This window comes from Micromonospora sp. NPDC049049, from assembly GCF_040649115.1.
GTDB lineage: Bacteria > Actinomycetota > Actinomycetes > Mycobacteriales > Micromonosporaceae > Micromonospora.
The window spans coordinates 56317-109023 of sequence record NZ_JBEZEX010000026.1 but is presented as its reverse complement, the minus strand read 5'-3'; the positions used below and the strand labels follow the sequence as shown (position 1 = coordinate 109023).

General features: G+C 70.5%; 40 protein-coding genes, 1 tRNA gene, 1 pseudogene and 1 riboswitch (1 of these 43 only partly in view). Of the genes and pseudogenes, 31 read left to right on the top strand and 11 right to left on the bottom strand.

Going from position 1 to position 52707, the window contains the following annotated elements; translation table 11 throughout:
- Positions 1–136: 136 nt before the first annotated feature.
- Positions 137–2065, bottom strand: a complete 1929-nt coding sequence (locus tag AB0B68_RS24320; RefSeq protein ID WP_357262901.1) for a hypothetical protein — start codon at positions 2063–2065, stop codon at positions 137–139.
- Between AB0B68_RS24320 and AB0B68_RS24315 the strand changes: the two genes are divergently transcribed.
- Positions 2054–3076, top strand: coding sequence for a hypothetical protein (locus tag AB0B68_RS24315; protein ID WP_357262898.1), 1023 nt, complete (start codon positions 2054–2056; stop codon positions 3074–3076). The genes AB0B68_RS24320 and AB0B68_RS24315 overlap by 12 nt on opposite strands.
- Positions 3073–4104, top strand: coding sequence for an HAD-IIA family hydrolase (locus AB0B68_RS24310; RefSeq protein WP_357206856.1), 1032 nt, complete (start codon positions 3073–3075; stop codon positions 4102–4104). The genes AB0B68_RS24315 and AB0B68_RS24310 overlap by 4 nt, the downstream gene beginning before the upstream one ends.
- 12 nt (positions 4105–4116) lie before the next feature.
- On the opposite strand, the gene AB0B68_RS24305 is transcribed toward AB0B68_RS24310, so the two are convergent.
- On the bottom strand, positions 4117–4455 hold the full coding sequence (locus AB0B68_RS24305; protein WP_355008437.1) for an SCP2 sterol-binding domain-containing protein: 339 nt from the start codon (positions 4453–4455) through the stop codon (positions 4117–4119).
- A 111-nt stretch (positions 4456–4566) separates the two neighbouring features.
- Here AB0B68_RS24305 and AB0B68_RS24300 point away from each other — a divergent pair, with 111 nt between their 5' ends.
- The 5 genes from AB0B68_RS24300 to AB0B68_RS24280 all read left to right on the top strand — a co-directional run bounded on the left by AB0B68_RS24300 (position 4567) and on the right by AB0B68_RS24280 (position 11197).
- Positions 4567–5157: a hypothetical protein gene (locus tag AB0B68_RS24300; RefSeq protein ID WP_357262895.1), complete on the top strand. Its 591-nt coding sequence runs from the start codon at positions 4567–4569 to the stop codon at positions 5155–5157.
- Positions 5154–5426: a hypothetical protein gene (locus tag AB0B68_RS24295; protein ID WP_357262892.1), complete on the top strand. Its 273-nt coding sequence runs from the start codon at positions 5154–5156 to the stop codon at positions 5424–5426. Before AB0B68_RS24300 ends, AB0B68_RS24295 begins: the two co-directional genes overlap by 4 nt.
- A gap of 38 nt (positions 5427–5464) precedes the next feature.
- On the top strand, positions 5465–6325 hold the full coding sequence (locus tag AB0B68_RS24290) for a TlyA family RNA methyltransferase (RefSeq protein WP_357206863.1): 861 nt from the start codon (positions 5465–5467) through the stop codon (positions 6323–6325).
- 109 nt (positions 6326–6434) lie between these two features.
- Positions 6435–7319, top strand: coding sequence for an NAD kinase (locus AB0B68_RS24285; RefSeq protein ID WP_357206865.1), 885 nt, complete (start codon positions 6435–6437; stop codon positions 7317–7319).
- 158 nt (positions 7320–7477) lie between these two features.
- A complete protein-coding gene (locus tag AB0B68_RS24280; RefSeq protein ID WP_357262889.1) occupies positions 7478–11197 on the top strand; it encodes a S8 family serine peptidase in 3720 nt (1239 codons plus the stop codon).
- 79 nt (positions 11198–11276) lie between these two features.
- Here the strand turns inward: AB0B68_RS24280 and AB0B68_RS24275 are convergent, their stop codons facing one another.
- Complete coding sequence (locus tag AB0B68_RS24275) at positions 11277–12296, bottom strand: helix-turn-helix domain-containing protein (RefSeq protein ID WP_357208205.1); 1020 nt, start codon at positions 12294–12296, stop codon at positions 11277–11279.
- A gap of 89 nt (positions 12297–12385) precedes the next feature.
- Between AB0B68_RS24275 and recN the strand changes: the two genes are divergently transcribed.
- The 9 genes from recN (at position 12386) to AB0B68_RS24230 (ending at position 25131) form a co-directional block, all read left to right on the top strand.
- A complete protein-coding gene (recN, locus tag AB0B68_RS24270) occupies positions 12386–14143 on the top strand; it encodes a DNA repair protein RecN (protein WP_357262904.1) in 1758 nt (585 codons plus the stop codon).
- A gap of 119 nt (positions 14144–14262) precedes the next feature.
- A complete protein-coding gene (steA, locus tag AB0B68_RS24265; RefSeq protein ID WP_357262886.1) occupies positions 14263–15441 on the top strand; it encodes a putative cytokinetic ring protein SteA in 1179 nt (392 codons plus the stop codon).
- A gap of 27 nt (positions 15442–15468) precedes the next feature.
- The gene (locus tag AB0B68_RS24260; RefSeq protein WP_357208588.1) at positions 15469–16410 is read left to right on the top strand and encodes a copper transporter; all 942 of its coding nucleotides are present in this window, start codon (positions 15469–15471) and stop codon (positions 16408–16410) included.
- Positions 16411–16477: 67 nt separating this feature from the next.
- Entirely contained in the window at positions 16478–17344 is an 867-nt protein-coding gene (locus tag AB0B68_RS24255) for a hypothetical protein (RefSeq protein ID WP_357262883.1), read from the top strand.
- Between the two features lies 1 nt (position 17345).
- Complete coding sequence (locus tag AB0B68_RS24250) at positions 17346–19034, top strand: lipid II flippase MurJ (protein WP_357208366.1); 1689 nt, start codon at positions 17346–17348, stop codon at positions 19032–19034.
- On the top strand, positions 19031–20200 hold the full coding sequence (locus tag AB0B68_RS24245) for a glycosyltransferase family 4 protein (RefSeq protein WP_357262880.1): 1170 nt from the start codon (positions 19031–19033) through the stop codon (positions 20198–20200). Before AB0B68_RS24250 ends, AB0B68_RS24245 begins: the two co-directional genes overlap by 4 nt.
- Complete coding sequence (locus tag AB0B68_RS24240; protein WP_357208022.1) at positions 20200–22614, top strand: hypothetical protein; 2415 nt, start codon at positions 20200–20202, stop codon at positions 22612–22614. Before AB0B68_RS24245 ends, AB0B68_RS24240 begins: the two co-directional genes overlap by 1 nt.
- Before the next feature lie 163 nt (positions 22615–22777).
- On the top strand, positions 22778–24529 hold the full coding sequence (locus tag AB0B68_RS24235) for a CTP synthase (protein WP_357208020.1): 1752 nt from the start codon (positions 22778–22780) through the stop codon (positions 24527–24529).
- Complete coding sequence (locus tag AB0B68_RS24230) at positions 24526–25131, top strand: NUDIX hydrolase (RefSeq protein WP_357208018.1); 606 nt, start codon at positions 24526–24528, stop codon at positions 25129–25131. The genes AB0B68_RS24235 and AB0B68_RS24230 overlap by 4 nt, the downstream gene beginning before the upstream one ends.
- Positions 25132–25215: 84 nt before the next feature.
- On the opposite strand, the gene AB0B68_RS24225 is transcribed toward AB0B68_RS24230, so the two are convergent.
- Positions 25216–25554: a TM2 domain-containing protein gene (locus tag AB0B68_RS24225; protein ID WP_357208534.1), complete on the bottom strand. Its 339-nt coding sequence runs from the start codon at positions 25552–25554 to the stop codon at positions 25216–25218.
- Positions 25555–25783: 229 nt separating this feature from the next.
- On the opposite strand from AB0B68_RS24225, the gene ald reads away from it, so the two are divergent.
- The 9 genes from ald to AB0B68_RS24180 all read left to right on the top strand — a co-directional run bounded on the left by ald (position 25784) and on the right by AB0B68_RS24180 (position 34362).
- The gene (gene ald, locus AB0B68_RS24220) at positions 25784–26899 is read left to right on the top strand and encodes an alanine dehydrogenase (RefSeq protein ID WP_279519840.1); all 1116 of its coding nucleotides are present in this window, start codon (positions 25784–25786) and stop codon (positions 26897–26899) included.
- A 67-nt stretch (positions 26900–26966) separates the two neighbouring features.
- Complete coding sequence (locus tag AB0B68_RS24215) at positions 26967–27932, top strand: site-specific tyrosine recombinase XerD (RefSeq protein WP_357262877.1); 966 nt, start codon at positions 26967–26969, stop codon at positions 27930–27932.
- Positions 27933–28111: 179 nt separating this feature from the next.
- Positions 28112–29035 carry an AAA family ATPase gene (locus AB0B68_RS24210; protein WP_030487987.1) on the top strand — a complete coding sequence of 308 codons (924 nt, stop codon included), beginning with the start codon at positions 28112–28114 and terminating at the stop codon, positions 29033–29035.
- Positions 29036–29076: 41 nt separating this feature from the next.
- Positions 29077–30066 carry a segregation/condensation protein A gene (locus AB0B68_RS24205; RefSeq protein WP_357206013.1) on the top strand — a complete coding sequence of 330 codons (990 nt, stop codon included), beginning with the start codon at positions 29077–29079 and terminating at the stop codon, positions 30064–30066.
- On the top strand, positions 30059–31027 hold the full coding sequence (gene scpB / locus AB0B68_RS24200; RefSeq protein WP_357262874.1) for an SMC-Scp complex subunit ScpB: 969 nt from the start codon (positions 30059–30061) through the stop codon (positions 31025–31027). The genes AB0B68_RS24205 and scpB overlap by 8 nt, the downstream gene beginning before the upstream one ends.
- Entirely contained in the window at positions 31014–31784 is a 771-nt protein-coding gene (locus tag AB0B68_RS24195; protein WP_238659881.1) for a pseudouridine synthase, read from the top strand. Before scpB ends, AB0B68_RS24195 begins: the two co-directional genes overlap by 14 nt.
- A gap of 195 nt (positions 31785–31979) precedes the next feature.
- Positions 31980–32660: a (d)CMP kinase gene (gene cmk, locus AB0B68_RS24190; RefSeq protein ID WP_357206006.1), complete on the top strand. Its 681-nt coding sequence runs from the start codon at positions 31980–31982 to the stop codon at positions 32658–32660.
- The gene (der, locus tag AB0B68_RS24185; RefSeq protein ID WP_347664889.1) at positions 32657–34063 is read left to right on the top strand and encodes a ribosome biogenesis GTPase Der; all 1407 of its coding nucleotides are present in this window, start codon (positions 32657–32659) and stop codon (positions 34061–34063) included. Before cmk ends, der begins: the two co-directional genes overlap by 4 nt.
- A gap of 225 nt (positions 34064–34288) precedes the next feature.
- Positions 34289–34362 (top strand) — tRNA-Pro (locus AB0B68_RS24180).
- A gap of 415 nt (positions 34363–34777) precedes the next feature.
- On the opposite strand, the gene AB0B68_RS24175 is transcribed toward AB0B68_RS24180, so the two are convergent.
- Positions 34778–37291: a S8 family serine peptidase gene (locus AB0B68_RS24175; RefSeq protein WP_357262871.1), complete on the bottom strand. Its 2514-nt coding sequence runs from the start codon at positions 37289–37291 to the stop codon at positions 34778–34780.
- Positions 37292–38205: 914 nt separating this feature from the next.
- On the opposite strand from AB0B68_RS24175, the gene AB0B68_RS24170 reads away from it, so the two are divergent.
- Positions 38206–39390 (top strand): low temperature requirement protein A, encoded by a 1185-nt coding sequence (locus AB0B68_RS24170; protein ID WP_357198829.1) that lies wholly within the window; start codon positions 38206–38208, stop codon positions 39388–39390.
- 341 nt (positions 39391–39731) lie between these two features.
- On the opposite strand, the gene AB0B68_RS24165 is transcribed toward AB0B68_RS24170, so the two are convergent.
- Together AB0B68_RS24165 and AB0B68_RS24160 are read right to left on the bottom strand one after the other, a co-directional pair.
- Positions 39732–40487: an SUMF1/EgtB/PvdO family nonheme iron enzyme gene (locus AB0B68_RS24165; RefSeq protein ID WP_357262868.1), complete on the bottom strand. Its 756-nt coding sequence runs from the start codon at positions 40485–40487 to the stop codon at positions 39732–39734.
- A gap of 424 nt (positions 40488–40911) precedes the next feature.
- Positions 40912–41201 (bottom strand): annotated as a pseudogene (locus AB0B68_RS24160) (tyrosine-type recombinase/integrase); the annotation flags it as partial.
- 269 nt (positions 41202–41470) lie between these two features.
- Here AB0B68_RS24160 and AB0B68_RS24155 point away from each other — a divergent pair.
- A complete protein-coding gene (locus tag AB0B68_RS24155) occupies positions 41471–42403 on the top strand; it encodes a GNAT family N-acetyltransferase (protein ID WP_357262865.1) in 933 nt (310 codons plus the stop codon).
- A 203-nt stretch (positions 42404–42606) separates the two neighbouring features.
- Here the strand turns inward: AB0B68_RS24155 and AB0B68_RS24150 are convergent, their stop codons facing one another.
- From AB0B68_RS24150 to AB0B68_RS24140, 3 genes are all read right to left on the bottom strand, one after another.
- On the bottom strand, positions 42607–43152 hold the full coding sequence (locus tag AB0B68_RS24150; RefSeq protein ID WP_357262862.1) for a hypothetical protein: 546 nt from the start codon (positions 43150–43152) through the stop codon (positions 42607–42609).
- Positions 43153–43479: 327 nt separating this feature from the next.
- On the bottom strand, positions 43480–43734 hold the full coding sequence (locus AB0B68_RS24145) for a GyrI-like domain-containing protein (RefSeq protein ID WP_357262860.1): 255 nt from the start codon (positions 43732–43734) through the stop codon (positions 43480–43482).
- Between the two features lie 133 nt (positions 43735–43867).
- Positions 43868–44380: a hypothetical protein gene (locus tag AB0B68_RS24140; protein WP_357262857.1), complete on the bottom strand. Its 513-nt coding sequence runs from the start codon at positions 44378–44380 to the stop codon at positions 43868–43870.
- A 28-nt stretch (positions 44381–44408) separates the two neighbouring features.
- A riboswitch (SAM riboswitch) is annotated at positions 44409–44529 on the bottom strand.
- A gap of 74 nt (positions 44530–44603) precedes the next feature.
- Here AB0B68_RS24140 and AB0B68_RS24135 point away from each other — a divergent pair.
- From AB0B68_RS24135 to AB0B68_RS24120, 4 genes are all read left to right on the top strand, one after another.
- Positions 44604–44786, top strand: coding sequence for a hypothetical protein (locus tag AB0B68_RS24135; protein ID WP_357262854.1), 183 nt, complete (start codon positions 44604–44606; stop codon positions 44784–44786).
- 928 nt (positions 44787–45714) lie between these two features.
- The gene (locus AB0B68_RS24130) at positions 45715–49098 is read left to right on the top strand and encodes a helicase-related protein (RefSeq protein WP_357262851.1); all 3384 of its coding nucleotides are present in this window, start codon (positions 45715–45717) and stop codon (positions 49096–49098) included.
- Positions 49095–51125: an AAA family ATPase gene (locus AB0B68_RS24125; protein WP_357262847.1), complete on the top strand. Its 2031-nt coding sequence runs from the start codon at positions 49095–49097 to the stop codon at positions 51123–51125. The genes AB0B68_RS24130 and AB0B68_RS24125 overlap by 4 nt, the downstream gene beginning before the upstream one ends.
- An 837-nt stretch (positions 51126–51962) precedes the next feature.
- Positions 51963–52442: a hypothetical protein gene (locus tag AB0B68_RS24120; RefSeq protein WP_357262844.1), complete on the top strand. Its 480-nt coding sequence runs from the start codon at positions 51963–51965 to the stop codon at positions 52440–52442.
- Between the two features lie 13 nt (positions 52443–52455).
- On the opposite strand, the gene AB0B68_RS24115 is transcribed toward AB0B68_RS24120, so the two are convergent.
- Positions 52456–52707 carry the 3' end of a TIR domain-containing protein gene (locus AB0B68_RS24115; protein ID WP_357262841.1) on the bottom strand. 2607 nt of this gene lie beyond the right edge of the window, so the window shows 252 of its 2859 coding nt (coding positions 2608–2859); its start codon lies off the right edge, out of view; the stop codon is at positions 52456–52458.

Here is a 52707-nt window from a genome sequence, read left to right as displayed (position 1 = left end):
TGGTACTGCACTCGTGAGGGTGTGGGAGAGTAGGACGCCGCCGGACAATCTTCCAGTCGAGGGCCGCCCCATCAGGGTCGGCCCTCGACTGCGTAGCGCCATTGGTGGCGCAATCAGGAAGGATGTACCTGTGAGTTCAGGACCGCAGGGCGGAGACCGTCCCCGTCGTTACGAAGACCGTACTGACGGTGCGGGCGGACGCGACCGCGGCCCACGCCGCGACGACCAAGGCCGGCCCCCGTACCGGGGAGACCGCGACAGCGGCGGCGCACGAGGCGGATACGCCGGCGGCCGCGACTCCGGCTCCCGTGGTGGTGACCGGGACAGCTCGCGCTCCAGCGCCCCCCGTGAGGGCGGCTACCGAGGCGGTGACCGCCGCGAGGGTGGTTTCCGCGGCGGCGACCGCGACGGCTCGCGCTCCAGCGCTCCGCGCGAAGGTGGCTACCGTGGCGGCGACCGTGATGGCTCGCGCTCGGGTGCTCCGCGTGAGGGCGGCTTCCGGTCCGGCGCTCCCCGCGAGGGTGGCTTCCGTGGCGGCGACCGCGACGGCTCGCGTTCGGGCGCTCCGCGCGAAGGCGGCTACCGAGGCGGCGACCGCGACGGTGGTTTCCGGGGCGGCGACCGCCGTGAGGGTGGTTTCCGTGGTGGCGACCGTGATGGTTCGCGCTCGGGTGCTCCGCGTGAGGGTGGCTTCCGTGGCGGCGACCGTGATGGTTCGCGCTCGGGTGCTCCGCGTGAGGGTGGCTTCCGTGGTGGCGACCGCGACGGCTCGCGGTCCAGCGCTCCGCGTGAGGGTGGTTTCCGTGGTGGTGACCGTCGTGAGGGCGGTTACCAGGGCGGCGACCGCACTCGCTCCGGCCCGCCGCGTGAGGGTGGCTTCCGTGGCGGTGACCGCGAGGGTGGCTTCCGTGGCGGTGACCGTCGCGAAGGTGGCTTCCGTGGTGGCGACCGTGACGGTTCGCGCTCGGGCCCGCCGCGTGAGGGTGGTTTCCGTGGTGGTGACCGCGAGGGTGGCTTCCGTGGCGGTGACCGTCGCGAAGGTGGCTTCCGCGGTGGTGACCGCGAAGGCGGTTTCCGTGGCGGTGACCGGGACAGTTCGCGTTCCAGTGCCCCCCGTGAGGGTGGTTTCCGGGGCGGTGACCGTGACGGTGGTTTCCGTGGTGGTGACCGCCGTGAGGGCGGTTTCCGTGGCGGTGACCGTGATGGTTCGCGCTCGGGCCCGCCGCGTGAGGGTGGTTTCCGCGGTGGTGACCGCGACGGTGGTTTCCGTGGTGGTGACCGTCGCGAGGGCGGTTTCCGGGGCGGCGACCGTGACAGTTCGCGTTCCAGTGCCCCCCGTGAGGGCGGCTTCCGGGGCGGCGACCGCGACGGCTCGCGTTCCAGCGCTCCCCGTGAGGGCGGCTTCCGGGGCGGCGACCGCGACGGTGGTTTCCGGGGCGGCGACCGCCGTGAGGGCGGTTTCCGGGGCGGCGACCGTGACAGTTCGCGTTCCAGCGCTCCGCGTGAAGGCGGTTTCCGCGGTGGTGACCGCGACGGTGGCTTCCGTGGTGGTGACCGCCGTGAGGGCGGTTACCAGGGTGGTGACCGCACTCGCTCCGGCCCGCCGCGCGAAGGTGGCTTCCGTGGCGGCGACCGCGACGGTGGCTTCCGAGGCGGCGACCGCCGTGAGGGCGGCTTCCGTGGCGGCGACCGTGACGGTTCGCGCTCGGACGCTCCCCGTGAGGGTGGCTTCCGTGGTGGTGACCGTCGCGAAGGTGGCTTCCGGGGCGGGGACCGTGACGGTTCGCGCTCGGGCGCCCCGCGTGAGGGTGGCTTCCGGGGCGGCGACCGCGAGGGCGGCTACCGGGGCGGCGAGCGTACCGGGGGTTTCCGGTCCGACGAGCGGCCGCGTCGTGAGGGGGAGTTCCGTCGCGATGACCGCGCGGGTGGCTCCGAGTCGTCCGAGGGCGGGCGTAGCTCGGCCCCGGCACTGCCGGACGACATTGTCGCGACCGACCTCGACAAGGACGTTCGCGCTGAGCTGCTCTCGCTGAACAAGCCGGTCGCCGAGACGGTGGCCCGGCACCTGGTCGCCACTGGGCAGCTGATCGACGAGAACCCGGCCGAGGCGTTGGCGCACGCGCTGGCCGCCCGGCGGCTCGCGTCGCGCATCTCCGCTGTCCGTGAGGCGGTCGGTCTGGCCGCGTACCGGGCGGGAGAGTGGCAGTCGGCGATCGCCGAGCTGCGCACCTACCACCGGATGAGCGGACTGCAGAGCCACCTGGCCGTGCTCGCGGACTGCGAGCGGGCTCTCGGCCGGCCGGAGCGGGCCATTGACCTGTTCCGTGGCGCGGACCGGGAGAAGCTGGACCAGGCCGTGGCGATCGAACTGCTGATCGTCGCCGCCGGCGCGCGTGGTGACCTCGGGCAGAAGGACGCCGCGGTCGCGATGCTCCAGGTTCCGGACCTCACCAACGAGGCCACCGTGCCGTGGACGGCCCGACTGCGGTACGCCTACGCCGACGCGCTGCTCGCGGTGGGTCGGCGCGAGGAGGCCCGCGAATGGTTCTCCCGCGCTGCCGACGTGGACACCGAGGGCGAGACCGACGCCGCCGAGCGGCTGCTCGAACTCGACGGCGTGGTCATCGAGGGTGACGAAGAGGACGAGGCCGCCGAGGAGATCGCCGCAGGCCCGGGCGCTCCCGGTGCGGTGCCGGCCCGACCCGACGCCGACCTGGCCGGCGACACGAACGACGACGATGACGATGACGATGACGATGACGACGAAGATGACGACGACGATGACGACGACGATGACGACGAAGATGACGACGACGACGACGATGAAGATGTCGACGACGACGACGACGAGGACTTCGACGACGACGAGGAGGACGACGCTGTCGGCCGTCCCGCTGACGACGAAGGCTTCGACGACGAGGACGAGGACCGTCACCCCACCGGGAGCGGCAACGCCGACGCGGCCACCACTGGCGACAGCGGCGTGACGGACCGGGACGCGGCGAACGGCGACGCGGCGAACGCCGACGGGACCGTGCCGGCCCGGGACGACGAGTCGGGGTCGACGCAGCGGTGAGCGCGGGCGTGGGGGAGCGGCTGGTCGACGGGTACACCCTGGTCGTCTTCGACCTGGACGGCGTGATCTACCTGATCGACCGGCCGATCCCCGGCGCCGTCGACGCGGTGGCCCGGCTGCACGCCGAGGGACGGGCGGTGGCGTACGCCACCAACAACGCGTCGCGCCGGTCCAGCGAGGTCGCGGACCTGCTGACCGGGATGGGCGTGCCGGCCCGACCGGAGGAGGTCCTCACCTCCGCTGCCGCCTCGGCCGAGTTGCTGCGTGACCGGCTACCCGCCGGCGCGTCGGTGCTGGTGGTCGGCGCGGAGGCGCTGCGCGCGGAGCTGCGCGCGGTCGGCCTGAACCCGGTCACCCAGGCCGATGAGAAGCCGGCGGCGGTGGTGCAGGGGTACGGCCCGCAGGTCGGTTGGGCCGAGCTGGCCGAAGCGTCAGTGGCGGTGCGGGCGGGTGCGATCTGGATCGCCACCAACACCGATCGGACCCTGCCCAGTGGGCGGGGACCGCTGCCCGGCAACGGGTCGCTGGTCGCCGTGCTGCGTACCGCACTGGAGCGAGACCCCGACGTGGTGGTCGGGAAGCCGGAGCCGGCGCTGTTCGAGACCGCTGCCCGGCGCAGTGGCGGTGGGCGGAGCCTGGTCGTGGGTGACCGGCTGGACACCGACATCGAGGGTGCCCGCCGGGCCGGGCTGGACAGCCTGCTCGTGCTCACGGGCGTGCACGGCGTACCGGAGCTGCTGGCCGCCGAGCCGCGGCGACGTCCCACGTACGTCGCGAAAGACCTGGCGGGGCTCTTCGACCCGGCTGCCGCCGTGCGGGTCCCGGGCCCGGCGGACGCCGGCGGCTGGTCGGTGACCGACCGGGACGGCACGCTGGAGCTGGCCGGGGCCGGTCGGCCGCTGGACGCCCTCGCGGCGCTCTGCGCGGTGGCCTGGTCGGCGTCGGTGCCGGCGCTGCCGAAGATCCGTCCGGTGGGCTCGGACGCGGCCCATGCGGTGGAGAGTTTCGGTCTGACCGCGGCGGCGTGAGCCGGGCGGTCGTCAGAGCAGCTTGCGCAGCTTGAGCAGGTCGAACGGGTTGGCTTTGATCGACACCCGGCGGGAGGTCACCGCGCCGGTGACGTCCAGGTCGCCACGGACCAGGGCGAGCAGGTCGTCGCTGGACGTGCTCAGCGCGATCTTGGCCTTGGGGTCGTCGCCGTCGGTCAGCTCGACCAGTCGGCCGCCGGTGATCCGGCCGTGGAACGCGGTGTCCAGGTCGGTGATCCGGCAGGCCAGCGTCCGGTCCAGGTCGATCCGTTCGCGCACGGTCTCGGCGTTGCGATCCAACCGGGCGGCCAGCTCCTGCAACGCCTGCCGGCACTCGTCCACGCTGGCCACATCTCCCCCTCGGTGATCGCCACGCCGTCCTCGGCACCGTACCGCACGGGTCGGTCGGGGGTGCCCGGTAGCGTGACACCTGCACACCCCGCCCCGTGGAAGGACTCAGGCATGCAGGACGCGTGGCGCGCCTACCTCGAGCTGGCCATGGGCCTTACGGAGGCGCCCCGGAAGAAGGCCCAGGACGTGGCACGTCGCCTCGTCGGCTCCGGCGGCGCGACCGCCGCCCAACTCCAGGCCCTCGGCGAGGAACTGGTCACCACCGGCGCCGCCAACCGGGAGGCGCTGACCAAGCTGGTCCGCTTCGAGGTCGACCGGGCCCTCGGCGCGGTCGGTCTGGCCACCGCCGACGAGGTGGCCGAGCTGACCCGGCGGGTGCACGACCTGGAGCGGCAGCTGCGGGAGGCGCGGTCCACCGAGCCGGCCGAAGCGCCGACCGCCGGCCCCACGCCACAACCCGACCCGACCGTCGCCGCGAAGCCCGGCACCGGCCTCGTGCCGTCCGGCGCCCCGGCCGGCGCCCCGGTCTCCGCGCCGGTGGCGAAGAAGGCCGTCGCGAAGAAGGCGGTCGCCAAGAAGGCCATCGCCAAGAAGGCGCCGGCGACGATCAGCCGGACGGCCGACGAGGACATCCCGACGCCGGCTGTGATGCCCGCCAAGAAGGCGGCGATTCGCAGGCAGCGGCCGGACGACGCCGAATGACCCGGCCCGGACCGCCGCCTGGCGGGTCGTTCCCGCGGCCCGGTCCGCCGGCTGGTGGGTCGTTCCCGGCCCGCCCGGCCCCGCCGGTGGGTGCCCGCCCCGGACCGCCGCTGGATCTCGGGGACGACGAGGCACGGCATCCGGCGGTGGACGCCGCCGTGCGGGCCATCGCCAACGCGGCGACGCTCGCTCCCGCCGACCAGATCGCCCACTACGAGGCGGCCTACGAGACGCTGCGGGAAACCCTCGCCACCATCGACCAGACCTGAGCGGGACGACCAGGCCTGAGCAGACCGGAGAACCACCCATGGCACGTCGTAACCGGCTGGACGCCGAACTCGTCCGCCGCGGTCTGGCCCGCTCGCGTGAGCAGGCCGCCGCGTTGGTGGAGGCCGGCCGGGTCCAACTGCGGGGCGTGGTCGCCCGCAAGGCGGCCGCGATGGTCGACCCCGCCGACCCGCTCCTGGTCACCGGTGCGGACCCGGCCGAGGAGTACGTCTCCCGAGGCGGGCACAAGCTTGCCGGCGCGCTGGCCGCGTTCGCCCCCGGTGGGCTGCACGTGGCCGGGCGGCGTTGCCTGGACGCGGGAGCGTCGACCGGGGGGTTCACCGACGTGCTGCTGCGCGCCGACGCGGCCGAGGTGGTGGCCGTGGACGTCGGCTACGGGCAGCTCGCCTGGCCGCTGCGGACGAACGAGCGGGTCCGCGTCCTGGAGCGCACGAATGTCCGTACCCTCGATGCGGACGCGATCGGCGGCCTGGTCGATCTCACGGTGGCCGACCTGTCGTTCATCTCGCTGCGACTGGTGCTGCCGGCGCTGGCCGGCTGCACCCGTGACGACGGTGACCTGGCACTGATGGTCAAGCCGCAGTTCGAGGTCGGCAAGGACCGGGTCGGCGCCGGCGGTGTGGTCCGCGATCCGGAGCTGCGCGCCGAAGCGGTGCTGGACGTGGCGGCGGCGGCCGCACGGCTCGGCCTCGGGCTGGCCGACGTGGCGGCCAGCCCGCTGCCCGGGCCCAGCGGCAACGTGGAGTTCTTCGTATGGTTGCGCCGGGGCGCACCAGCGGCCGACCCGGAGCGGGTGCGGGCCGTGGTGGCGGCCGGGCCGGACGGCTCGACGACGGCCGGCGCGGTGCCGGACGTGGCGGCGGAGGAGGTCGCAGGGTGAACGCGCGCAGTGAGGGTGCCGCAGTGGGCCGGGCGGTGACACGCGGCCGGGCCGAGGTGTCGGCGCCGGTGACGCGACGCGGCCCGGTTCGGCGTGGGCGGGTGGCCCGATGAGCCGGACCGCGCTGCTGGTGACCCACACCGGTCGTCGGCGTAGCACGGAGCACGCCCGGTCGGTCGCCGCCGACCTGATCGATGCCGGTTTCGAGGTACGGGTGGTCGCCGACGAGGCCGAGGACCTCGACCTGCCGGGCGTGGTGCCGGTCGGCGGCCCGCAGGCTGCCGAGGGCGCCGAGATCGTCTTCGCGCTCGGTGGGGACGGCACCTTCCTGCGCGCCGCCGAGCTGGCCCGACCCGCGAAGGCGCCGCTGCTCGGCATCAACCTCGGCAAGGTGGGCTTCCTGGCGGAGGCGGAGATCGACGATCTGGACACCGCCGTCCGGGACGTCGTCGGCCGCAACTACACGGTCGACGAGCGGCTGACCCTGGACGTCACGGCCGAGTTCGACGGTGGGCCGACCATCGAGTCCTGGGCGCTGAACGAGATCAGCATCGAGAAGGGCGAGCGGGCCCAGATGCTGGAGCTGCTCGTCGACGTGGACGGTCGGCCGCTGTCGCGGTACGGCTGCGACGGTGTCGTCTGCGCCACCCCCACCGGTTCCACCGCGTACGCGTTCTCCGGTGGCGGCCCGGTGGTCTGGCCGGAGGTGGAGGCGCTGCTGCTGGTGCCGATCAGCGCGCACGCGTTGTTCAGCCGCCCGCTGGTGACGGCTCCGACGTCCACCTTCGTGATCACGGTCGACCCGTTCACGACCCTCGCCGTGCTCTCCTGCGACGGGCGTCGGGTCTACGACCTGCCGCCCGGCGCGCGGGTGACGGTGCGTCGTGGTGCCCTGCCGGTGCGCATCGTGCGGCTGCGCCCCCGTCCGTTCACCGACCGGCTGGTGGCCAAGTTCGGTCTGCCCGTGCACGGTTGGCGTGGCAGCCGCCGGTGACGGTGGCGCACACGGTCGGTGGATGTCAGTTGTCCACCTGACGACATGTCGCCGCTGCGGCGGCGTGCGACTAGTGACCTGGTGACACGCTCCGACGCAGACTCCGATCGGCCCTCATCCACGGATGGCGGGCCTGGAGGAGTAGAGGAGCCCATCGCATGCACTGGTCCCCACGCTGGCTCGCCGTCGGCGCGGTCGGCGCGTTGGTGGTCGGCGTCGCCGCACCGGCGTCCGCCGACCCGCCCGCCCGGCCCACCGGCCCGACGTCGGGCACGCCCGCCCAGCACGCACCCGTCCGCATCACTCTGATCACCGGCGACCAGGTCGACCTGGTGCAGGCGGCACCCGGTCGGGTCGCCGCCACCGTCCACCCCGGCCCGGGGCGCGACCGGATCGCCTTCCAGACTGTCGAGGCCGACGGCGGGTTGCGGGTGCTGCCCAGCGACGTGATGCCGTACCTCTCCGCGGGGGTGCTCGACCCCGACCTGTTCGACGTGCAGGAGTTGGCGGCCGACGGGTACGGCGATGCCGCGCAGGGCGCGTTGCCGCTGATCGTCCGCTATCAGGAGCCGGCCGCCGGACGGGTCCGGCCGTTGGCCGGCGCGACCGATGCGCGTCCGTTGGAGAGCATCAACGGCGCGGCGCTGCGGGTCGGCAAGGGTGACCTGGGTGGCTTGTGGACGTCGCTGCGCGGCGCGCCCGGGCAGCGGGTGACAGCCGGTTCGCCGGCCCGGCTCGGGGCCGGTGTCGCGCGGATCTGGCTGGACGGAAAGGTCCGCCCGACGCTGGAGCACAGCGTGCCGCAGATCGGCGCTCCGATCGCCTGGGCCGCCGGCCGCGACGGTGCCGGCGTGAAGGTGGCGGTGCTCGACACCGGCGTCGACGCCACCCACCCCGACCTGGCCGGTCGGATCGCCGAGGCACAGGACTTCTCCGGCAGCGGCAGCGCCCGCGACGGGCACGGCCACGGCACCCACGTGGCCGCCACCATCGCGGGCAGCGGGGCGGCGTCCGACGGGTTGCGCAAGGGCGTGGCCCCGGGTGCGCGGTTGCTGGTCGGCAAGGTGCTCGACGACGGTGGCTCCGGCTACAGCTCGTCCATCATCGCGGGTATGGAGTGGGCCGCCCACTCCGGCGCGAAGGTGGTCAGCATGAGCCTCGGTGGCGACCCGACCGACGGCACCGACCCGATGAGCCAGGCGGTGAACGACCTGACCGCTGAGACCGGCGCGCTGTTCGTGGTCGCCGCCGGCAACTCGGGTGCCGCGCGGACCGTCGGTGCGCCCGGCGCGGCCGCGGCGGCGCTGACCGTCGGCGCTGTGGACCGTGCCGACGAGCTGGCGGAGTTCTCCAGCCGGGGTCCGCGCCTCGGCGACAACGGCCTGAAGCCTGAGATCACCGCGCCGGGCGTGGGCATCGTCGCCGCCCGGGCCGCCGGCACCGCCATGGGTACGCCGGTGGACGACGCGTACACGACCGCGTCCGGCACCTCGATGGCCACGCCGCACGTGGCCGGGGCGGCGGCGATCCTCGCCCAGGAACATCCCGACTGGTCCGCCGCGAAGCTCAAGGACGCGCTGGTCAGCACCACGAAGGCGAACCCGGCGTTGACCGTTTTCGAGCAGGGCGCCGGTCGGGTCGACGTGGCCCGCGCGCTCGGCCAGCGGGTCTATGGGTCCGGCACCGCTGACTTCGGCCGGCTCAGCACCGGTGGCGTGCCGGTCGAGCGGACCGTGACGTACACCAACGGTGGCACGGCCCCGCAGACCCTGCGGTTGGCCCTGGAGCTGCGCAACCTGGACACCCGTGCGGCCGAGACCGACGGGGTCACGGTCGGCGGCGTCGAGGTGACGGTGCCGGCCGGCGGCAGCGTCGCCGTGCCGTTGCGGGCGGACCCGGCGAAGCTGGACCGGGGTGTGCACAGCGGGTGGCTGGTGGCCACCGGCGCGGACGGCGTCGCGGTGCGCACCGCTGTCGCGCTCACCCTCAGCGGACCGCTGCACACCGTGACCGTGCGGGCGCTGGACATGCAGGGTCAGCCGGGTCTCGCGTCGGTGCTCACCCTCTTCGGTGAGCAGCCCGAATCCGACTGGCTCGGGTGGGTCGGCGGCGAGGTGCAACTCCAGGTCGAGGAAGGCCCCTACCTGGTCCAGGCGTTGATCGAGCACGGTGCCCCGCTGGACGAGCAGATCACCCTGGTCACCGACCCGGAGCTGCTCGTCGACCGGGACCTCACGGTGGTCCTCGACCCGCGCAAGGGCACCCCGGTGCGGATCGAGACGCCGAAGCCCTCCGAGCAGCGCTCGACGATCAGTTTCTACGAGCACCGGGTCTTCGGCAACGGCCGGCAGGTCGACCACGGTGTGATGACCTTCAGCACCATCCAGCAGGTCAACGTCACCCCGACCCGTGCGGTACGCCAGGGCGAGTTCGAGTTCGCGTCGCGCTGGCAGTTGGTCGCGCCGATGGTGGACGCGACGATCAGCGGGGTGTCCGGTCCGTTGGACATCAACCTGATGGGCTACTCGCCGGCGACGGCCGAGCGGCGCAAGCTGCCGCTGGTCTGGGCCGGCACCGGTACCCCCGCCGAGCTGGCCCGGGTACGTGGTGCCGCGGCGCTGCTCACCAGCACCCCGGACGCTTCGGAGGAGGAGCAGATCGCGGCGGCGGCTGCCGCTGGCGCGAAGGTGGCGCTGATCGTCCGCCCGGCCGACCAGAGCGCGTGGACGTCGTGGACCCCGTTGGGTGACCGGCTGCCGATCCCGTCGATGGCGGTGGCGTACGACGACGGGCAGAAGATCATCGCGGCGGTCCGGAAGCGTCACACGACGCTGGACCTGACGTTGACGGTGGACAGTCCGTACCTGTACGACGTGTGGCAGGTCTCGAAGGGCCGGGTCCCGGAGCGGATCCTGCACAAGGTCACCGACCGCAACACCGCCGAGGTGACCACCCACTACGGAAACGTCGGCGGGGACTGGGCCAGCGAGCAGCGGTTCGGGTGGCGTCCGTGGCAGGACACCGCGTGGAACGACAACCAGCGGCTGGTCCGTACCGGCACCACCCGACGGGAGTTCGTCAGCTCCGGGGACAACTGGTGGCAGCAACGGGTGCTGCACAAGATCATGTTCATGCAGGGCGGGCAGCTGACCGGTGGTCTCACCCAGCAGCCGCGCCGTTACGCCGCCGACGACCGGGTCACCGAGACCTGGCACGCGCCGGTGCTCCGCCCGGCCGTCCCGGCCACCGGTGCGCCGGTGCCCACCCGCACCGGTGACAACCTGGAGTTGCGGGTGCCCGAGTTCGTCGACGCCGAGGGGCACTACAGCGTGGCCGGCGAGAGTGAGGAGTCGGACACCGTCACGGCCCGGGTCAGCCGCAACGGGCAGCAGATCGCGGACCTCTCCGAGGGTTGGGCGTCGGTGCCCACGACCGCCGGGGCCGCCCGGTACCGCCTGGACGTGACCACCCAGCGGTCCTCGGCCGAGTGGCGTTACGGCACGCGGACCGACACGGCCTGGGAGTTCACCTCGGCCCGACCGGCGGGCGACGCCGCCACGCCGTTGTCGCTGCTCCAGGTGGACTACCGGGTGCCGGCGGACCTGCGCGGCACGGTCCGCGGCAACCGACCGCACCAGCTCGGGCTGACCCTACGGCAGCCGGCCGGGGCGCCGAGGCCGACCGGTGCCAGCGTCCGGGTGCAAGTCTCCTTCGACGGGGGCGTCACCTGGCGCAACGCGCCGACCACGGGGTCGGGCACCCGGTACACCGCTACCGTGCCGGCGGGGCGCGAAACGGTGTCGCTGCGGGTGCGTGCCGCCGACCGGGCCGGGAACACCGTCGACCAGACGGTGCTCCAGGCGTACGGGCTGCGGTGATCGGGAGGGGCGGGGCGGCCTGGCCGTCCCGCCCCGCCGGTCGAGGGTCCGCCGTCGGTCGACGGCGGACCCTTTCGCGTCAGAGCCAGCCGCGTCGGGCCACCTGGAACGCCAACCCGGGCCGGGTGTCCACACCGGCGGCGGCCATCAGGTCGGCGATGCGCCGTTGCACTGTCCGCCGGCTCACCCCGAGCTGGGAGGCGATGGACTTGTCCGGTACGCCCGCCACGAACAGCGACAGCAGCCGGGCCTCGTCGGCGTCGGGTTGGTAACCGTCGCTCGGCTGGTCCGCGGGCTCCGGCCGTCGAGGCTCGGGGGCCGCGACGGCGAGGGGGTCGTCGAGGCGCAGCCGGGTGGCGACCCGCCAGTGGCTCTCGAAGAGGGCGAGCAGCGCGTCGAGCAGTTGACTGCGGCCGATCACGGCGGCGCTCGGTTCGCCGCCGTCGCGGTCGGGCACCAACGGGCAGATGGCGGTGCGGGCGTCCACGATGGCCAGTCGGACCGGCAGCCGGTCCAGGACGCGGGCTTGCTCCCCGGCGGCGACCCCCTTGGCCAGGTCGGCCAACGCGCCCGGTTCCAGCAGCAGGTCACGCTCGTAGATGGCCCGGTAGCTCACCCCACGGGCCAGCGCGTCGAACTCCTCGACGTTCTCCGGGCCGGCCATGGCGAGGGGGTTGGCCCGGCAGAACCAGAGCACCTCGGTACGCGCGGAGTTCTGCAGGTCGCGCAGGCGGTCCCGGAGAACCCGGGCGCCGGTGATCACCTCGACCAGATGGTCGACGTGGTGTCGGCGTAGCCCGGAGCGGTACTCCTCGGCCAGTTGGGTGACGAGTCGGCGGGCCGACTCCAGGTCCTCCTGACGCCGCAGCAGCGTCGCGCCGAGGGCGACGTCCGGGGCGGTCGGGCGCAGCGGGGCGTCCGGGTCGGTGTCGCTGCGCTGCACGAGGCCCTTGCCGCGCAGTGCCTCGACCTGGGCGGCGACCTGCTCCCGGGGTCGGTGCAGGCGACGGGCCAACTCGTCGATGCGGGCCGTGGTGAGCTGGAGCAGGCAGCGGTAGAGCTCCTCCTCAGCCGAGGTCAGGCCGATCACATCCAACACGGGGCAGAACTGTACGTCGGCCGGGTACGGGCCTGACCCGGGCCCGTCGGCTGGTCAAGTGTCGGGCCTCGCGTCTACTGTCGGTGGCTGTGCTGGAAGAGCTGCGCATCACCGGACTGGGCGTCATCGAGGACACCACGCTGCCGTTGACCGGCGGCATGAACGTCATCACCGGCGAGACCGGTGCGGGTAAGACGATGGTGGTCACCGGCCTCGGCCTGCTCTTCGGCGGCCGGGCCGACGCCGGGCGGGTCCGCGCCCAACCCGGTCGTGCGGTGGTGGAGGGGCGGCTGCGGCTGCACGGGCGGGTCGCCGACGCCGTGCACGCGCGGATCGTCGAGGCCGGCGGCGACCCGGACGAGGACGGCTCGGTGCTGCTGAGCCGCACGGTGACGGTGGAGGGGCGCTCGCGCGCCCACGTCGGTGGCCGGAGCATGCCGGTGTCGATGCTCGGTGAGGTCGGCGAGCAGGCGGTGGCCGTGCACGGCCAGTCCGACCAGTTGCGGTTGCTGCGCCCGGCCGAGCAGCGGGCCGCACTGGACCGGTTCGCCGGCCCGGCGCACGAGAAGCTGCTCGACGCGCTGCGCGAGGCGTACACGGGGTGGCGTCGGGTCGTCGACGACCTGGCCGACCGTCGGCGCAACGCCCGCGAGCGCAACCAGGAGGCCGACCTGCTGCGGTTGGGCCTCGACGAGATCACCCGGGTCGATCCGCAGCCCGGTGAGGACGACGAGCTGAAGACCGAGGCGCAGCGGCTGGAGCACGCCGAGGGTCTGCGGACGGCCGCGCAGATCGCCCAGCAGTGTGTGGCCGGTGGCGCGGAGGCGGCCGAGGAGACCCCGGACGCGGCGGCGTTGCTCGGCACCGCCCGGCGGACCCTGGAGGCGCAGTCCGGCACCGATCCGGCGCTCGGTGAGCTGGCGGCCCGCCTGGAGGAGGCGGCCACCCTTGTCACCGACGTGTCCGCGGAGCTGTCGGCTTACCTGGCGACGCTCGACGCGGACCCGGCCCGGTTGCAGCACGTCTATGAGCGGCGGGCGGCGCTGCGCGCGTTGACCCGCAAGTACGCCGACGACGTCGACGGGGTGATCGCCTGGGCCGATCGGGCGCGCACCCGACTGTCCGATCTGGACATGTCCGACGACGTGCTCGACGAGTTGGAGCGGGAGGGCCAGCGGCTCGCCGTGGAGGTGGCCGATCTGGCCGGGCGGGTGTCGACCTCCCGGCAGGAGGCGGCGGTCCGCTTCGCCGACCAGGTCACCGTCGAGCTGGCCGGGCTGGCCATGCCGCACGCGCGGATCGAGGTGGCGGTGCTGCCGCGTCCGGCCGGGCGTGCCGAGCCGACGCTTGCGGTCAACGGCGTCGAGGTGGGTGTCACGCCGGACGGCGGTGACGAGGTGGAGCTGCGGTTGCTGGCCCACCCTGGGGCGCCGTCGTTGCCGTTGCAGCGCGGGGCCTCCGGCGGTGAGTTGTCCCGGGTGATGCTCGCCATCGAGGTCGTGTTCGCCGGCTCCGGTGGCCCGCCCACGTTGGTCTTCGACGAGGTCGACGCGGGGGTCGGCGGGCAGGCGGCGGTGGAGATCGGCCGTCGGTTGGCGCGGTTGGCCCGCAGCCACCAGGTGCTGGTGGTCACGCACCTGCCGCAGGTGGCCGCGTTCGCCGACCGGCACCTGGTGGTGGCGAAGGACACCGGCGGCGCGGTGACGACCAGCGGGGTGCGCGTGGTGGAGGACACCGAGCGGGCGCGGGAGTTGGCGCGCATGCTGGCGGGTTTGCCCGATTCGGATCTGGGTATCGCCCATGCCGAGGAGCTTCTGGCAGTGGCCGCCAAGGAAAGGCGGTTGTGACGCCGCGTATTGTGAGCGCAAGCACACCGGCTTGTGCCGGTGTGTGCTTCCCTGGGTAGGCGGCCCTGCTCAGGCATGTCGCGACAGAAAAGCCTGCCTCACATGCCAGGATGGTCACGATGCGTCTACCCACGTTGCGCCGGAACCGGAACGCCGAACCGGGCAGAGTCCTCGGCACCGCGCGCCTTGATCGCCGGACGAAACGCCTGGTCGGTCGGCTGCGCCCCGGTGACATCGCGGTCATCGACCACGTCGACCTGGATCGGGTGGCGGCCGACTCGCTCGTCGCCGTCGGGGTCGCGGCGGTGCTCAACGCCAAGCCCTCGGTCTCCGGCCGTTACCCGAACCTGGGCCCGGAGGTGCTGATCGCCGCCGGCATTCCGCTCCTCGACGACCTGGGGGAGGGCGTCTTCGAGCGCATCCGCGAGGGCGACCAGGTGCGTATCGAGGGCAACACGGTCTTCGCCGGTGACGAGCCGGTGGCCCACGGCAGCCTTCAGGACGCCGAGTCGGTCGGCAAGGCGATGGCGGACGCCCGGGAGGGTCTGTCGGTGCAGTTGGAGGCGTTCGCCGCCAACACGATGGACTACCTGCGTCAGGAACGCGACCTGCTGCTCGACGGTGTCGGTGTGCCGGACATCGAGACCCAGATGCAGGGTCGGCACTGCCTGATCGTGGTGCGCGGCTACGACTACAAGGCCGACCTGGACGTGCTTCGCCCGTACATCCGGGAGTTCAAGCCGGTGCTCATCGGCGTCGACGGCGGCGCGGACGCGCTGGTCGAGGCCGGCTACACCCCCGACATGATCATCGGGGACATGGATTCGGTCACCGACGACGTGCTGCGCTGCGGCGCCGAGGTGATCGTGCACGCGTACCCGGACGGGCGCGCGCCGGGCCTGCCCCGGGTCAACGGCCTCGGTGTGCCGGCCATCACGTTCCCGGCCGCGGCGACCAGCGAGGACCTGGCCATGCTGCTGGCCGACGAGAAGGGCGCCTCGCTGTTGGTGGCGGTCGGCACCCACGCCACCCTCGTCGAGTTCCTCGACAAGGGTCGCGGCGGGATGGCCTCGACGTTCCTGACCCGGCTGAAGGTCGGCGGCAAGCTGGTCGACGCCAAGGGCGTGAGCCGGCTCTACCGGCAGAGCATCTCCGGCTCGTCGCTGCTGCTGCTGGTGCTGTCGGCTATCGCGGCGATGGCGTCCGCGGTGGCCGTGTCGACAGTCGGGAAGGCGTACCTGGGCGTGGTCGCCGAGTGGTGGGACAATTTCGTGTTCCAGCTGTACCGGCTCTTCTAGTTCCCGACCGATCAAGAGGCTGCAAGCGTGATCAACTTCCGCTACCACGTGGTGTCCCTCACCGCGGTCTTCCTGGCTCTGGCGATCGGGCTGGTGGTCGGCACAGCCGCCCTCAACGGCCCGGTCGCTGACTCGCTCGAGGGGCAGGTCACCGGGCTGCGCAAGGACAACCAACACTGGCGTCAGACGGTCAGCAACATGGAGAAGCAACTGGCATTGGAAGAGGAGTTCGCCGAGGAGACCGCTCAGATTCTCCTGCCCGGCACCCTCACCGGGCGTCGGGTCGTGGTGCTCAGCCTGCCCAACGGGCGCGACCACACCGAGGGCGTGCTCAAGAAGCTCCAGCTCGGCGGGGCGACCATCACCGGCCAGGTCGACCTCCAGGACAAGTTCATCAACCCGGACAACAACTCCAACCTGCTGGAGTTGGCCGTCACCGCCGCCCGCCCCACCGCGCAGACCACCGGCCTGCCGGGCAACGGGCACGGCGTGGAGACCTCGAGCGCGTTGCTCGCCAGCGTCCTGCTGGACCGGCCGCAGGGGGTCGCGCCGGTCAGCGACGCCGACCGGCGGGCGGTGCTCGCCGCTTACAACAACGCCGGTTATCTGACCACTGACAGCAACAAGGTGACCGCCTCGGCGGAGGCTGTCGTCGTGGTCAGCGGCCAGCCGTACGTCGACAAGGACTCCGACAAGCGGGACGAGTCGGTGGTCAAGGTCGCGGAGCAGTTCGACCGCACCGGTTCGATCGTGGTGGCCGGCAACGGTTCGGTCGGCGGCAACCTGGTCGGCGTGGTGCGCGGCGACCCGGTGCTCGCCCAGACCATCTCCACGGTCGACAACGCCAACACCGTGCAGGGCCAGGTGGTCACCAGCCTCGCCCTGGTGCAGCAACTCACCGAGAAGAAGGCCGGGCAGTACGGCGTCGGCGACAACGCCGCGTCGCTGCTGCCTAGACTGCCCCAGTGAGCGAACGACGTACCCCCGTGTCCGGATCCGACCAGGTGACGCGTGACCGAGCTGGCGAGGTGGCGGCGTGAGCGCCCTGGGTCGGCTGTTGATCGCCGGTGCGGGCGCCGCGGCGGCCCGGTACGCGCTGCGTGAGGCGCGCACCTCGCCGGCCGGGCCCGCGTTGGAACGCACCAACTTCCGTGGCCGCACGGTCAGCCTGGCCGCCGGGCCGGCGCTCGCCGCCGGCGCTGCCGCCGCCGGCGCGTTCGGTGCCACCGGCGGCGCCGCCGGTGGGGCCGCCCTGGTCGCCGGTCTCGGCGCGGGCGGTGTCGGCCTGTACGACGACGTGGTCGGCGCGCGGCCGGAGCAGAAGGCGGCCAAGGGTTTCGCCGGGCACCTCGCCGCGCTGCGCGAGGGGCGGGTCACCGCCGGTCTGGTCAAGGTCGTCGGGGTGGGCGCTGTCGGGCTGGGCGCCGCCGCGCTGCTCGCCGCCGACTCCCGGGTCGCCGCGCACCCGCGCCGGCAGCGGCACGGTGCGTTCGGCCGGGGCGTCGACGTGCTGCTCGGTGCCGGTGTGATCGCCGGCACGGCCAACCTGCTCAACCTGCTCGACCTGCGGCCGGGCCGCGCCCTCAAGTCCGGGCTGCTGCTCGCGGCGCCGTTGACCGGCGGCCCGCAGGGCGGTATCGCGGCGGGTGCGGCCGGTGCCGCCGCCGGTCTGCTCCGTGACGACCTGGCCGAGGACGTGATGCTGGGCGACAGTGGCGCGAACGCGCTCGGGGCGGTGCTCGGCGTCGCGCTCGCCGCCCGGACCGGCCCGCTCGGCCGGGCCGGTCTGCTCGCCGTCCTGGCCGGGCTCACCGCCGCCAGCGAGAAGGTCAGCTTCACCGCGGTGATCCAGCGGACCCCGGGGCTGCGCGAGCTCGACGCACTGGGCCGACGCGCCGACTGACGTGACCAGACCGGCACCCCTCGCCGGCGCCGGCCGGCTGGCCGGGGCAGCCGCGCTCATCGCCGTCCTCACCGTGGCCAGCCGACTCGCCGGCTTCGGCCGTACCGCCGTGTTCACCTGGAGCCTGGCGCCCACCGACCTCGGTGGCACCTACGTGGTGGCCAACGCGGTGCCGAACTTCATCTTCGAGATCGTCGCCGGGGGAGCCCTGGCCAGCCTCGTCGTACCGCTGCTCGCCGGTGCGGTCGCGGCGGGCGACCGGACGGCCGTGGCCCGGACCACCGGCGCGCTGCTGACCTGGACGCTGGCCCTGCTGGTTCCCCTCGCGCTGCTCGTGGTGCTGCTGGCCGGCCCGGTGGTCGAGTCGCTGGGCCATCACCTGACCACCGCCCAGCAGCAGAGCGGCGTGCGGATGCTGCGGGTCTTCGCGCCGCAACTGCCGCTGTACGGGGTCGGCATCGTGCTCACCGGGGTGCTCCAGGCCCACCGCCGTTTCGCGTGGCCGGTGCTCGCCCCGTTGCTGTCCAGCCTCACCGTCATCCTGGTGTACCTGGGGTTCACCGTCACGCAGGGCCGGTACGCCACTGTCGGCGGGGTCAGCGCCGGAGGTGAGTTGCTGCTCTCCGGCGGCACCACCCTCGGCGTGGTGGTGCTGTCGTTGTCGTTGCTGATCCCGGTCCGCCGGTTGCGCCTCGGGCTGCGACCCGGCTTCGGGTTTCCCGCCGACGCGCGGGCGAGGGTCGGCGGGTTGGCGGTGGCCGGCGCGGTCACCGTCACCACCCAGCAGATCGCGCTGATCGTCAGCCTGAACCAGGTCACCGCCGGAGCGCGGAGCAACCCGGGCGTCTACAACCTGGCGCAGACCGTCTACCTGCTGCCGTGGGCGGTGCTGGCGGTGCCGCTGGCGATCGCCGCCTACCCGACCCTGGCGGCGGCGCGGGCCGCCGGAGACGAGCGCACCTACCGGGCTACCCTGGCGCCGGCCGTGCGTGGCGTGCTCCTGTTCAGTTGCCTCGGCACGGCCGCGTTGATCGGGACCGCCGGGCCGGTGGGGCATTTCTTCTTCCCGGCGGACACCGCGTCGACGGCCGCCGCCGCGATCATCGGGTACGCCCCCGGCCTGGTCGGCTACGGCCTCTTCGCGGTGCTCACCCGGGCGCTCTACGCGCGGGGCGAGACGCGGGCGGCGACGTTCGCCACGGCGGTCGGCTTCCTGGTGGTGCCGGCCGTCGTCCTGCTGCTCGGCGCGGTGCTGCCCCTGCGGGACCGGGTGCTCGCGGTGACGGCCGCGAACTCGGTGGGGATGCTGGTGCTGGGCGCCCTGCTGCTCCTGGCGGTGCGGCGCAGCGCCGGCCGTCCCGCCCTCGCGGGAGCGGCACGGGCCGCAGCGGCCGGTGGCCTCGCCGGTGTGCTCGCCGGGCTCGCCGGGCTGGGCCTCAGCCGTTGGCTCGATCAGTCGGACGGCGGCACCCCGACGACGGCGGTGGCGTTCGGTCAGGGCATGCTGTCCGGGGTTCTGGTTGGGGTTGTGTTCCTCGCCGTGGTCTGGTTCGTCGACCGGCGGGACGTACAGCCACTGCTCGCCGGGGTGCTGCGGCGTCTGGGCCGGCGGGGGCCGTCCGGCGGTGCGCCGACACCGGGCGCGGGCTCCGCGCAGCGGGGCGACGGGAAGGAGACGGCGACGCGATGACTGAGCCACCTCTGCCCGCCGGCTGGTCGGGCACCGTCGCGTTGGTGCTCGCGTCCAGCACCGGCGGGGTCGGCCAGCACGTCCGTTCGGTGGCCCGCGGTCTCGTCGCGGGCGGCACGACAGTCCTGGTCTGCGGGCCCGCCGCCACCGAGGAGCAGTTCGACTTCACCGGTGTCGGTGCGCGGTTCGAGGCGGTGGAGATCCCGGCCAGCCCGACTCCGGCCGACGCGCGGGCGGTGCTCACGCTGCGCCGGGCGCTCGCCGCCGCCACCGTCGACGTGGTGCACGCGCACGGCCTGCGGGCCGGGTTGGTCGCCGTGCTGGCCCGTCCGGCCGTCCCGCTGATCGTCACCTGGCACAACGCGGTGCTCGCCGGGGGACTGCGGGGCGGGGTGTCCCGGCTCGTCGAACGGGTGGTCGCCCGGGGTGTGCGGGTGGCGCTCGGTGCCTCCGCGGACCTGGTGCGGCGGGCCGCCGAGGTGGGTGCCGTCGACGCCCGGCTCGCCCCGGTCGCCGCGCCGACGCTGCCCGCGCCGCGTCGACGCCCGGCGGCGGTACGCGCCGAGTTCGGCGTCCGCCCGGACCAGCCGTTGATCGTCTCGGTCGGTCGGTTGCACCCGCAGAAGCGCTACGACGTGCTGATCGACGCGGCGGCCCGCTGGCGTACGCGTACCCCGCCGCCGGTCGTGGTGATCGCGGGCAGCGGGCCGGCGTATCTGCCGCTCGCCGCGCGGACCTCCGCCGCCCGCGCCCCGGTGACCCTGCTGGGGCACCGCACCGACGTGGCCGACCTGCTCGCCGGCGCCGACCTGGCGGTGGTGACCAGCGACTGGGAGGCGCGGCAACTCTTCGCCCAGGAGGCGTTGCGCGCCGGTGTGCCACTGGTGGCCACCGCTGTCGGCGGGCTCCCGGATCTGGTCGGCGACGCCGCCACGCTGGTTCCCGCCGGTGACGTGGACGCCCTCGACGCGGCCGTACGCGCGTTGCTGGACGACCCGGCGGCGCGGGCGGAGTTGGGCCGGCGCGGGACCGAACGGGCGGCGACGTGGCCGACCGAGGCGGACACCGTCGCCACGCTTGCCGCCCTCTACGCCGAGCTGGCCGGGAACCCCGGCGGTGCGGCGGCCGCCCCGGGCTCCGACGCCCCGAGAACGGGACACCGGTGATGTTGCGCCGAATCGCCCCCGCCCTGTTGACAGTGCTCGTGGTGGCGCTGGGCGTCACCGCGCTCGCGGCCCGTCCACCCCAGGGTGCCCCGCAACGCACCGCTGACTTCGTGGTGCTCGCCGGGATCGCCGGGCTGCGCTGGGACGACGTGAACCCGCAGAGCACCCCGACGCTGTGGCGGATGGCCCAGGACGGCTCGATCGGCTCCCTGTCGGTGCGGTCCGCGCACCGGCCCACCTGCCCGGTGGACGGCTGGCTGACCTTGGGCGCGGGCAGCTTCGCCGCGTGGAACGGCAGCCGGTCGGTCGACGGTTGTCCGTCGGCGGCGGTGACTGTGGAACAGCCCGACGGCATCGGCGCGAACCTGCCCGACCAGGAGAGCGTGGTCCAGTACAACCAGCAGCGGCTGCCCTGGGGCGCCCTGCCCGGCTCGTTGTCCGAGTCGGTGCGGTGCTCTGTCGCCGTGGGGCCGGGCGCGGCGGTGGCCGCCGCCCGACCGTTCGGCCGCGTCGACCGGTACGCCTCGGGGCTGCCGGCCGACCCGCGGCCGCTGCTCGGCTCGTGTGTGCTGAGCATCGTCGACCTCGGCACGGTCAAGGGGGCCGACGCGGCCACCCGCGCCGAGGAGGCCCGCGCGGCGGACGCCGAGTTGGCCCGGGTGCTGGCGGCGCGACCCCCACGGTCGTTGGTGCTGGTCGCGGGGATCTCCGACACCACCCAGCCGGCGCGGCTGCACGTGGCGGTCGCCGACGGGCCGGGCTGGGAGCGGGGGTGGCTCACGTCGGCCAGCACCGGCCGGGACGGGTACCTGCAACTCGTCGACCTCGCGCCGACCGCCCTCGCCGCGTTGGGCCGGCCCATGCCGGAGCGGCTCTTCCTCGGCCGTCCGGCGATCAGCACCGGCGGTCGTCCCGCCGATCTGACCGAGGCCATCAACGCGCCGGCGAACGCCGACCGGGAGGCGGCCGCGCAGCGTTCCGTCTCCGGGGTGTTCTTCACGCTGCTCGCCGGGGTGCAGGTGCTGCTGGCCGTCGCGATCCTGCCGCTGCTGCGCCGGGCCCGTCCGCACGCCGGCCCGGCCGGTCCGACGCCCGTCTCCGGGCGGATCGTGGCGGTGATGGAGCTGCTGCTGGTCGCCGCGGCGTTGACGGTGCCGGCGGCGCTGCTGACCGACGCGGTGCCCTGGTGGCGCGGTGAGCACCCCGGGTGGATCTTCGCCGGGGTGACGGCGCTGCTGGTGGCCGCCGGCACCGCGGCGGTGCGGTTCGCCCCCGGGTACGCGAACACCCTCGGGCCGCTGGGGGCGGTGGCCGGCCTCACCACGCTCGTGGTCGGGCTGGACGTGCTGACCGGGGCCCGCCTGCAACTCAACGGTGTGGTCGGCTACTCCGCGTTGCAGGGCGGCCGGTACGCCGGGCTGAGCACTGTGGGTCTGGGAGTGTTCCTCGCCGGTGCGCTGGTCACCGGCGGCTGGTTCGCGCAACGGGTGCACCGGGGCTGGCGGCCGGCGGTGATGGTGGCGGTGGGTGGCCTCGCCGTGGTGGTGGTCGGCAGCCCGTATCTGGGCGCCGACCCGGTCGGCGCGATCGCGCTCACCGCCGGGGTGAGCGTCGCCGCCGTGATCAGCGCCGGTGGCTGGTTGACGGTCAGCCGGCTGGCCTGGGCCACCATGGCCGCGCTGGCGGTCGGTATCGGGTTCGCGGTGGTGGACCTGCGGCGTCCGGCCGCGGAGCGGGGCAGCCTGGGCCGGTTCCTCTCCGCGCTCGGTGACGGCACCGGCGGGTTCGCCGTGCACCGCTCCAGCACGGAGAACTTCGAGACGTTGGTCAACAGCCCGCTGACGGTGCTGGCGCTGGCCGCCGGGTTGCTGGTGTGGTTCGCCCTGTTGCAGCCGTGGGGTGGGCTGATGCGGTTGTTCGGCATCTACCCGGCGGTCCGGGCCGCGCTGGCCGGCACCGTGGTCGCCGCGGTGCTCGGTGGTGTGCTCGACGGCGCGGCCCTGGACGTGATGGGTGCTGCCGCCGCCCTGGTGGTGCCGATGGCGGCCCTGGCGTCGCTACGGGTGCTCGGGCACGCCGCGGACCGGACCCGCCCGGTAGCGGCCCGCTCCCGCGCCAACGGCGCCGACGACGACTCGGGGTCCGGCGGGGTCGGCCCGGCCGGTGGCGGTGACGGTCCGACCGGCGGCGGTGGGCCACTGGGTGCCGTGCATCCCCGTCCGATCGCCGGCCCGCCCCCGGGCGCGCCGGCGACGGTCGCCCAACCGGTGTCGGACCCTGCGGGCGAGCGCCGGGGGGACGCCGACGAACCGGCCGAGCCGACCGCGAGCGGGTCGACGCCGGACGCCGCGCCGACGGTGCCCGTGCCGCCCCGGCAGGTCCCCCGGTCATCGACGGAGGTTGCCGCGTCCTGAGCGCCGGGCCTCGTCCGGATGGCCCGGAGGTGTCGCGGCCGGGGTGCGGCCTGCGGGTACCCGCCCGGGAGGTGTTACCGTCGAATCCCGTGGATCGCGTGATCACTTTGCTGATCAAGCACGGCGGTCTGCATGACCGCGACAGACGACACGGGAGCAGGCCTTGGCCCCATCAGCACGGACGACCAGGCACATTTTCGTCACCGGGGGCGTCGCCTCCTCGCTGGGTAAGGGCCTCACCGCCTCCAGCCTCGGCAACCTGCTGACCGCGCGCGGGTTGCGCGTGGTGATGCAGAAGCTCGACCCCTACCTGAACGTCGACCCGGGGACGATGAACCCGTTCCAGCACGGTGAGGTGTTCGTCACCGAGGACGGCGCCGAGACCGACCTCGACGTCGGGCACTACGAGCGGTTCCTCGACCGGGCGTTGTCCGGTAAGGCGAACGTCACCACCGGTCAGATCTACTCCGACGTGATCGCCAAGGAGCGGCGCGGCGAGTACCTGGGCGACACCGTCCAGGTCATCCCGCACATCACCAACGAGATCAAGTCGCGGATCCTGGCGATGGCCGACCCGGACGAGGACGGCCAGCTTCCCGACGTGGTGATCACCGAGGTCGGTGGCACGGTCGGTGACATCGAGTCGCTGCCGTTCCTGGAGGCGATCCGTCAGGTCCGCCACGACCTTGGCCGCGACAACTGCTTCTACCTGCACGTCTCGCTGGTGCCGTACCTGGCGCCATCGGGTGAGCTGAAGACCAAGCCGACGCAGCACTCGGTGGCGCAGCTGCGCAACATCGGTATCCAGCCGGACGCGATCGTGCTCCGCTGCGACCGGGAGATCCCGGTGAAGCTCAAGGAGAAGCTGTCGCTCTACTGCGACGTGGACGCCGAGGCGGTCGTCGCCGCCCCGGACGCCCCGAGCATCTACGACATCCCGAAGGTGCTGCACCGGGAGGGGCTCGACGCGTACGTGGTACGCCGGCTCGGCCTCTCCTTCCGGGACGTGGACTGGGCCAGCTGGGACGACCTGCTGGAGCGGGTGCACCGCCCCCGGCACACCGTCACCGTCGCCGTGGTCGGCAAGTACGTCGACCTGCCCGACGCGTACCTGTCGGTGAGTGAGGCGATCCGGGCGGCGGGCTTCGGCCACCGGGCCCGGGTGCAGCTCAAGTGGGTGCCCAGCGACGAGTGCGTCACCCCGGCCGGAGCGGCCGCGGCGTTGGCCGGCGTGGACGGCATCCTCATCCCCGGCGGTTTCGGCGTCCGCGGCATCGAGGGCAAGATCGGCACTGCCCGGTACGCCCGCGAGGCCGGCATCCCGCTGCTCGGCCTCTGCCTCGGCCTGCAGTGCATGACCATCGAGGTGGCCCGGCACCTGGCGGACCTGGACGGCGCGAACTCGTTGGAGTTCGACGAGCAGGCGGCCCACCCGGTCATCGCCACGATGGCCGACCAGGAGGACATCGTCGCCGGTCGGGGTGACCTGGGCGGCACGATGCGCCTGGGCGCGTACCCGGCGACGTTGACCGAGGGCTCGATCGTCGCCGAGGCGTACGGCAGCACCGAGATCAGCGAGCGGCACCGGCACCGGTACGAGGTGAACAACGCCTACCGGGACGCGCTGACCAAGGCGGGTCTGCACATCTCCGGCACCTCGCCGGACGGCCGGCTGGTCGAGTTCATCGAACTGGACCGGAGCCTGCACCCGTTCTTCGTGGCCACCCAGGCGCACCCCGAGTTGAAGAGCCGTCCGACCCGCCCGCACCCGCTGTTCGCCTCGTTCGTCAAGGCCGCGGTGACGTACTCGCAGGCCGACCAGTTGCCGGTCGACCTGGACGCGGCGGCGGAGGCCCCGACGACGCGCAAGGCCGCCCGCAACGGTGCCGCGACGAAGGCGTCGTCGGCGTCGTGAGCAACCTGGAGCACCGCTACGAGGTGCGTTCCCGGCAGGAGCGGTACCGGGGGCGGATCTTCGACGTGGTCACCGAGGAGGTGACCATGCCGGGCGGTGGGACCGGGCTGCGTGACCTCGTCCGGCACGTCGGGGCGGTGGCCGTGGTGGCGCTCGACGACGCCGGCCAGGTGGTGCTGATCCGGCAGTACCGGCACCCGGTCGGGCGGCACCTGTGGGAGCTGCCGGCCGGTCTGATGGACGTCTCCGGCGAGGAGTTGCCGGTGGCCGCGCTGCGGGAGCTGGCCGAGGAGGCCGACCTCACCGCCGGGCGGGTCGACGTGCTGGTGGACCTGCACAGCTCGCCGGGGTTCACCAACGAGATCGTCCGGGTGTTCCTGGCCCGCGACCTCGCCGACGTGCCGGCCGACGAGCGGCACGAGCGCCACGACGAGGAGGCCGACCTCCAGGTCGTCCGGATCGATCTGGACGAGGCGGTCGCCATGGTCGCGGCCGGTGAGATCACCAACGCGTCCGCGGTGGCCGGGCTGCTGGCCGCGGCCCGGGCCCGGGACACCGGCTTCGCGTCTCTGCGTCGGGCGGACGCGCCGCTGCCGCGCTGAGCGTCGCCGCCGGTCCAGCCGGTCGGGGGAGTACGCGCCAAAGGGGCCCCGCGGTCAACCGCGGGGCCCCTTTCGCTTGCTGGTCTAGGAGTCGCGCAGCGGACGGCCCTGCGCGTCCGTGCCGCCGTTGACCAGGATGAGGATGCCGTCGATGAGGCCCCAGAAAGCGCCGAGGCCGCAGGTCACCACGCTCACGACGAGCTGGAGAACGGCGATCTTGGTGTGTCCGGTGTAGAACCGACCGGCACCGAAGGTGCCGAGCAGGATGCCGAGGATACCCGCGACGATCTTGCTCTTGTCGGAGACGCCCTGGGGGTACCCCGGCTCGGGGTAACCGGGCTGGTAAGGAGGAGTGGTCATGGGCGGACACATTAGTGATCCACTCGCCGGCTGTCCGCACCGCCGCCCGGCAGATGGGACGATAGTGGTGAAACATTGTCCTGTTGGCTGAGGTGACGCTCGACCGCCGTATCTCGGCGGTGCCCTGACACATCGTCAGGACACCCGGGCACCGGGTGTCACTGTGCTGGCTCGCGGCGGCACCGGGCGCGCCTAGACTGCCGCCGCAGGACCGGTGTACCGCGGCGGCAAAGGGGCCGTCGTGGCACCGAGCAGTCGGGGGAGAGCAGCCCCGAAGAGAGGTGTCTGCATCGTGAAGGTCGGAATCCCACGCGAGGTCAAGAACCACGAGTACCGCGTGGCGATCACGCCAGCGGGTGTCAACGAGTTCACCCGCAGCGGCCACCAGGTCTTCGTCGAGTCCGGCGCCGGGGTTGGCTCCAGCATCACCGACGAGGAGTTCGCCGCCGCCGGCGCGAAGATCCTCGCCACCGCCGACGAGGTGTGGGAGACCGCCGAGCTGGTCCTCAAGGTCAAAGAGCCGATCGCCGAGGAGTACCACCGGATGCGCGAGGGGCAGGTGCTCTTCACCTACCTGCACCTGGCCGCCTCCAAGGAGTGCACCGACGCGCTGATCGACCGCCGGGTCACCGGCATCGCGTACGAGACCGTCGAGCTGCCCGACCGGTCGCTGCCGCTGCTCGCCCCGATGTCCGAGGTCGCCGGCCGGCTCGCCCCGCAGGTGGGCGCCTTCTACATGATGCGTACCGGTGGTGGGCGTGGTGTGCTGCCCGGCGGTGTCTCCGGCGTGTACGCGGCCAAGACCGTGGTCATCGGCGCCGGTGTCTCCGGCATGAACGCCGCCGCGATCGCGCTGGGTCTGCAGTCCGAGGTGCTGCTGCTGGACAAGAACGTCGCCCGGCTGCGGCAGGCCGACGCGATCTACCGGGGCCACCTGCAGACCGTCGCCTCCAACGCGTACGAGGTCGAGCGCGCCGTGCTCGACGCCGACCTGGTCATCGGCGCGGTGCTGGTGCCCGGCGCGAAGGCCCCGACGCTGATCTCCAACGAGCTGGTCTCCCGGATGAAGCCGGGCAGCGTTCTCGTCGACATCGCCATCGACCAGGGCGGCTGCTTCGAGGACTCGCGCCCCACCACGCACGCCGACCCGGTCTACAAGGTCCACGAGTCGATCTTCTACTGCGTGGCGAACATGCCCGGCGCGGTGCCGAACACCAGCACCTACGCGCTGACCAACGTCACCCTGCCGTACGCCCTGGAACTGGCCAACCAGGGCTGGCGCGAGGCGCTGCGCAACGACCCGGCGCTGGCGCTGGGCCTCAACACCCACGCCGGTCAGGTCACCTACGGCCCGGTCGCCGAGGCGCACGGCATGGACGTGCTCCCGCTGGCCGACGTGCTGGCCTGAACGGTGGCGGCCGAGCGGTAGCGAGCCGAGGGGCAGGGCACTGACCGACGGTGTAGCCGGCGCCGGCGTGGGCGAACAGCCCGCGCCGGCGCTGCGCCGTGCCGTTCGCGGGTACCTCGACCACCTGACCGTCGAACGTGGCCTCTCCGCGAACACGCTCGCCTCGTACCGCCGGGATCTGGACCGCTATCTCGCCACCCTGGCCGACGCCGGCGTCACCGACCTCGCGTTGGTCGGCGCCGGCCTCGTCGAGTCGCACCTGGCGCGGCTGCGCGCCGGCGACGACGCGCACCCGCCCCTCGCTGTCTCCTCCGCCGCCCGCGCGGCCAGCGCGGTACGCGGCCTGCACCGCTTCGCGCTGCGCGAGGGCCTGGCCGGCGCCGATCCGAGCCGCGACGTCCGCCCGCCCACGCCGCCCCGGCGGCTGCCCCGGGCGCTACCGGTCGACGACGTGGTCCGGCTGCTGGAGACCGCCGGCCCGATCACCGCGACCGGCGACGACGCGCCTCTCGCGCTGCGCGACCGGGCGCTGCTGGAGTTCCTGTACGGCACCGGCGCGCGCATCTCCGAAGCGGTCGGCGCCGCCGTGGACGACCTCGACACCGACGACGGCACGGTGCTGCTGCGCGGCAAGGGCGGCCGGGTGCGGCTGGTGCCCATCGGCGGGTACGCCGTCGACGCCGTCAGCGCCTACCTGGTCCGGGCCCGTCCCGGGCTGGCCGCCGCCGGTAGGGGCACCCCGGCGGTGTTCCTCAACGCCCGCGGTGGCGCGCTGTCCCGCCAGGGCGCCTGGGGCATCCTGCGCCGCGCCGCCGACCGGGCCGGGCTGCCCGTCGACGGGCCGGCCGCGGTCTCCCCACACACTTTGCGCCACTCCTACGCCACCCACCTGCTCGACGGTGGCGCCGACGTCCGGGTGGTCCAGGAGCTGCTCGGCCACGCCTCGGTGACCACCACCCAGGTCTACACGTTGGTCACCGTGGAGCGGCTGCGGGAGGTGTACGCCACCGCCCATCCCCGCGCCCAGGGCTGAACCGGTAGCGGTCGACGCCGACACGCCGGGCCGGTGCCGAACCCCCTGCTGGTCGGTGGCGTACAGTCGGCATCGGCGCGGACCTCCTGGAGCGACACGACCGGGGTGCGCAGCGGCGCCGCGAAGGACGTCGGACGGCTCCGACGCCGGGTGGGTCGTCGGGAGGGGGCAACGAGCACATGGCTGGCAACGGTGACCGTGCCGAGACCTGGACGTCGGAGCTCCGCGAGCAGCAGGCCACGCTCGGCGCGGACCTGGGTCCTGCGGACCCGGCTGCCTACACGATGCGCAAGCCCATTCCCGAGCCGATGCCCACCGACCGGCACGGCCCCGCGCGCATCATCGCGATGGCCAACCAGAAGGGTGGCGTCGGTAAGACGACCACCACCATCAACCTGGGCGCCGCCCTCGCGGAGTACGGCCGCAAGGTGCTGCTCGTCGACTTCGACCCGCAGGGCGCGCTCTCGGTGGGGCTGGGCGTCAACCCGCACAACCTCGACCTGTCCATCTACAACCTGCTCATGCAGGACGACATCATCGCCGAGGACGTCGTCATCAAGACCGACGTCGCGGGGCTGCATCTGTTGCCGGCCAACATCGACCTCTCCGCCGCCGAGATCCAGCTCGTCAACGAGGTCGCGCGGGAGATGGCCCTGGCCCGGGTCCTGCGCACGGTCCGCAAGGAGTACGACTACATCCTGATCGACTGCCAGCCGTCACTCGGCCTGCTGGCGATCAACGCGTTGACCGTCGCGCACGGCGTGCTCATCCCCCTCGAATGCGAGTTCTTCAGCCTGCGGGGTGTGGCACTGCTGCTGGACACCATCGACAAGGTGCGCGAGCGGCTCAACTTCGACCTGGAGCTCGAAGGCATCCTCGCCACCATGTACGACAGCCGCACCACGCACTGCCGCCAGGTCCTCCAGCGGGTGGTGGAGGCGTTCGGCGACAAGGTCTACCAGACGGTCATCACCAAGACGGTGAAGTTCCCCGAGTCCACCGTGGCCGGTGCCCCCATCACGACGATGGACCCGGCCTCCTCCGGGGCACGTAACTACCGTCAGCTGGCCCGCGAGGTGATCGCCGCCCAGTCGGAGCGGTAGCCGGAACGTCCCGTGCCCGACTCGTGGACTACGGTCGTCCGGTGACCGCGCCACCCCTCGACCCACCCGAGACCGCCGACGCGGCCGTGGTCGACGGTGTGCCGCCGGTCGATCCCGCTGCCACCGGCTTCACGGTGCGGCTGGCCAACTTCACCGGCCCGTTCGACCTGCTGCTGCAACTGATCGGCAAGCACAAACTCGACGTCACCGAGGTGGCCCTGCACACGGTCACCGACGAGTTCATCGCCTACATCAGGGCCATGGGCGACAACTGGGACCTGGACGAGGCCAGCGAGTTCCTGCTCATCGCCGCCACCCTGCTCGACCTGAAGGCAGCCCGGCTGCTGCCCGCCGCCGAGGTGGAGGACGAAGCCGACCTCGCCCTGCTGGAGGCACGGGACCTGCTCTTCGCCCGACTGTTGCAGTACAAGGCGTACAAGGAGGCGGCGGCGCACATCGCCGAGCTGGAGGCCGTCGGCGGCCGACGCTACCCGCGCGCCGTGAGCCTGGAGGCCCGCTACGCCGAGGCGTTGCCCGACCTGGTGCTCGGCATCGGCCCCCAGCGGCTGCTGAAGCTGGCCGTGAAGGCGATGACCCCGAAGCCGGTGCCGGAGGTCTCCATCGCCCACGTGCACATGGTCCGGGTCAGTGTCCGGGAACACGCCGCGATCCTCGCCGCACGGCTGCGCCGGGCCGGCACCGCCACGTTCTCGCTGCTCTGCGCGGACTGCGAGGCCACCCTGGAGGTGGTGGCCCGGTTCCTCGCGCTGCTGGAGCTGTACCGGGAGGGCCTGGTGTCGTTCGTGCAGGAGCAGGCCCTGGAGGAGCTGACAGTGCGCTGGACCGGCCCGGCCGACGGCGACACCGAGCTGCACGTCGACGAGTACGCCGGAGCCCCGGCCGACCCGGAGTCACCGGGGCCTGAACTGACGGGGGCGGGTCCTGAGCCGGCGGGGGCTGAGCTTGAGCCGACGGGGGAGGCCGGCGGGCCGGACGGGACGGGAACGACGGAGGGTGCGCGGGATGAGTGACGAGCAACGTCGGGACTCGCTGGCCGACCAGGCCGCCGCCTGGGTGCCCCCGTGGGACCGTCCCCGCCCGCCCGCCGCCGACACCCCCACGGAGCCGGACGGCTCCGCCGCGTCACCGGAGACCGACGAGCCCGCTTTGGCAGCGCCCGGACCGGAGCCAGAAGCCGCCGAGCCGGACGTGGTCGCGCCGGGCTCTGCGCAGGGTGACCCGGATGGGCAGGGCCCAGACGAGGCGGGCCCGGGTGAGCCCGATCGCGTTGAGGCGGCTGCGGGCGACGTGGGCTCGGCGCGCCCGGACCTCGGCGAGGTGACGGACGGCACGGTGGGGGAGTCGGGTGACACTGCGGGCGTACCCCGGCGGCAGTTGGCGGGACGGCGGCGGGCGACGGTCGTGCCGGAGCCCGCGCCCGAGCTGTCCGACAGTGAGCTGCGCGGCGCGTTGGAGGCGATTCTGCTGGTGGTCGACGAGCCGGTCAGCGAGCTGGTGCTGGCCCAGGTGCTGGAGCAGCCCGCCGAGCGGGTCGGGCCGATGCTCGACGAGATCGCCGCCGGTTACACGGCGTCCGGGCACGGGTTCGAGCTGCGGCGGGCGGCGGGCGGGTGGCGGCTGTACACCCGGCCGGAATACGCTACGTACGTTGAGCGGTTCGTGTTGGACGGGCAGTCCGTGCGGCTGACCCAGGCGGCGCTGGAGACGCTCGCTGTGGTTGCGTACAAGCAGCCGGTGACCCGTTCGCGAATCTCAGCCATCCGGGGTGTGAACTGCGACGGGGTCATCCGTACGCTGGTCACCCGTGGCCTCATCGAGGAGTGCGGCACCGAAACGGACAGTGGGGCGTTCCTCTACCGGACCACCACGTTGTTCCTGGAGAAGCTCGGGCTGAACACCGTCGACGAGCTGCCGCCCCTCGCACCCTTCCTGCCCGACGACGTAGAAGAGCTTGCTGATGCGACCCGATAACCGTTCCCCGAAACCCGACGCGCCCGTCTACGAGGGGGCTGAGCGCCTGCAGAAGGTGCTCGCCGCCGCCGGCGTGGGTTCCCGGCGCGCCTGTGAGGACCTGATCTTCCGCCGCCGGGTCACCGTGGACGGGCGGGTCGCCAAGCTCGGCGACAAGGTCGACCCGGCCACCTCCGTGATCCACGTGGACGGGGAGCGCCTCCAGGTCGACATTCGCCTCGTCTACGTGGCGATGAACAAGCCGCGCGGGGTGGTCACCTCCATGGCTGACGACAAGGGGCGCAACGAGCTGGCCGAGTTCATCGGCAACCGGGTGGAGCAGCGGGTCTACCACGTGGGGCGGCTCGACGCGGACAGTGAGGGCCTGCTGCTGCTCACCAACGACGGCACCCTCGCGCACAAGCTCATGCACCCCTCGTACGAAGTGCTGAAGACCTACCTGGCCGAGGTGGTCGGGCCGATCCCGCGCAACCTGAGCAAGCGGCTGCTGGCCGGCGTCGAGCTGGAGGACGGGCCGGTCAAGGTCGACTCGTTCAAGGTGGTGGACACCCTGGGTAAATCCGCCCAGGTGGAGCTGAGCCTGCACGAAGGCCGCAAGCACATCGTCCGCCGGCTGATGGAGGAGGTCGGGCACCCTGTCACCCGGCTGGTGCGTACCTCGATCGGTCCTATCCGGCTGGGCGAACTGCGGACCGGACGGATCCGGCGGTTGACGAACGCCGAGGTCGCCGCCCTGTTCAACGCGGTGGGTGACTGACCCCCGAGTTCGGGGTACGGCAGCCGGTAGGCTCCACCGATGGCCGGGACGCGGCCGCCCGGGTGGCGTGGGTCGCCTCCGGCGGCGTCGCGCGCAGGTCCGCCAATGGACCCGGGCATGATTGATGACGATTGACAACCGCTTGCGGCGCCAGATCACCGGGCGATCCGCGAGGTACGGGCTGAGGAGGACACGGTGGAGGAAAACGTACGGACCGGGCGATGTGTGGTCGCTGTGGACGGGCCGTCCGGTTCGGGTAAGTCCACCGTGTCGCGGCGCCTCGCCGCGAGCATCGGTGCGCGCTACCTGGACACCGGGGCGATGTACCGGGCGATCACGTGGGCCGTGCTGCGCTCCGGCGTGGATCTCACCGACACCGCGTCGGTGGCCAAGGTCGCCGGCGAGGTCAACCTGCGCATCGGCACCCACCCGCAGGGGTACGCCGTGACCATCGACGGGGTCGGCGTGGATGCCGACATCCGTGGCCCCGAAGTGACCGGCGCGGTTTCCGCCGTCGCCGCCGTGCCGGCTGTCCGTGAGCTGCTCGTCAACCGGCAGCGCGAGATGATCGCCAACGCTGGTCGGATGGTGGTCGAGGGCCGCGACATCGGCTCGGTCGTGGCGCCGGACGCCGACCTGAAGGTCTTCCTGACCGCCTCCGAGGCGGCCCGTGCCGCCCGGCGCAGCGCCGAGGACGCCGCCGACGTGGCGGCCACGGCCGCCGATCTGGCCCGGCGGGACCGTCTCGACTCGACCCGCAAGGTCAACCCGCTGACCCAGGCGCCCGACGCGGTGGTGCTGGACACCACCGAGCTGGGCATCGACGAGGTCGTGGCGCGGCTGCGCGACATGCTCACCGAGCGGGGCGTGGCATGAGTAGCGATGGTGGTGGGTGGGTCGAGCTGCGGGAGCCCGACGTCGCCGTCGAGGAGCCGAGCGGCCCGCAGCCGGTGGTGGCCGTGGTCGGCCGCCCCAACGTGGGCAAGTCGACGCTGGTCAACCGGATCATCGGCCGCCGGCAGGCGGTCGTCGAGGACGTCCCCGGCGTGACCCGCGACCGGGTCCCGTACGACGCGCAGTGGAACGGCCGGGCGTTCACAGTGGTGGACACCGGCGGTTGGGAACCGGACGCGAAGGACCGGGCCGCGGCCATCGCGGCGCAGGCCGAGACGGCGGTCGTCACCGCCGACGTGGTGCTCTTCGTGGTCGACGCGATGGTGGGCTCCACCGACGTGGACGAGGCCGCGGTGAAGATGCTGCGGCGCAGCGCCAAGCCGGTGATCCTGGTGGCCAACAAGGCGGACAACAACTCCATCGAGATGGAGGCCACCTCGCTGTGGTCGCTCGGCCTCGGTGAGCCGTTCCCGGTGTCCGCCCTGCACGGACGCGGCTCCGGCGACCTGCTGGATGCCATCCTCGCCGCGCTGCCGGAGGCACCGGCGATCGTGGAGAACCGTCCGCGTGGGCCGCGCCGGGTGGCGCTGGTCGGGCGGCCGAACGTTGGCAAGTCCAGCCTGCTGAACCGGTTCTCCGGTGAGGAGCGGGCGGTCGTCGACTCGGTGGCGGGCACCACAGTGGACCCGGTGGACAGCCTGGTCGAGATCGGCGGTCAGACCTGGCAACTGGTCGACACGGCCGGGCTGCGCAAGCGGGTCGGCAAGGCCAGCGGCACCGAGTACTACGCCAGCCTGCGTACCGCCGGTGCGATCGAGGCCGCCGAGGTGGCCGTGGTGCTGCTGGACTCCAGCGAACCGATCAGCGAGCAGGACCAGCGGATCCTGTCGATGGTGACCGAGTCGGGTCGGGCGCTGGTCATCGCGTTCAACAAGTGGGACCTGGTCGACGCCGACCGTCGGTACTACCTGGACAAGGAAATCGACCGGGAGTTGCGCCGCATCCCCTGGGCGATCCGGCTGAACCTGTCGGCGATGACCGGTCGTGCCGTGGACAAGCTGGCCCCGGCCCTCAACAAGGCGCTGGCCAGCTGGGAAACCCGCGTGCCGACCGCGCACCTCAACCAGTGGCTCACCGCGCTGGTGCAGGCCACCCCTCACCCGGTACGTGGTGGGCGGGCGCCGCGGATCCTGTTCGCGACGCAGGCCGGTGTGGCGCCGCCACGGTTCGTGCTCTTCACCACCGGCCCGCTCGACGCCGGCTACCAGCGCTTCGTCGAGCGCAAGCTCCGCGAGGAATTCGGGTACGAGGGCAGCCCGATCGAGATCTCGGTCCGCCCGCGTAAGAAGCTCGGCCCCGGAGGCCGAGGCAAGGCGCACGGCTGACCCGGTCCCGTTCTGCCGTTCTTCTGCTCCGCGAATGCCGGATGGGCGCTCCTGCCCATCCGGCATTTGTCCATCCAAGCCCACCCTCCTAGGACGCTCTAGGGGTTGTGCGGTGGTTCGCTGTGCGGTGGTTCGGCTAGGCCGCGACGCGGTGGGGCCTGTGCGGACGACTCGGAGCTGCTGCGCTAAGCTGTACCGGCTGCCGCGGGGGAAACCACGCGGGGGCGGGACGTGGCGCAGCTTGGTAGCGCACTTGACTGGGGGTCAAGGGGTCGTCGGTTCGAATCCGGCCGTCCCGACAGACAAAAAGCCCTGGCCAGCGGAAACGCTGGTCGGGGCTTTAAGTTTGCCTATGGGGTTTTGAACCGCCCCCGAAACCCCCCCATTTATTGGGGTCGGTAACCAGGTTCGTCATCCCTGCGCGTCGTTGGGGGCAATGCGGGTGTGGGGCGTCGCCTGCGGTCGGCGCCGAGTCGCTCGAGGATGTCCTGAGACGTCGGGGGCTTGGGCGGGTTTGGCGATGTAGTACGTGGCAACCCATCCGCTTGCCGTGCGTAGAGGCGGAACTTGGCGTGTTCGTGGTGCCGGCGTCGGATCAACCAGGCGAGGATGTCGGCGAGGGGCGTCCACCAGGGTCGTAATTTCTGCTCGGGCAAGGGCCTGGTCAGCCAGGCTGAGGCGAACCTTGAGCCTTGCTGATCAGGCCACGTGTGGCTAGGCGTTGCCGGGCCGTGCCCCCGGCAGCGTCCGCTCGGCGGTCAGCGTCATGGCGCCGCCCTTGTAGGACACCCGGAACATGTGGCCGCGCACGTTCAGGACCCGCCGTTCCGGCATGGAGTGGAAGTGGCCCTTGATCGAGGCCCCGCTCATGATCGTCAGTACCGTGCCCGGGGTGATGGGCGCGCGGACGTCCAGGGTGAGTTCGCCGTCCAGCACCAGGGCACCCGTGGCCCGCACGCTCGTGTAGTCGCAGTCGCCGGAAATGGTGATGGCGAGGCGACCCGCTCGGCTGATGGTCACGTCGCCGCTGACCTTCAGGACGTTGCCCTGCGGAACGTCGGTGAGACTGACGGACAATGCGGACGCCGCTTCCGCGGCCGACAGGCCGGGCTGCAACACGCCGCTGTTGACGCGGATGCTGCCTCCCACGAGACCGCTGCCGCCGAGCGTGCCGCCCTTGACGGCGACCGAGCTTGCGTGCGAGCCGGCGATCGAAAGCTTGCCGCCTTCCACCGTCGTGCCGCCTTCGTAGGTCGCGTGGCCCGACATGATCAGCATCCCGGAGCCCTGCTTGGTCAGAGACGCCGTGTAGCGGTTGTTGTCGATGTTGTTTTGAATGAAGGCCTCGCGCGCGTCCATCCAGTCCTTACGCCACTTGGTGGCGTCCTCATAGCTGATCTTGTCGTACAGTTCCGGGTGGCCGTTGGTGATGGCTTGAACGTAAGGATCAGCCAGAATTCCCTGAAGCATGAAGGCGTTTTCGCTGAGCTTGCCGTCCGGGGTCAGTACGTTGGGGCTGAATTCACCGGCGAAGGCGATGCCCTGTCTCTTGTAGGCCGCCAGCCACTCCCGATCCTCCCGCTCCCTTTCCTTGATCGCGATCTGGCTGATGTCGTTCGACCAGACGTCCAGGGGCGCCTTGTCCATGTTGTAGGTCATGGGGCCCAGGAACTGGCCGGGGCCATACATGCCCTTGTCCAGATCGGGGATGCCCCAGCCCCAGCGTGCGTCCGGAACCCCGTCGGGAGCGGTCCAGGCGATGGATGCACCGGAGGGGGAGGTCTGACCCGTGCCGAGGAACCTCACACCGTCGGACATCTTGTTGTTCGCCGTGGTGAACATCAGATCACGGACCTGCTTGGCGTCCATGTTCGGATAGCGGGAGAGCAGAACCCCCATCACTGCTGTCGCAACGGGCGTCGCCGGAGACGTTCCGCTCGAGTTCGAATAGTTGGTGTCGCCACCGCTGTTCGTGGTCCGAACACTGTTCGACGGAGTGGATACGGTCCACCATTTGGCGAGCCCTGCCTCGTTGTACCCGAATTGTTTCGTGTATTCGGGGTTGGCCGCAGTGGGAGGCTGCACCCCGCCGACGCATACCCACTGCGCCTCCGCCGCGGGATTGAAGAAGGGGTACGCCGGGCGGAAGTACGGGTTGCTCCAGTCGTTGTTGCCGGCCGACCTCACGTTGACGGTACCGCTATCCTTGATAGCGTCCCAGATGGCATCCATGAAGGAGCGTCCGGGGTAGTTCGGGTTGTATTGAATACCGTCTTCCGAATAGCTCTTCTTGAAGAGGAAGTACTGGTACTCCAGGTCCTTCAGATGCTCGTTGGGGATGATGATCGCCATCGCCGTGGCGCTGGCGCTGTCCTTGCCTCGCAGTTGGTAAGCGTTGGCGAGGTTGCCATTGACCCCAAGGTCGTTACCCAGGCCGTCGAAGCGGCTCCTGTCAAGAGTCTGGACATAAGAGCCCCAACTGCTGTTGATGACCTGGGCGCCTGCGTCAACCAGGGCCTCATTGGCCGTACGCCAGTACACGTAATCGTGGAAGGGGCCGTGGGACTGGGTATCGGAACCGCCGGTCATGGCGACATACATCGTCGAGCCAAAGGCGATGCCGTGCTGCTCTTTGCCATCGCGAATGCCAGAGGTGACGCCAAGCATGCCGGTCCCGTGACTGTAGTCACTCGTTCGCGCCTGGTCGCCGGCCACAGTGAACCGCTGGCCCGCAGTAAACGGGTTCGACGGGGTTACTGAGTTCCGGTACCCGAAGCCGGACGTTCCGTAGAACCCCTCCGCTCTCACCGGAACGATCAGCCCGGTCTGGAATCCTTCGTGGGTAGGCCGGTAGCCCGAATCCATCATGCCCAGCGCGACGTCCTGCCCGCGGTACCCAAGGGCGTAGGCGGTGGACGCGTTTACCGCGACGAGCTGCCAGGGGGAGTCGATCGCTGTGCCAGGGTTGGCAGGATTGTGGCCGGTGTAGTAGCCATACTCCGGCGTTTCCCAACTGGCTTTAGCGGCACCCAGTTCCCCCGGCGTCCTGGCGACAAAGCCGGGGTCTCCCGGATACGCCGGTCCGCCGGCTGTGCTGCCGGGGGTTGATGTCAGGCCGGTCTTGGGCGATGCCGAGGCGAACCCGGCCGGAAACAAGGCGATGCCTGCGCCGGCAATAAAGCTGCCTCCCACTCGACGCAGTAAATCGCGCCGACTCAAGAAACTCATACTCGTCTCCGATTCCTTCCGAAGGGGTCGATCTCCAGTGAGCGGGGGCGCAGTCCTGCCGCCTTTATCGGGCAGCGAATGTCGTTGGCTTTGTTCGGGATCCCGGCAGCCGCGCGAGCCGACGCATGGACGTCGGAACGGCGAACTGGAACTCTCCCGCAAGTCGGCCTCCCCTATATGGACACCAAATTAGACTGCGGCAGAAGCCCATCGTCAAGGGGTCAACATCGGCCCGCCGGGAACAGTTAAGCGACGATCTATGTCGATACGACTAACTGCCATGCATCGGGTCACGGGTCCACTCCGTGGAGGTGGTGTGCGACTTGCCCATGATGGACTATCTGCGCAGATGGGAGGCGGCCGCCGCGATCCTTCGAGCCGGCGAAGTCGAGCGGAGGAGTGTGCAGCGCGACGGCTGAGTCCGCCGAGGCCGAAGCCGAGCCGGTCTGCGGCCGGGGTTACGGGCAGCGCGGCTACGAGTGGGTCCGGTGTGGACGGCGGAGCCACGAGTCGTCGTCGCTGATCGCACGCCAAACAAGTGACGCACCATGTGACGCAGCCCACTTCTCAAGCCACGACGACCTTGGCCTGCGACTGCAGGGCCTGCGGCGGTCGTGACCTGCGGCGTCTGCGTCCGTTCTCAAACACCCTCTCAGAGGCGTGCACTTCTCACGTGGCTTCCCTTTCCGGCCGGCTCTGGGCTGTGATCGCGCGTCAATCGCAGTAGGAGGAGTCGACCCCGGCGGGTCGGTGCTTGGGCGAGCTCTCGTCACTGGCGGCCAGGTTGGCGTCAAACGCCACCTGCCAACGACTCCGGTCCGGCCCGGGAGCTAAGGGAATCAGTCCCGTGATTGACGCCTGACGCTTGCGGTGAAGCAGGATCTCTCCGGATTGATCGTCGATATGCTGGTGGAGTGCCGACCACGCCTCCCGAGAAGGGGGTCATCTGGGAAGAACTCTTCTTCGACCTGGCCTTCGTGTTCGCGCTCACCCAGTTCTCCCACATGCTGCACGAGGATCACAGTTGGGCGGGCATCGGTCGGGTACTGCTCCTGTTCGTAACCGTTTATTGGGCCTGGGTTGGCACCACGCTCTACACCGACCAACGCGACGTCGGCAACGCGCTGGACCGCGCTGGAGTCTTCGCCCTCGGGCTCGGCAGTCTGCTACTGGCCCTGACGGTCCCCGGCGCCTTTGACGATCGGGGCCTGCTGTTCGTCGGTGTTTACCTGACGATGCGGGTACTGCTGGCGGCATTGGCCTTGCGCACCCCAGGCGGCTGGCGGTCCCCGGTCTTTCGCCCTTACGGGTCGGGTCTGGTGGCTGGTCCGCTTCAACTCGCGGGTGGCCTGCTGCACGGTACGACGCGAATAGTGCTCTGGTCGATCGCGATTCTCGTCGATCTGTTCAGCACCACGCTCACCCGACGGACGCTCGACAAGGTCCGGGTCCGGCCGCTGCACTACACACACCGCTACGGACTGCTGATCATCCTGGTGCTCGGCGAGTCGGTGATCCAGGTCGGGATGGTAGCCGTGGACGAGCCGTTGACCCTTGCCCGGTTGGTCGCCGTATGCCTCTCCTACTCGCTGGTCTGCGCACTCTGGTGGGTGTACTTCATTTACGGTGTCCGGGCTTTCCGGGAAGCGGTGGCCCGCAGCGCTCAGCAGGCAGACATCCGCCGCTCCGTCATGATCTACGGTCACTTGCTGTTCAGTTTCGCGATCATCACGGTCGCCGTCGGCCTGTCCGAGGCAGTGACAGAGCCCCTCGAGCCGCCTCGGGCCAGCGAGGGGACCGTACTCTTCGGCGGCGCTGCGCTCTTCCTCGGCACCTTCGCCTACACCCACTGGCGGATCCACCGGCAAATCGCGCGACGACGGATCGGCGCGAGCGTGCTCTGCCTGATCCTGTTGCCACTAGCACACCTAGCGCCGGCCCTGGCCGCCCTGGCGACCCTGTTCGCGGTGGTCGCTGGAGTGAGTGTGCTGGAAGGGATCATCCTGCACCGCCGCCCGATGATTGGGGACCACGCGGCGGAGGGCCAGATGTGTAGCGACCCGGGTCACGCGGACAAGGGCCCCGTGGTGCGCGAATGACGCATCCGACGCAGGCGACCTAGGAGTAGACCTCGACCTCGTGCCAGACAGCGCGTCACCACGGCCGCGCTACGGATCCACCGCTGCGGCGGTGCAGGCGGTATCCGAGCGGCACGACCCTCTCGTGCAGCTGTGTCAGGAGCCGGACACTCGCTTGCTAAACCCCGACGCTGACAGTGAGGAAGTCACGGCTCTGCTGCCAGGAGCCGGTAGGACATCCGTGTTGCTCACCTGGTCTACGATGCCGCACGACGTCGCGACGCCGTCCTCTCGACCTCAGCGCGCCAATGTCGACCATCCGGCCTGCTTGCCGGCTGGCAACAGATCCACTCCCACCAGCCTCAATCGGGTGGCAGTGGTGCCGCCGGACGTACGGCCGTGAAGTCGGCGTGTTCGTACCGGGTGGCGGAGAGCAGTAGCAGCCACTCGTCACAGCCCTGCCATGGATATAAGTCGGCGGCTCCGCCGCGTACGGTCCGGGGCCCGTCTCCGGTCCGCGGTCGCGCGGTCGACGGTGCGCCGTCGAACCCGGGGATCCACACGTCGGCGCAGAGCTCGTTCGCTGAGCCCATCGCCGCCAGCCCGAACGCGTTCTCGCCGACGGCCGTCCGCGTCTCGTCGCCGAAATCGTCGAGAAGCTGGTCCTCGTCGGGTTTCCCGTCACCGTGGAAGGTCAGCGTGGTGGTGCCGGCGCGGGCCGCGTATTCCCACTGTGCCTCGCTGGGCAGGTCGAACGGCAACTGCTCGAGCAGGCCCTCCAGGTCGCCTTCGAGCCGAGCCGTGCCGGTGTCCGTCTCGGCGTAGTCGTCGTCGTATTCGGGCAGCCAGTATCGGACCTGCTCCACGGTCAGCGGGTGCCGGGCGAGCAGGAACGACTCGACGTGCACCTCGCGTACCGGTTGTGCGTCCTTGGCGCTGGCAAGGAACGGGTCGATGGTGTCCTCGACACCGCCGCTGCGCTCGATGGCGCGTACCGCGTCGAGCTCCGCATCGGACAGCCCCATCCGGAACGCGCCGCCGGGAACCTCGCGAAACACGACTCCCGACGGGATGTGCCGCCAGGCCGGTCGCCCGGCCACGATCTCCTCGGTCCACATGGCGGCGAACGCTAGCAGCCAAGCCGTCCGGTGGTCTCTCCCGATGCCCCGCAGCTCGCGCACAGATCAACTGGCTGTCGAAGCTTCAGGCCGAAAGCTGGCAGCATCACTGACTGGGCCTGGCAGCGTCGCCCGGCGGCAAAGTGGCTGACGGACGCACACAATTCGCACCAACAACTCACCCCCCCCCCGAAAACCCCGCCAAATCGTTGACGAAGGGTGACAAGAGGCGATGAGCGCCTTGCTGTGTCTTCACAGCTCAACCACCATCTACGACAAGCAATGACAAGCTTGGTCCGGTCACTTCTGGTAATAAGGGGTCGTCGGATCGAATCCGGCCGTCCCGACGCAGGTAAGAGGCCATTCGGAATCTTCCGGATGGCCTCTGACCTGATCTTGTACAGCAGCGAAGTACAGCAACGGCTCATTGATCGAGGCTTTCGCCGAGCCTCCGCAGGGCTTCCCGGGTCGTCTTGGACGAGACCTGGCTGTAGATCTCCATCATGATCGAGAAGTCCGCGTGCCGCAGGATCGCCATCGCGACCCGAGGGTGCACGTCCAAGTCGACCAGCAGCGAACCGCAGGTACGTCGGGCGTCGTGAACGGTGATCTTTCGGATGCCGGCGCGAGCGATGCGGCTGTCGTAGGAGCGGTTGAAGTTCCGGGTTCGACCGGCAGTCCGTAGCGGGTCGTAAAGACCATGCCGGTGTCGTGCGCCTTGGCCTATGCGGCCGAGGTATTCGGCACGAGCGCCTTCGATCAGAGTGCTAGCGCTGCGGCCTACGCTGCCGAGGTCTTCCAGTCACAAAGTTCGACCGCAGCGTCACCACGGCCGCCGAGGTCCTGCCACGCCTAGTGGAGCGCTTAGAGCGGGCGACTCACCAGCGCAGCCAGCCCTTGCCCTGCCCGATCGTTCTCTTCGCGTCGTCAAGGCAGCCTCGGCCCCTGCGAAACATGGTGCTGAGCTTCGCTAGCCTCTGCAGGTGATCTCCTACCGCGCTACCGCCCCCGCGGACATCGACCGCGTGACCTCGTGGATCGTGATCGAGCCTGTTGGGTGGATCCCCGCCGACCGTTACCTGGCCGAACTGGCCGAGGACATGTACCGGCCGGAATGGACATGGATCGCCGAGCATGACGGCCAGGTCGTGGGGCGGGCATTGTGGTGGGGGCCGAAGGGTAGCCCGCATCCCGTCGCGCTCGACTGCCTCGATGTGGATCCAGCCGTTGGCGACCGTGCCGCCGTCGCCGCCGAGCTGATCAGGGCGGCGCTGGCGGGGTTCCCGGAGCCGGTTCAGTACGAGATCAAGGTCACCGGTGGCTGGCGTGACGATCCGGCTACCTCGGCTGCGGTGGAGTGGCGGCGGGCGGCGGCGCACGCGGCGGGCCTCACCCGGGAGGTGGAGCGGCTGCAGTTCGAGTGGGCACCCGCCGACGGGGTGCCTCCCGCGGCCGGCAGACTGCGGTTCACCGAGGCCTCCGACGAGGAGTTCCTCGCGGTGTTCAGGAGAATCGCCGAGGGGAGCCTGGATGCCCAGACCCGTGCGAACCTGGCCGCCAAGGGCGTGGACGCGACCGCGCGCGAGGAGATGGACTTCTATCTCAGGGCGCCGGGCAAGCGGGAGTGGTGGCGGATCGCCTACACGCGCGAGGGCGAGGTGGCGGGCATGGCGATTCCCTCCGCGACCCCGTACAACGTGAACGTCGGCTATCTCGGGGTGGTGCCGGAGTTCCGCGGGCGCGGCTACGTGGACGAGGTGCTCGCCGAGATCACGCGCCTGCACGCAGCCAATGGGGAGTCGCGCATCACCGCCACCACCGACATGGGCAACGCGCCTATGGCGGCCGCTTTCGGTCGCGCCGGATACCGCACCACGGAAATCCGGATCAACCTCTCCAACGACATCCAGCCCTGAACGAGTAAGGGCCGAGGCCCTGGGACCAGGTGGGGACCACGCGAAAGTGTGAGCCCCTTTTTCTTCGTCGGCTGATGCGCGACACGTGTGCGCCAACTGATCTGCGACACCTCTGCGGCATGAGCATGTGGCAGGTGAGATCGAGCTGTGCCCGCTGTGCGACGTTGGGATGCGACCATGCTGCGGACCTCAGCGTCCGGCGGTCAGTTCTCCTCGGCGCCGGGGCCAAACGCCTCCTCGATCATCTCCGCGTACTCGATGTCGGTTGCGCCGCGCCACTCGCCGGTCGTCGGGTCCTGGACAAGCCATGGCTGGTACAGCGTGCCCTCGACCCACTTCGAGAACCAGTCAGCGATCGTCATGTGCTGCGGGAACGCGCAAGACACGCCGTCCGGGGCCGGGTTCGGGTCGTAGCCCCAAATCTGGCCGTCAGCGAGGTTGAGTTCACTGCTGATGCCGCAGCCCCAGTCGCACACAGTGAGGACGCCGCCCTTGAGTCCGGTCGGCGCGTCCGGGCCGCCAGTTTGATGTCCGTCCCTGAGGCCGAGGAGAGCGTATCCGGGGCCGAAGCCGCCGTTGCCGACCTTCAGATAGAGCCGGCGCAGCAGCGACGGCAGTGATCTCCCAGCCAGTTGTTCGGCCTCCGCGACTGCGGCAGGGGGCGCGGGTCGGAGCGGCGCCACCCGGCTGGGTGGCACCTCGTCGATGTACCCGCCGGCGGCGATGCGTCGGACCACCGCATCGAACACCTGGTCCTCTCTCGTCAACATGGCCCGCAGCGTAGCCGCACGGTTTGCGATTCATCCGTCGGCTCGTCTGCTGGGCTCACGCACCAGACCGACGGCGGCAAATCCCGACGCCCACCGATGTGCTCGTAGATTCATCGCGCTGTCGCGCATCACCTGGCAGAGATGTGTTACGCATCAGTTGTCGGATCACAAAAGTGTGAGCCCAGTGTCGGGCTCCACTTGATGTGTCACGGATCGCTGTCACTTGATCCGTGACACATCCGGTTGGACGATCATCAGATGGGCAGTGGACATGGGGTCGGCTGTAGGGGCCGGTCGGTTTCAGGCTCAGCCTTGCAGGGGCATCAGCAGGTCGATCCGGTCGTGGCCGCGGTAGTACTCGATGCTGGGGCGAGTGTCGTCTCGGTCTCCGGAGCGCCGCAGCTGTTCAAAGGTCGGGGTGAGCAGGGCGTAGGCGGCGGGTTGGGGACCATGCACGGTTGCGCTCAGGTATTGGCCTCCTGGCACGATGCCTGATTGCAGGCCGAGTTGGTCAGGGTCGTCGCCGTCTCGGATCTGGACGCAGCAGCGGTAGATGACCAACCGGCTGCTGTTTGCGGTAACAGCAGCCGGCTGGACTGGCGGTCAACGAGCAGTGGACAGGAATTCGTTCTGGGCCTGCCGGAGGCCGCTGAGATCGCTGGGTACGGGCATGACGCCGTAGCGGTCGAAGGCGTCAACGCTCGCTCCAAGCGACGGCGGCGAGTGCCGCTGCCACTCGGCCAGCGGCACGCTCGAAGCAGTCAGGCGTAGTGGCTGGGCGAGCCGGGCGAAACTCCACCTGCTGCCACTCGCGCAGCGAATTACCACGCCGCGCGGAAGCCACCAGCGAGGCGGCGACCACAGTGGTCGCAGCCGTCTGCGGCTGGATCACGTCGCCGTTCATGATCGAGTGTCGGCCCCGCGGCAGTGCGGCGCGGTGGCCGTACCGTTCTCCGACGACCTGGGAGACGTGTCGGCAGGTCCCGCAGGCCAGCCACGACCACCGGGTCCGGGTGGTCACCGTGTCCCGGACGCACAACCCACACAGGTCGAGGTCACCGGCGAGGTCCTGGCCCTGCCACTGCTGCTCCCACTCCGGGGTACGTGGCTGGCAGCGGCACCGCTGCTCGCGCGGAGCGCCGTCGCGGAGGTGCCCGCAGGTCAGGCAGACCGCGAAAGCAGTCAGGTCCAGCTCTTCGAATGGCACGATGAACTCGCTCTCCGGTGCCACGAGGCACCCGCTCTTGCCGTACCGCAGCTTGCGGTCGACCTGGTCTTCTCCCGGAGGCACCGTGCGCGGGTGGCGCGGTTGCCGGGTCAGCAAGCCGGGAGGCTTGACGCTGACCACTCTTGACGCCCAGGAAGCATAGAGATCATCGAGGCCGCGAGCAACCCCGGGTAACACGCGGGGGAGACCTGAGCAGACGGCGGTGGCGGAACTATCCGTCGGCGGCGAGTCGGAGCCGGGCAAGCAGGTCGGCGATTTCCCGGGTCAGCTCATGGTCTGGGCCGTAGACGACGCACAGGTCGTCGTGCAGCGGTTGAACCTCGTCTACGCCCTCGCCGATTTACTTCTTGATCGACCGAGCCATCTGTACGGCCATCGCTCGTGACGGGGGTGTGGACGACTAGGTCCGCCGCCCGGTGGTCTGCAACCTCATCCGCGACGCCCTTGAGTACACCTGCCACGAGCGGATCCGTATCCGAGACTTCCGTGCCGGGCGGCCGATCACGGAGACCGGCAGAGCCAGCCGTGAACCCAGAACACAATCTCGACGCTGCAGGTGAGCTGCTGATCCGACCGCCATCGAGCATGCGTCGTTGCCGGCAGCGCGGATCGGCCTGCCTGACCCGTCTCGCTGTAGAACAGCGGCTGCGGACTACTGGAAGCGGATCGCGCCATGCGTCGCCGGCCGGCCCATGCGCCACCAGCTACCGGTCCTGCCCGTCTAGGCCGGCGCCGAGGCACCTTCGAGGGCGTGCACCGTATGGCACGGCTTGTGCCAGGCCATGCATCACCACACGTACGGACTGACACCAACGGTCGCTGAACTTCGTGGCTGGCACGGAGATGTGGCTATGCTGCTGCACCGACTCTAGGAGCCCGGCACCAACATCTCGCCGCTCCTGTGACGCGATTCCACGGTGGGCCCCTCGGGTGAACAAGACCGGATCCGGTTAACGCCTGGCACAGCAACCTCGATTCGTGGTTCCTCCATTCGGGCGACGGTGCGGACGACCTTGGCAGCCTTGGTTCGGCCGACCAGGCACCCAATTGGTGGTGACCGTTGCTCACCTTGTGCTGATGGCCGCTCACTTGCATAGTCGCTCTACGGCTGCCTGCCGAGTTCTAGAGGGGAAGAACGTGTCAGAGCCACTTGAGTTTCTCCGCGACCGGGAACCCACCTGGGCGCTGCACGCCACGCCGACCGCCTGTGAAGTTCGCGCCCTGATCGAGCAGAGCACAAGAGGTCATTTCGGGACGGCGGCTTGGCTCTCCGGGGATGCCGTCCCGACCGGTCGCCAGCCTCAAATCGACACGTGGCCAAGCAAAGGGTCGCCTCGGCGATGACCACCTCTTCAACTGATGATGCCACGTTCGGCTATTTCCCGGATCACGAGCGAATCGATGTCGCGCTCGATCGAGGTCGCTTTACACGTGCGCTCGTCCTGGACACACCCGTTCGGTCGCTTGCCGACCAGGTGAGCGAGTGCCGGTTGTTGTGGCAGCCGGAAGTGGAGCTTCCCGAGGGCATCTACTGGTTCCAAGCGGTTGACGGTGGCCCGATCGTCCTGCAGGTCGCAGCCGGTGCCGCGCCAGGCGGCGGGATTGTGGTGTCCCCGTACGGCCTTGAGCCTGAGCATCCTCTGCTCGCCGCCTGGGCCTGGGCGGAGGAGTTGTGGCACAAGGCTGTGACGGTCCCCGCGCCGCTATTCACGGTAAATGATGCTGCCCTGACTCATCCCGGGGGCGCGGACGTGGTAGTGCGCGACCGCAAGTTTCTCCGCGAGCACTGGACGTACACCGTGATGGTCGAAGGTCGGCAGCAGGACGTGGTGGAGCCCCGGCTGCGGCCGCGTCCGCAGGTCGAAACCCCTCCTACGTGGGTGACCCGTGAGCCAACGCCGGCGAGCAGGTTCGGTGCCACGCTCACGCGCGCGAAGCTGCTGGGCAAGTTCGCCAACACGCTCTTTTCGTTCCGCGCCACACGCACGACGTTCCGGCCCTACCAGTTCAAACCGGTGCTCAAGCTCCTGCAAACCGGCAAAGCGAGGTTGCTCATCGCCGACGAGGTGGGCCTCGGCAAGACCATCGAGGCAGGTCTCATCTGGACCGAGCTTGAGGCTCGCGGAGAGGCAGACCGAGTCCTGATCGTCTGCCCGTCGAGTCTCCTCGGCAAGTGGAAGGAGGAGATGGAGGACCGCTTCGAGTTCGAGCTCACGGAGCTCGACAGCGGGGCCCTCAAGTCCTTCCTCGAACGCCACCAGCAAAACCGGCTGCCTACTCGCCAGGCCTACATCTGCAGTCTCGAACGCCTGCGTACCTGGGGCGGACTGGAGGACTTGCAGGCCGTGCCGCCCGAGTTCGACCTGGTGATCGTCGATGAGGCGCACGCCATGCGCAACCAGGACACCAAGAGCTACGCGCTCGGCACGGAGCTCGCGGATTGGGCTGCGAACCTGGTCTTTCTCACCGCGACGCCGATCAACCTCCACGAGCAGGACCTGCTCAACCTCCTTGAACTTCTCGTGCCCGAGGACTACGGGAGCAGCCTGGACCTGCAGCTACGACTGGAGCCCAATCGGATCATCAACGCCGTCACTGCCAGGCTCGGCGAGAAGGGAGCCCGCGGTCGGCAGCTAAAGCGCCAACTCGATGAGCTCAGGACCACGTCACTCGGCGCTCCGCTTATGCGACGACCCGACTTCGGGCTCTTGCGGGACGTACTGACCAAGGACGAGCTGACGCCCCGCGACATCGTCGACGCCAAACGTTACCTGGCGGGGCTGAACACTCTCTCCACCGTCATCACGCGCACGAAAAAGGTCGAGGTCGACGATCAGAAGGCCAAGCGCACCGAAGATCGGCAACCGGTTGAGTGGACCAATGCCGAGTCAGCCTTCTACTCGGAGTACGTCCAATGGTGCGCGAACCGCGCAGCGGCGATGGACAGCAGCCTCTATTTCGCGATGCAGATGCCCCTACGCCTGGCAAGCGCATGCCTGCCCATGGCGCGTCAGGCGGTCCTCGACCCGGGCGACTTCGGGGAGATCACCGACGCCGACTCGGATGCGGCCGCCTACCGGCTCGAGCCGCACGCCGACCTCATTGCGGCCGCGCAGCGTCTCCCCGACGACGTCGACACCAAGTTCGACGCCCTTCGCAAGGTGCTGCAAGGGCTGAACCGGCAACAGCGCCGGGCTCTGCTATTTACGCACTCCCGCCCCACCCTGGCCTACCTTGCCGATCGTCTCGGCGCTGAGCTCAAGGTCGCTGTCATGCACGGTGGTGTCAGCCGCGAAGCCCGGCGTCACATCATGCGCGACTTTCGTGCTGGTGCCTATGACCTTGTGCTGGCCAACCGTGTAGCGAGCGAAGGTCTGGACTTCGAGTTCTGCTCAGCGGTGATCAACTATGACCTGCCGTGGAACCCCATGGAGATCGAGCAGCGCATCGGCCGCATTGACCGGATTGGGCAGAAGGAGGAGACCATCCTCGTTGTCAACTTCGTCAACGAGGAGACCATTGACGAGAGAATCCTTGCCCGCCTGCTGGATCGCATCGATATTTTTGAATCGTCTATCGGTGCTTTGGAGCCCATCATCTCCGCTCAGGCGCCGCGGGCGCTACAGGCGGGATTCGACTTCGCACTCACTGAGGCGCAGCGGGCGCAGAAGGTCCACGAGGCGTTGACCGCGATTGAGGAGCAGCGCGCCGGCTTGCGAGACGTCTCGGACGCGTCTAGCGCCCTGCTGGTGAGCAACGACGTCGATGTCGCAGGGCTTGAAGACGACCTGGTGCGGACCGGCCGCTACATCGGGCAGCGCGAGCTCGCGCTGCTGCTCGACGACTGGGCACGCACCGATGCGTCGACCGGAGTGAGGATCTCCTCAGATGGCCTGACCCTGGAGCTACGTGGCAACGCCGCCATGGCGGCCCGCGTTGACGACCTCGCCAAGTCCTCACAGCGCTCCCGTGCCGAGACTCGTTCGATCTCTTCGCAGTTGCGCAACGAACTGCCGCTCACGCTCGTGCTCGACCAGGAACACGCCCGCGCTAACGGCGGCACCCTGCTCACCGCAACAAGCCCGCTCACTATGGCCGCTGCCTCCATCCCCGACCACCGCCAGGCACGTTTCGCATCGTTGCGAATCTTCGCAGAACCGACTGAGGTCTCACTCGGCACCTACGTCATTGTCCTCGCGACGGCGGCGACGGCGTCGCGACGTGGCGACGAGATCTGGGGTGCCGCCGTCACCGACACCGGACGCAATGCCGGCGAAGGACCCGCGAACGCGCTACTGGCAGCGCTTGCGGAGGGCAGGCTTGCCGATGCGCCGCTCCCGGCCATCGACCGGCTTCCCAGGCTCGCCGAGCGCGCGACGAATCATCTGCACCTTCGGCACTTGGAGGAGCAGGCTCGGCGCGACCGCGAGTTCGACGCGCTGCAGGAGGCGCGGATCGCCACGATCACCGCACAGCACCAGCGCAAGCTGGCGACAATCCGCAAGCGGATCGAGACTGCACTATCTCGGGGTCGCGCGCTCCGCGCCGTCGCGGGGTTCCGCGGCCAAGAACGCCGCGCAGAGGAGAAGTTCACCGCATTGATCGAAGAGATCCGTACGGCCGGCCAGCCCGAGATCAGGCTGGAACCGCTCGCCGCATGTGTTGTTCAGATTGTCGGCCCGACGGAGGCGGAATGAGCCTGGGAAGGAAACAGCTCGATCTTGAGGACGAACGGACCGCCCAGAAGCGCTATCGCCGCAAGGTTCAGGCCCTGGCCAGCAGGCCCATCACGCATGCGGGATCGCGCAACAATTTCTGGACTGGTAACGGATTGCCGCAAAGTCGCGTCATGCCGTTCGGTGCTCTCGTCGGTCGCGTCGCCCTGCGCAAGCCTGACGAGGAGCTTCTCAACGGGCAGGGTGACTTCTACATCGGCGAAGCCTACGCCAACCTCGACGGCGTATACGTTTTCAGCTGGGCAGCCCCGGTCGCCTGCACGTTCTTCCGCGGGTCGCGTCACCACGAGTTCTGCGACGAGGTCGCCGTCATCCGCGCCTTCGAGCACGGGGGCGACGACATCGTCGACTTCGACGACGAGCGCGTGTGCGAGGACGGACCAGAGCAACCTTTTCGCAAGCGCACACTCACCGTTCCCGCCGCGCCGAGCCGTACGCTCCGCCCACCCACGCAGCCCCGCGAAGCGCCACCAACGATGCCGCCGGCAGTCCACGAGCCCAGATCGTCGCGCAGCTTGTCCTCCGCCGGAAGCGCTGCCGCCCCTGAGTCGCAGCCCGGCGGCCAGGCTTCTTCGACCGTACGCCCACAGGCTCATGCCCCGAGCCTGCCCGCACAGACCGGCCGCCCTGCCGCCTCGCCTGTACGTGCATCGGCCCTGCTGCGTGCACGCCTCGCCGCGCCCCGTACGAAGAGCCTCGCTCCCGTACTCGCCACGCTTCAACCGGACCAGTACGACCTCGTCAGCGCGCCAGCAATGGAGAGCATGATCATCGAGGGTCAACCCGGCACCGGCAAAACCATCATCGCCTCGCACCGGGCCGCCTACCTGATCAACGACGACACTCCCGAGGAGAACACCCTCGACGGGGACGTCCTGATCGTTGGACCGACCCGCGGATATTCGCGGCACGTCCAAGCGGCGATCGATCGGCTGACCGGCGGATCACCACGAGTCCGTGTCCTTTCCCTGCCTGAGGTCATGCTTCACATCCTCGGTGAGCGAAGCGAACCCCGGGGAAGCATCTCCCGGTCTTGGCAGGATGTCGATCAACAGCTGGCCATGTTCGTGCGCGCTACGGTTACGCGACTGAAGACCGCAGGAACGCGGCCGACATGTGACGACGTCTATGATTTCTTACGCCGCAACGGCAGCAGCGAGCAGCCGGTGACAGGAGATCCGGAGTGGGCCGCCTACCTGCGTAGGCTTCCCCCTGCCCGGGACGCGCTGACCATGCGCGCGCACATCCCAATGCTCGCGACCGTCCAATGGGAGGTCGCCAAGCCAGCCGACCTCGTCGGCATCGAGCACATCATCGTCGATGAGGCGCAGGACGTGACGCCGCTGGAGTGGGACCTCCTGGCGTCGATGAACGAGGCTCACGCATGGACCATCGTCGGTGACCTCAACCAGCGTCGCTCCGATCACACGTTGGCGTCCTGGCGACAGATCCTCGATCTGCTGGCCATCCCGTACGGCGATCCTCCGATCCGTCGGCTGGACCGTGGATACAGGTCCACCCGGCCGATCCTTCAGTACGCTAACCGGCTTCTTCCCGCTGCGGAGCGTGCGGTCCTGGCCTTCCAAGAGGAAGGACCGGAGCCGACCGTCGAGAAGTGCAAGTCCTCGGATGTAGCTGCTTCACTGGTGCGCGAGCTCGCCCGCCTGCACGCCGCCTATCCCGAGGGCACTGCGGCCGTCATCACCGCCGAGCCGAAGGCTGTGGAGACCATGCTGCGGTTGGCGGGGTGGGTGAAGTCGGTGAGCGACCGCTTCACCTGGCAGTACTCGGGTCGCGACGTGGTGGTGGCCCATCCGGATACCGCCCGTGGCCTTGAGTTCGACGCTGTCGTCGTGGTTGAGCCCGCTGATTTTCCGCAGAATCTCGGCCGGCAGGGGCCGCTCTACACCGCACTCACTCGGCCGAACCGCGAGTTGGTAGTCGTTCATGCCAAGCCCCTGCCCGAGCGGCTACGGAGGAGAAAGTAGCCCCCTGCACCCGCACGCCGAGCCGCTGTAGCTACATGCTGACTACGTCAGCCGAACCGGGGGCACCCCCCAGCAAGTTGCCCCGGCGTCATCACTACCACCCCAGACGCCCGTTATTAGCCCTGCACGCCCGCCTCGCGATTGAGGTGGAGCGGCTCCATGGGGAAGGCCGCTGTGGGCTAGCGCTGAAGCTCGGCATGGTTGTGCGACGAGCGGTCCACATCACGGGAGGTGGCTAGCCAGGAGAGCCTCTACCTGCTGGGTAGTGACTTTCAGGCCGTATCGGCGCATGACCGCCCGACTTATGTCTTGAGGCGGCCTGTTCGGGTCCTCCCGGTATACCTCTAAGATCCGTTTTCGAACGTCCTCGGCGGGCTCTAGCGGAGGATCCGAGCCGGCCCTTCGAGGGTCGAGTCGTGCTTCGTCATCGAACCAGAGCCGCCGATACGGGTCGTCTCCGCGTTCATCGTCAAAGACCATGGCCGCCCCCTGTGGTCGTCTCATTCGACGCTAGGCGTGGCTCCGTTGGCAGGTCCACGACGTGAATGCGAGCGGAGACCTGACCGGCAAGCGGCCGGATCATCTCGTTCCCACGGCTGTTTCAGTGGATCGCCGCCGCGTCGCATAAAGCGGACAGGGTGCTGTGAGACCCTGGTTCGACAGGCGAGTGACAAGCACATGAAGGGGTTCTGACGCGACGTGGTCTGGATAGCCGTCGCGGATCCCCTGCCGCTGTTCACGGCGGGAGTGGCGGCCACCCTGACTGCGGAGGGCCACCAGGTAGAGGCGCCCTCAGACCTCGTCGGTTGGGTACGGACTCGCGCAGGGTGCATCGTCGTGATCACGTTGGCCGCTGGACCGGACTGGCTGCTGCTCTCGGACATCGCTGGGATCGGCGGCGACGCTTTCATCGTGGCGCTGCTTCCGGAGCAGGACGGCGTCTTGGGCTCGCAGGCGGTGCGGGCCGGCGCCCATTCCGTGCTCGGACGGGATGCGCCGCCAGACGGGTTGCAGAGGATCATCGAAGCTGCGGCGGCCGGGCTGGCTCAGCTTCCGATCAACGTGGTCCGCGAGTTGCGAACCACTGCGACGTCGAGCGCTCCTCCCCGCCGACCGACCCCACGACAGCTCTCGTGGCTACGCACGCTCGCGGCCGGCGGCACAGTTACCCGGCTCGCTGAGTTGGAGGGCTATTCGGAACGTGCGATGTACCGCATGCTCCAGCGCCTCTACGCTCAAATCGAGGTCAAGACGCGTACCGAGGCGTTGATTCGTGCCCAGATGCTCGGCTGGTTAGCCGCCGACGGCCGCGAATAGTCCGGGTGCGTTGCTAGGGTTCGAGCGCCTGCAGTGCTCGGTCGAGCGTTCCCGGTCGCGCACATTCCGCGAGGCAGGTGAGCAGGGTCCGTAAGCGGCCGGTGAGTTGGGCTGGGATTCGCCGCGGTGCTGCCTCGTCGTTCTCGCACGCAGGGTGCGCGTATCGGCTCAGTGAGCGAACTGCGTGCTCGAGCGGTTCGTCGGCGCAGACGTGCCTGCCGCAAAGTGCGAGGCCCAGGAAACCCTCGGCGGCGAAGTCGCGCGG

Coding starts and splice junctions, on each gene's coding strand:
- AB0B68_RS24290 (WP_357206863.1), top strand. CDS start 5,465: ATGGCACGTCGTAACCGGCTGGACGCCGAACTCGTCCGCCGCGGTCTG.
- AB0B68_RS24240 (WP_357208022.1), top strand. CDS start 20,200: ATGTTGCGCCGAATCGCCCCCGCCCTGTTGACAGTGCTCGTGGTGGCG.
- AB0B68_RS24300 (WP_357262895.1), top strand. CDS start 4,567: ATGCAGGACGCGTGGCGCGCCTACCTCGAGCTGGCCATGGGCCTTACG.
- steA (WP_357262886.1), top strand. CDS start 14,263: ATGCGTCTACCCACGTTGCGCCGGAACCGGAACGCCGAACCGGGCAGA.
- AB0B68_RS24285 (WP_357206865.1), top strand. CDS start 6,435: ATGAGCCGGACCGCGCTGCTGGTGACCCACACCGGTCGTCGGCGTAGC.
- scpB (WP_357262874.1), top strand. CDS start 30,059: ATGAGTGACGAGCAACGTCGGGACTCGCTGGCCGACCAGGCCGCCGCC.
- AB0B68_RS24175 (WP_357262871.1), bottom strand. CDS start 37,291: ATGAGTTTCTTGAGTCGGCGCGATTTACTGCGTCGAGTGGGAGGCAGC.
- der (WP_347664889.1), top strand. CDS start 32,657: ATGAGTAGCGATGGTGGTGGGTGGGTCGAGCTGCGGGAGCCCGACGTC.
- AB0B68_RS24210 (WP_030487987.1), top strand. CDS start 28,112: ATGGCTGGCAACGGTGACCGTGCCGAGACCTGGACGTCGGAGCTCCGC.
- AB0B68_RS24195 (WP_238659881.1), top strand. CDS start 31,014: ATGCGACCCGATAACCGTTCCCCGAAACCCGACGCGCCCGTCTACGAG.
- AB0B68_RS24280 (WP_357262889.1), top strand. CDS start 7,478: ATGCACTGGTCCCCACGCTGGCTCGCCGTCGGCGCGGTCGGCGCGTTG.
- AB0B68_RS24165 (WP_357262868.1), bottom strand. CDS start 40,487: ATGTGGACCGAGGAGATCGTGGCCGGGCGACCGGCCTGGCGGCACATC.
- AB0B68_RS24125 (WP_357262847.1), top strand. CDS start 49,095: ATGAGCCTGGGAAGGAAACAGCTCGATCTTGAGGACGAACGGACCGCC.
- AB0B68_RS24295 (WP_357262892.1), top strand. CDS start 5,154: ATGACCCGGCCCGGACCGCCGCCTGGCGGGTCGTTCCCGCGGCCCGGT.
- AB0B68_RS24245 (WP_357262880.1), top strand. CDS start 19,031: ATGACTGAGCCACCTCTGCCCGCCGGCTGGTCGGGCACCGTCGCGTTG.